The organism is Arthrobacter sp. AL05, from assembly GCF_029960715.1.
GTDB lineage: Bacteria > Actinomycetota > Actinomycetes > Actinomycetales > Micrococcaceae > Arthrobacter.
This window is the reverse complement of record NZ_JASBRC010000002.1, coordinates 407,060-463,572: the sequence shown is the minus strand read 5'-3', so window position 1 is coordinate 463,572 and position 56,513 is coordinate 407,060. Positions and strand designations below refer to the sequence as shown.

The 56,513-nt window shown below is 66.5% G+C and carries 53 protein-coding genes (2 of these 53 running past the window's edge); 14 read left to right on the top strand and 39 right to left on the bottom strand.

Features of this window, described 5'->3' with window-relative positions; all coding sequences use genetic code 11:
* The 4 genes in view from QK287_RS04400 to argC are tightly spaced (at most 9 nt apart) and all read right to left on the bottom strand, a layout consistent with a single transcriptional unit that may run on beyond the window.
* Nucleotides 1–568, bottom strand: the start of a protein-coding gene (locus QK287_RS04400; RefSeq protein WP_282359403.1) for an acetylornithine transaminase. 692 nt of this gene lie to the left of the window's left edge; only the first 568 of its 1,260 coding nucleotides appear in the window; it begins with the start codon at nt 566–568; its stop codon lies off the left edge, out of view.
* Nucleotides 565–1,521: an acetylglutamate kinase gene (argB, locus tag QK287_RS04395; RefSeq protein ID WP_226774717.1), complete on the bottom strand. Its 957-nt coding sequence runs from the start codon at nt 1,519–1,521 to the stop codon at nt 565–567. The genes QK287_RS04400 and argB overlap by 4 nt, the downstream gene beginning before the upstream one ends.
* 9 nt (nt 1,522–1,530) lie before the next feature.
* Complete coding sequence (gene argJ, locus QK287_RS04390) at nt 1,531–2,697, bottom strand: bifunctional glutamate N-acetyltransferase/amino-acid acetyltransferase ArgJ (protein ID WP_282359402.1); 1,167 nt, start codon at nt 2,695–2,697, stop codon at nt 1,531–1,533.
* Nucleotides 2,694–3,725, bottom strand: a complete 1,032-nt coding sequence (argC, locus tag QK287_RS04385) for an N-acetyl-gamma-glutamyl-phosphate reductase (protein WP_282359401.1) — start codon at nt 3,723–3,725, stop codon at nt 2,694–2,696. The genes argJ and argC overlap by 4 nt, the downstream gene beginning before the upstream one ends.
* A gap of 218 nt (nt 3,726–3,943) precedes the next feature.
* On the opposite strand from argC, the gene QK287_RS04380 reads away from it, so the two are divergent.
* The 4 genes from QK287_RS04380 (at nt 3,944) to QK287_RS04365 (ending at nt 11,748) form a co-directional block, all read left to right on the top strand.
* On the top strand, nt 3,944–5,035 hold the full coding sequence (locus tag QK287_RS04380) for an acyl-CoA desaturase (RefSeq protein ID WP_282359400.1): 1,092 nt from the start codon (nt 3,944–3,946) through the stop codon (nt 5,033–5,035).
* Between the two features lie 219 nt (nt 5,036–5,254).
* Nucleotides 5,255–6,217: a quinone oxidoreductase gene (locus tag QK287_RS04375; RefSeq protein ID WP_282359399.1), complete on the top strand. Its 963-nt coding sequence runs from the start codon at nt 5,255–5,257 to the stop codon at nt 6,215–6,217.
* 156 nt (nt 6,218–6,373) lie between these two features.
* Nucleotides 6,374–10,312, top strand: coding sequence for a Pls/PosA family non-ribosomal peptide synthetase (locus QK287_RS04370; protein ID WP_282359429.1), 3,939 nt, complete (start codon nt 6,374–6,376; stop codon nt 10,310–10,312).
* A 44-nt stretch (nt 10,313–10,356) separates the two neighbouring features.
* Nucleotides 10,357–11,748 carry a M1 family metallopeptidase gene (locus tag QK287_RS04365; protein ID WP_226774723.1) on the top strand — a complete coding sequence of 464 codons (1,392 nt, stop codon included), beginning with the start codon at nt 10,357–10,359 and terminating at the stop codon, nt 11,746–11,748.
* A gap of 18 nt (nt 11,749–11,766) precedes the next feature.
* Here QK287_RS04365 and QK287_RS04360 read toward each other — a convergent pair whose 3' ends face one another.
* The 3 genes from QK287_RS04360 to pheS form a co-directional block, all read right to left on the bottom strand.
* Nucleotides 11,767–12,378 (bottom strand): 4'-phosphopantetheinyl transferase superfamily protein, encoded by a 612-nt coding sequence (locus QK287_RS04360; protein WP_282359398.1) that lies wholly within the window; start codon nt 12,376–12,378, stop codon nt 11,767–11,769.
* Nucleotides 12,379–12,452: 74 nt separating this feature from the next.
* The gene (gene pheT / locus QK287_RS04355; protein ID WP_226774725.1) at nt 12,453–14,996 is read right to left on the bottom strand and encodes a phenylalanine--tRNA ligase subunit beta; all 2,544 of its coding nucleotides are present in this window, start codon (nt 14,994–14,996) and stop codon (nt 12,453–12,455) included.
* A gap of 2 nt (nt 14,997–14,998) precedes the next feature.
* Complete coding sequence (gene pheS / locus QK287_RS04350; RefSeq protein WP_282359397.1) at nt 14,999–16,060, bottom strand: phenylalanine--tRNA ligase subunit alpha; 1,062 nt, start codon at nt 16,058–16,060, stop codon at nt 14,999–15,001.
* 177 nt (nt 16,061–16,237) lie between these two features.
* Here pheS and QK287_RS04345 point away from each other — a divergent pair, with 177 nt between their 5' ends.
* From QK287_RS04345 to QK287_RS04335, 3 genes are all read left to right on the top strand, one after another.
* A complete protein-coding gene (locus QK287_RS04345) occupies nt 16,238–16,669 on the top strand; it encodes a hypothetical protein (protein ID WP_282359396.1) in 432 nt (143 codons plus the stop codon).
* A gap of 1 nt (nt 16,670) precedes the next feature.
* Complete coding sequence (locus QK287_RS04340) at nt 16,671–17,309, top strand: SIMPL domain-containing protein (RefSeq protein WP_282359395.1); 639 nt, start codon at nt 16,671–16,673, stop codon at nt 17,307–17,309.
* A gap of 115 nt (nt 17,310–17,424) precedes the next feature.
* On the top strand, nt 17,425–18,579 hold the full coding sequence (locus QK287_RS04335) for an Rv2578c family radical SAM protein (RefSeq protein WP_226774735.1): 1,155 nt from the start codon (nt 17,425–17,427) through the stop codon (nt 18,577–18,579).
* On the opposite strand, the gene QK287_RS04330 is transcribed toward QK287_RS04335, so the two are convergent.
* The 4 genes from QK287_RS04330 to QK287_RS04315 all read right to left on the bottom strand — a co-directional run bounded on the left by QK287_RS04330 (nt 18,576) and on the right by QK287_RS04315 (nt 22,028).
* Complete coding sequence (locus QK287_RS04330; protein WP_282359394.1) at nt 18,576–19,949, bottom strand: NAD(P)(+) transhydrogenase (Re/Si-specific) subunit beta; 1,374 nt, start codon at nt 19,947–19,949, stop codon at nt 18,576–18,578. The two genes, QK287_RS04335 and QK287_RS04330, sit on opposite strands and share 4 nt — an antisense overlap.
* Nucleotides 19,946–20,263 (bottom strand): NAD(P) transhydrogenase subunit alpha, encoded by a 318-nt coding sequence (locus tag QK287_RS04325; RefSeq protein ID WP_226774736.1) that lies wholly within the window; start codon nt 20,261–20,263, stop codon nt 19,946–19,948. Before QK287_RS04325 ends, QK287_RS04330 begins: the two co-directional genes overlap by 4 nt.
* Complete coding sequence (locus tag QK287_RS04320; RefSeq protein WP_226774730.1) at nt 20,263–21,402, bottom strand: Re/Si-specific NAD(P)(+) transhydrogenase subunit alpha; 1,140 nt, start codon at nt 21,400–21,402, stop codon at nt 20,263–20,265. Before QK287_RS04320 ends, QK287_RS04325 begins: the two co-directional genes overlap by 1 nt.
* A 170-nt stretch (nt 21,403–21,572) precedes the next feature.
* Nucleotides 21,573–22,028 carry a (deoxy)nucleoside triphosphate pyrophosphohydrolase gene (locus QK287_RS04315; protein ID WP_226774731.1) on the bottom strand — a complete coding sequence of 152 codons (456 nt, stop codon included), beginning with the start codon at nt 22,026–22,028 and terminating at the stop codon, nt 21,573–21,575.
* A gap of 170 nt (nt 22,029–22,198) precedes the next feature.
* Here QK287_RS04315 and QK287_RS04310 point away from each other — a divergent pair, with 170 nt between their 5' ends.
* Nucleotides 22,199–23,407 (top strand): MFS transporter, encoded by a 1,209-nt coding sequence (locus QK287_RS04310; protein WP_226774196.1) that lies wholly within the window; start codon nt 22,199–22,201, stop codon nt 23,405–23,407.
* Between the two features lie 46 nt (nt 23,408–23,453).
* On the opposite strand, the gene QK287_RS04305 is transcribed toward QK287_RS04310, so the two are convergent.
* On the bottom strand, nt 23,454–24,374 hold the full coding sequence (locus tag QK287_RS04305) for a cation diffusion facilitator family transporter (protein WP_226774195.1): 921 nt from the start codon (nt 24,372–24,374) through the stop codon (nt 23,454–23,456).
* Between the two features lie 228 nt (nt 24,375–24,602).
* Between QK287_RS04305 and QK287_RS04300 the strand changes: the two genes are divergently transcribed.
* Nucleotides 24,603–24,869, top strand: coding sequence for a GlsB/YeaQ/YmgE family stress response membrane protein (locus QK287_RS04300; protein ID WP_253033207.1), 267 nt, complete (start codon nt 24,603–24,605; stop codon nt 24,867–24,869).
* 131 nt (nt 24,870–25,000) lie between these two features.
* On the opposite strand, the gene QK287_RS04295 is transcribed toward QK287_RS04300, so the two are convergent.
* The 4 genes from QK287_RS04295 to infC all read right to left on the bottom strand — a co-directional run bounded on the left by QK287_RS04295 (nt 25,001) and on the right by infC (nt 27,992).
* Nucleotides 25,001–25,912 carry an RNA methyltransferase gene (locus QK287_RS04295; protein WP_282359392.1) on the bottom strand — a complete coding sequence of 304 codons (912 nt, stop codon included), beginning with the start codon at nt 25,910–25,912 and terminating at the stop codon, nt 25,001–25,003.
* 65 nt (nt 25,913–25,977) lie between these two features.
* Nucleotides 25,978–26,454: a 50S ribosomal protein L20 gene (gene rplT, locus QK287_RS04290; RefSeq protein WP_282359391.1), complete on the bottom strand. Its 477-nt coding sequence runs from the start codon at nt 26,452–26,454 to the stop codon at nt 25,978–25,980.
* Nucleotides 26,455–26,572: 118 nt separating this feature from the next.
* On the bottom strand, nt 26,573–26,767 hold the full coding sequence (gene rpmI, locus QK287_RS04285; RefSeq protein WP_009358635.1) for a 50S ribosomal protein L35: 195 nt from the start codon (nt 26,765–26,767) through the stop codon (nt 26,573–26,575).
* 115 nt (nt 26,768–26,882) lie between these two features.
* On the bottom strand, nt 26,883–27,992 hold the full coding sequence (gene infC, locus QK287_RS04280) for a translation initiation factor IF-3 (protein ID WP_282359428.1): 1,110 nt from the start codon (nt 27,990–27,992) through the stop codon (nt 26,883–26,885).
* Nucleotides 27,993–28,399: 407 nt separating this feature from the next.
* Between infC and QK287_RS04275 the strand changes: the two genes are divergently transcribed.
* Nucleotides 28,400–28,786: a DUF1844 domain-containing protein gene (locus QK287_RS04275; protein WP_226774191.1), complete on the top strand. Its 387-nt coding sequence runs from the start codon at nt 28,400–28,402 to the stop codon at nt 28,784–28,786.
* 125 nt (nt 28,787–28,911) lie between these two features.
* On the opposite strand, the gene QK287_RS04270 is transcribed toward QK287_RS04275, so the two are convergent.
* The 8 genes from QK287_RS04270 to QK287_RS18500 all read right to left on the bottom strand — a co-directional run bounded on the left by QK287_RS04270 (nt 28,912) and on the right by QK287_RS18500 (nt 35,339).
* Nucleotides 28,912–30,234 (bottom strand): MFS transporter, encoded by a 1,323-nt coding sequence (locus tag QK287_RS04270; RefSeq protein WP_226774190.1) that lies wholly within the window; start codon nt 30,232–30,234, stop codon nt 28,912–28,914.
* A 58-nt stretch (nt 30,235–30,292) separates the two neighbouring features.
* Nucleotides 30,293–31,192: an SseB family protein gene (locus QK287_RS04265; protein ID WP_282359390.1), complete on the bottom strand. Its 900-nt coding sequence runs from the start codon at nt 31,190–31,192 to the stop codon at nt 30,293–30,295.
* 12 nt (nt 31,193–31,204) lie between these two features.
* Nucleotides 31,205–31,951 carry a bifunctional 1-(5-phosphoribosyl)-5-((5-phosphoribosylamino)methylideneamino)imidazole-4-carboxamide isomerase/phosphoribosylanthranilate isomerase PriA gene (priA, locus tag QK287_RS04260; protein WP_226774188.1) on the bottom strand — a complete coding sequence of 249 codons (747 nt, stop codon included), beginning with the start codon at nt 31,949–31,951 and terminating at the stop codon, nt 31,205–31,207.
* A 99-nt stretch (nt 31,952–32,050) separates the two neighbouring features.
* A complete protein-coding gene (locus tag QK287_RS04255) occupies nt 32,051–32,209 on the bottom strand; it encodes a hypothetical protein (protein WP_253033213.1) in 159 nt (52 codons plus the stop codon).
* The gene (hisH, locus tag QK287_RS04250; protein ID WP_282359389.1) at nt 32,210–32,992 is read right to left on the bottom strand and encodes an imidazole glycerol phosphate synthase subunit HisH; all 783 of its coding nucleotides are present in this window, start codon (nt 32,990–32,992) and stop codon (nt 32,210–32,212) included.
* Complete coding sequence (gene hisB / locus QK287_RS04245) at nt 32,989–33,615, bottom strand: imidazoleglycerol-phosphate dehydratase HisB (protein ID WP_226773804.1); 627 nt, start codon at nt 33,613–33,615, stop codon at nt 32,989–32,991. Before hisB ends, hisH begins: the two co-directional genes overlap by 4 nt.
* A 64-nt stretch (nt 33,616–33,679) precedes the next feature.
* A complete protein-coding gene (locus QK287_RS04240; protein WP_226773805.1) occupies nt 33,680–34,798 on the bottom strand; it encodes a histidinol-phosphate transaminase in 1,119 nt (372 codons plus the stop codon).
* 67 nt (nt 34,799–34,865) lie between these two features.
* Nucleotides 34,866–35,339 carry a LysM peptidoglycan-binding domain-containing protein gene (locus tag QK287_RS18500; protein ID WP_309485673.1) on the bottom strand — a complete coding sequence of 158 codons (474 nt, stop codon included), beginning with the start codon at nt 35,337–35,339 and terminating at the stop codon, nt 34,866–34,868.
* Nucleotides 35,340–35,681: 342 nt separating this feature from the next.
* Between QK287_RS18500 and lexA the strand changes: the two genes are divergently transcribed.
* Nucleotides 35,682–36,428: a transcriptional repressor LexA gene (lexA, locus tag QK287_RS04230; RefSeq protein ID WP_226773806.1), complete on the top strand. Its 747-nt coding sequence runs from the start codon at nt 35,682–35,684 to the stop codon at nt 36,426–36,428.
* 261 nt (nt 36,429–36,689) lie between these two features.
* Here the strand turns inward: lexA and QK287_RS04225 are convergent, their stop codons facing one another.
* Nucleotides 36,690–38,876 carry an ATP-dependent DNA helicase gene (locus QK287_RS04225; protein WP_282359388.1) on the bottom strand — a complete coding sequence of 729 codons (2,187 nt, stop codon included), beginning with the start codon at nt 38,874–38,876 and terminating at the stop codon, nt 36,690–36,692.
* Nucleotides 38,869–40,437 (bottom strand): GTPase HflX, encoded by a 1,569-nt coding sequence (hflX, locus tag QK287_RS04220; protein ID WP_282359387.1) that lies wholly within the window; start codon nt 40,435–40,437, stop codon nt 38,869–38,871. Before hflX ends, QK287_RS04225 begins: the two co-directional genes overlap by 8 nt.
* A 544-nt stretch (nt 40,438–40,981) precedes the next feature.
* On the opposite strand from hflX, the gene QK287_RS04215 reads away from it, so the two are divergent.
* Nucleotides 40,982–41,596: a methyltransferase gene (locus QK287_RS04215; RefSeq protein WP_226774365.1), complete on the top strand. Its 615-nt coding sequence runs from the start codon at nt 40,982–40,984 to the stop codon at nt 41,594–41,596.
* Here QK287_RS04215 and dapF read toward each other — a convergent pair.
* The 6 genes from dapF to QK287_RS04185 form a co-directional block, all read right to left on the bottom strand.
* Nucleotides 41,577–42,533 (bottom strand): diaminopimelate epimerase, encoded by a 957-nt coding sequence (gene dapF, locus QK287_RS04210; protein WP_226774366.1) that lies wholly within the window; start codon nt 42,531–42,533, stop codon nt 41,577–41,579. The two genes, QK287_RS04215 and dapF, sit on opposite strands and share 20 nt — an antisense overlap.
* A gap of 60 nt (nt 42,534–42,593) precedes the next feature.
* On the bottom strand, nt 42,594–43,490 hold the full coding sequence (gene miaA / locus QK287_RS04205) for a tRNA (adenosine(37)-N6)-dimethylallyltransferase MiaA (RefSeq protein ID WP_282359427.1): 897 nt from the start codon (nt 43,488–43,490) through the stop codon (nt 42,594–42,596).
* Between the two features lie 69 nt (nt 43,491–43,559).
* On the bottom strand, nt 43,560–45,128 hold the full coding sequence (gene miaB / locus QK287_RS04200; RefSeq protein WP_282359386.1) for a tRNA (N6-isopentenyl adenosine(37)-C2)-methylthiotransferase MiaB: 1,569 nt from the start codon (nt 45,126–45,128) through the stop codon (nt 43,560–43,562).
* On the bottom strand, nt 45,125–45,640 hold the full coding sequence (locus QK287_RS04195; RefSeq protein WP_226774386.1) for a regulatory protein RecX: 516 nt from the start codon (nt 45,638–45,640) through the stop codon (nt 45,125–45,127). Before QK287_RS04195 ends, miaB begins: the two co-directional genes overlap by 4 nt.
* A 103-nt stretch (nt 45,641–45,743) precedes the next feature.
* Complete coding sequence (recA, locus tag QK287_RS04190; RefSeq protein ID WP_226774368.1) at nt 45,744–46,796, bottom strand: recombinase RecA; 1,053 nt, start codon at nt 46,794–46,796, stop codon at nt 45,744–45,746.
* A 276-nt stretch (nt 46,797–47,072) separates the two neighbouring features.
* Entirely contained in the window at nt 47,073–47,291 is a 219-nt protein-coding gene (locus QK287_RS04185; RefSeq protein WP_226774369.1) for a DUF3046 domain-containing protein, read from the bottom strand.
* Nucleotides 47,292–47,336: 45 nt separating this feature from the next.
* Between QK287_RS04185 and QK287_RS04180 the strand changes: the two genes are divergently transcribed.
* Nucleotides 47,337–47,846, top strand: coding sequence for a MarR family winged helix-turn-helix transcriptional regulator (locus QK287_RS04180; protein WP_226774370.1), 510 nt, complete (start codon nt 47,337–47,339; stop codon nt 47,844–47,846).
* Between the two features lie 80 nt (nt 47,847–47,926).
* Here QK287_RS04180 and QK287_RS04175 read toward each other — a convergent pair whose 3' ends face one another.
* The 7 genes from QK287_RS04175 to QK287_RS04145 form a co-directional block, all read right to left on the bottom strand.
* On the bottom strand, nt 47,927–48,379 hold the full coding sequence (locus QK287_RS04175; protein ID WP_282359385.1) for a helix-turn-helix transcriptional regulator: 453 nt from the start codon (nt 48,377–48,379) through the stop codon (nt 47,927–47,929).
* A 140-nt stretch (nt 48,380–48,519) separates the two neighbouring features.
* Nucleotides 48,520–49,032, bottom strand: a complete 513-nt coding sequence (locus QK287_RS04170; RefSeq protein WP_226774372.1) for a CinA family protein — start codon at nt 49,030–49,032, stop codon at nt 48,520–48,522.
* Complete coding sequence (gene pgsA / locus QK287_RS04165; protein WP_282359384.1) at nt 49,029–49,670, bottom strand: CDP-diacylglycerol--glycerol-3-phosphate 3-phosphatidyltransferase; 642 nt, start codon at nt 49,668–49,670, stop codon at nt 49,029–49,031. The genes QK287_RS04170 and pgsA overlap by 4 nt, the downstream gene beginning before the upstream one ends.
* 9 nt (nt 49,671–49,679) lie before the next feature.
* Nucleotides 49,680–52,661: a DNA translocase FtsK gene (locus tag QK287_RS04160; RefSeq protein WP_282359383.1), complete on the bottom strand. Its 2,982-nt coding sequence runs from the start codon at nt 52,659–52,661 to the stop codon at nt 49,680–49,682.
* Nucleotides 52,662–52,818: 157 nt separating this feature from the next.
* Nucleotides 52,819–54,510, bottom strand: a complete 1,692-nt coding sequence (locus QK287_RS04155) for a ribonuclease J (protein WP_226774375.1) — start codon at nt 54,508–54,510, stop codon at nt 52,819–52,821.
* A gap of 61 nt (nt 54,511–54,571) precedes the next feature.
* Nucleotides 54,572–55,480, bottom strand: coding sequence for a 4-hydroxy-tetrahydrodipicolinate synthase (gene dapA / locus QK287_RS04150; protein ID WP_253033224.1), 909 nt, complete (start codon nt 55,478–55,480; stop codon nt 54,572–54,574).
* A 126-nt stretch (nt 55,481–55,606) separates the two neighbouring features.
* Complete coding sequence (locus tag QK287_RS04145) at nt 55,607–55,978, bottom strand: hypothetical protein (RefSeq protein WP_282359382.1); 372 nt, start codon at nt 55,976–55,978, stop codon at nt 55,607–55,609.
* A 111-nt stretch (nt 55,979–56,089) separates the two neighbouring features.
* Between QK287_RS04145 and QK287_RS04140 the strand changes: the two genes are divergently transcribed.
* Nucleotides 56,090–56,513 carry the beginning of a heparan-alpha-glucosaminide N-acetyltransferase domain-containing protein gene (locus QK287_RS04140; RefSeq protein WP_226774378.1) on the top strand. 827 nt of this gene lie beyond the right edge of the window, so only the first 424 of its 1,251 coding nucleotides appear in the window; it begins with the start codon at nt 56,090–56,092; its stop codon lies off the right edge, out of view.

Here is a 56,513-nt window from a genome sequence, read left to right as displayed (position 1 = left end):
GGATGTGCACAACGCCGCCAGGCAGCGGCGCAAACGGCGCCCGGTAGGCCTCCTTTGCGGTGAGCGCCAGCGCGCCCATGGTCCGGCCGTGGAAGGCGCCCTCAAGGGCGATGATTTTGGTCCGCGGCGTCGCTGCCGAACCAACATTGCGCCGTGCCAGCTTAAACGCGGCCTCGACCGCCTCCGTGCCGGAGTTGGCGAAAAACACCTTGGAACCGGCCGGCGCGCTGGTGATCTCCAGCAGCTTTTCGGCCAGCGCGATCTGGGTGGGACTCGTAAAGAAGTTGGAGACGTGACCCAGGGTGGCGAGCTGGCTGGAGATGACCGATGTGACAAAAGGATGCGCGTGGCCGAGGGCATTGACCGCGATCCCGCCGAGCAGGTCCAGGTATTCCTTGCCGTCCGCATCCCAGACGAGGCAGCCGGCGCCGCGGACCAGGACCCGCTGCGGGGTCCCGAAGACACCCAGCAGCGAGGTGGAGTAGCGGGCCAGCCAGTCGGCTCCGGTACCGGAGCCGCCGGTTCCGACCATTTCGCTGAGTTCGGGGGATTTTTCCAGCTGGTTCATTTGTTTTCCTCGTCCGGGACGACCTGTGTGCCGATGCCCGCTGTTGTGAAGGTTTCCAGCAGCATCGAATGCGCCAGCCTGCCGTCCACGATGTGTGCGCGTTCGACGCCGCCTTCAACGGCTTTGAGGCAGGCCTCCATTTTCGGGATCATGCCTGACTCCAGACGCGGCAGCAGCTCGCGGAGTTCCGACGCGGTAAGCGAGGAAATCAGCGAGGAGCGGTCCGGCCAGTTGGCGAAGAGACCCTCAACATCGGTGAGGATAACCAGCTTCGAGGCGCCGAGCGCCTCGGCCAAGGCCGCGGCGGCGGTGTCCGCGTTGACGTTCAGCACCTGGCCGGTGGTCTGCACTTGGTGGGTTCCCCGGTCACCGGTGCCGTCCGCGAATATTTCCGGCGCTACTGTCGAAATCACCGGGATCCGGCCGGCCGCAACGATATCCAGGATTCCCTCGGGGTTTACGCCGACAACTTCGCCGACGAGGCCCAGATCCACCTCCTCGCCGTCCACCACGGTGCCGGTCCGGACGGCCCGGAGCAGCCCGCCGTCCTCACCGGACATACCAACGGCGTAGGGGCCGTGTGAGTTGATCAGGCCCACGAGTTCGCGGCCCACCTGGCCGGTGAGGACCATACGGACCACGTCCATGGCCTCCGGCGTGGTGACCCGCAGCCCGCCCTTAAACTCGGATTCGATCCCGAGCCGGCTGAGCATGGCGTTGATCTGCGGGCCGCCGCCGTGCACCACGACCGGGTGGATCCCGACGTGGTGCAGAAAAACGACGTCCTCGGCAAAAGCGCGGCGCAGCTCGTCGTTAACCATGGCGTTGCCGCCGTATTTGATCACCATCGTGGTGCCGGCAAAGCGCTGGATCCAGGGCAAGGCCTCGATCAGGGTGCCGGCCTTGCCCTGGGCATCGGACATGGACGTGGTCTCGCGGGTCTGGGCGTTCATCGGCATCCCCTAGCTGGAGTAGGCGCTGTTTTCGTGGACGTAGTCGTGGGTGAGGTCGTTGGTCAGGATGGTGGCCTCGGCGTTACCGGCCTGGAGGTCGATCTCGACCAGGACCTCGCGGGGTGCCAGGTCCACGAGGCTCCGGTCGTCGCCGATGCTGCCATTGCGGCAGATCTGCACGCCGTTCATGGACACATTGAGCCGGTCGGGTTCGAAGGCGGCGTCGGTGGTGCCGACGGCGGAGAGCACCCGGCCCCAGTTGGGGTCCTTGCCGAAGATCGCGGCCTTAAAGAGGTTGGAGCGGGCCACTGCGCGGCTGACGACTTCGGCGTCCTTTTCGCTGGCGGCGTTGAAGGTGCGGATGGCGATGTCGTGGCTGGCTCCTTCTGCGTCGCCGATCAGTTTGCGGGCCAGTTCTGCGCAGACCCGGGTCAGGCCGGCGCCGAAGTCGGCGGCCGACGGCACGGCGCCGGACGCTGCGGAGGCGAGCAGCACCACCGTGTCGTTGGTGGACATGCAACCGTCCGAGTCCGCCCGGTCGAAGGTGACCCGGGTGGCGTCGCGGAGTACAACGTCGAGCATGTCCGGCTGGACGTCAGCGTCAGTGGTGAGCACCACGAGCATGGTGGCGAGCCCAGGGGCGAGCATGCCGGCACCCTTGGCCATACCGCCGATGGTGAATTCCTTGCCGTCGGCGTCGGCACCGGTGAAGACGGCCTGTTTGGACACCGAGTCCGTGGTCATGATGGCGGTGGCAGCATCGGAGCCGCCGCCTGTGCTCAGCGCTGCGCTTGCCGCCCCGATCCCGTCGAGGACCTTATCCATCGGCAGTTGCTCGCCGATCAGGCCGGTGGAACAGACGAAGACGTCGGTGGCGGAGATGCCGAGGGCTTCGGCGGTCTTTTCGGCGGTGGTGTGGGTGTTCTGGAAGCCTTGCGGGCCGGTGCAGGCGTTGGCCCCGCCGGAGTTCAACACAACGGCATCCACGCGGCCGTCCTTGACCACCTCTCGGGACCAGTGCACGGGGGCTGCGGCCACCCGGTTGGAGGTGAACACGGCCGCGGCGGCCTTGGCGGGGCCGTCGTTGACCACAAGGGCGAGGTCCGGGTTGCCGGAGGCCTTGAGGCCGGCGGTGACTCCGGCGGCACGGAATCCCTGGGGGGTGGTGATGCTCACGGTGCTACTCCCTGCAGATCGAGGCCGGCGGTTTCCGCCAGGCCGAGGGCAATGTTCATGGACTGCACGGCTCCGCCGGCGGTCCCTTTGGTCAGGTTGTCGATGGCGCACGTAACGATTACCCTGCCGGTGTGCCCGTCGAGTGCCAGCTGCATCACGGCGTGGTTGGACCCCTGGACCGACTTCGTCGAGGGCCAGCGGCCTTCGGGCAGCAAGTGCACAAACGGCTCGTCGTCGTAGGCCTCGCTCCAGGCCTGGCGGAGCTCCCCGGCAGTAACACCGGGGCGCACCTTCGCCGTGGCGGTGGTGAGGATGCCCCGGCTCATGGGGGCCAGCGTGGGCGTAAAGGACACCGTTACCGGAGCGTTGAGGGCCGCCGAGAGCCCCTGCTCAATCTCGGGCGTGTGCCGGTGCCCGCCCCCCACACCGTAGGGGCTCATCGAGCCCATCACCTCGGCGCCGATCAGATTGGCTTTGGCCGCCTTACCGGCGCCGGAGGTTCCGGACGCGGAAACGATAACAACGTCGTCGGGCTGCAGCAGGTGGTTACTAAAACCAGGGGTAAGGGCCAGCAGGACCGAGGTCGGGTAGCAGCCCGGCACGGCGATCCGGGTGGCGCCCCGGAGCGCCTCGCGCTGGCCGGGAAGTTCCGGCAGCCCGTAGGGCCAGGTGCCGGCGTGCGGGGAGCCGTAGAACTTTTCCCAAGCGGCCGCATCCTTGAGCCGGTGGTCGGCGCCGGCGTCGATCACGAGGGTGCCTGCGGGCAGTTGCGCGGCGATCTCCCCGGAGGCTCCGTGCGGCAAGGCCAGGAACACAACGTCGTGTCCGGACAGGTTGGCCACTGTGGTGTCTTCGAGGATACGGCTGGCCAAACCGTGGAGATGGGGCTGCAATTCCCCTAGTCTGGAACCGGCGTTGCTGTGGGCCGTGATGGCACCGATCGTCACGTTGGGATGACCGGCAAGGATCCGCAGCACCTCGCCGCCGGCATAACCGCTTGCGCCGGATACGGCAACAGAAATAGTCATACAGGGAACTATACAGCAAGAGTATGCATAGATGTCGATAATTATGCATCAGCTGAGCCGCGCCCGGCCATGTTCGCCCGGCCGCGGAGGGCACGCGGGCTACACCCCGGGATGGGCCCGGATGGCCCGGGGCGTATGCTTGGTTGTGGGTGATCCAGACCGTGCAATCCGAATGTCGGATGCAGCGTTGCCCGTAACAGTTACGAGGCGCGAGCTCCATGACCCCCACCACTGCTACGCCGGAGCGACCGAAATCTCGCGTCCGCCAGCCCAACGCCGTTGTCCTGAGCTACTCGGAACTCCTAAAGACCGTCAAGTCCGCCGGCCTCCTCGAACGCCGCGTCGGTTTCTACATCACGGTCTTCTCCGTTCTGGTCCTTCTGATGACCGCCACCTGGTTCGGCTTTGCGCTGATCGGTGACAGCTGGTTCCAACTCCTTATCGCCGCGGCGCTGGGCATCCTCTGCACCCAGCTGAGTTTCCTGGCCCACGAGGCCGGACACCGCCAGATCTTCGCCTCCCGCCGCGCCAACGACTGGGCCGCCCGGCTGCTTGCCACCTCGGTCGCCGGCATCAGCTACTCCTGGTGGGAGCAGAAGCACGGCGCGCACCACAACCACCCGAACGTCATTTCCAAAGACCCGGACATCGCCACCGGCGCCATCGCCTTCTTCCCGGAAGCTGCCGCTACCCGGCAGGGACGGTTCTCCTTCCTCACCCGCAAACAGGGCTGGCTCTTCTTCCCGCTGTTGTTCCTCGTCGGCCTGGGCCTCCAGATCGATTCGGTCAAGTTCATCTTCCAGCGCGCCAAGGTCACCCACCGCTGGGTGGAAATCCCGATTCTCCTGGTCCGGCTCAGCCTGCTCCCGGTATTGGCCTTCACGTTCCTGCCGTGGGGCGTTGCCCTTGCGTTCATCGGGGTCCAGCTGGCCGTCTTCGGGTTCTACATGGGCGCCTCGTTCGCCCCTAACCACAAGGGCATGCCGGTCCTGCCGGCGGACAGCCGCGTTGACTTCTTCAGCCGGCAGGTCCTGACGTCACGGAATATATCCGGTGGCCCCTGGATGGACATCCTGCTGGGCGGCCTCAACCGCCAGGCCGAACACCACCTCTTCCCGGATATGGCCCGGCCGCAGCTCGACAAGGCCGCCGTGATCGTCCGCGAATTCTGCGCGAAGCACCAGGTTCCCTACACGGAAACCACCCTGTTGCAGTCCTACGGCATCATCGTGCGCTACCTCAACGAGGTCGGTCTCTCCGCCGGACGCCACTTCGAGTGCCCGATGGCGACCGTGACCCGACGCTTCTAAGCGGCGGCCGGGCTTTGCTGCGCGAAGGGCAAGCCGGCAGCCCCGGCCTGTCAGTGTGACCCGAAGTGGCGGCCGAATACCGGCCGCCACTTCGTCGTTGCTGTTGCTGTCCCTAGGATGGTGCAGAAGCGGAGCCGGACATCGGGCCGCGGAAACCCAGCCGGCCGATGCGGGCCGGTTTGCAGCCCAGGAACTTCAGCTCAAGCAAGGAGACAGGTAATGCACGCAATCGTCGCCCGCGAGGCCGGGGGTCCCGGTGTCCTCACGCTGACCGGGGTGGAGCGCCCGACGCCGGGCCCCGGCCAGCTGCTGATCAAGGTCGCCGCCGCCGGCGTCAACTTCATCGACACCTACAAGCGCAGCGGCAGCTATCAGGTGGACTACCCCTTCACCCCCGGCTCCGAGGCCGCCGGCACCGTGGCGGAACTCGGCGACGGCGTCACCGGGTTCTCCCCCGGCGACCGGGTGGCGACGGCGGAAGGCATCAACTGCTACGCCAGCTACGCACTCGTCGATGAGGACAAAGCCCTGCCGGTCCCCCGCGGCGTGGACGATTTCACCGCAGCCGCCCTTCCCCTGCAGGGCATCACCGCGCACTACCTGATCAATTCCTCCTTCACGGTGGAGCCGGGCCACACCGTCCTGCTGCACGCCGGAGCGGGCGGCGTCGGGCTGCTGCTGATCCAACTGCTCAAGGCCAAGGGCGCACGCGTTATCACCACCGTCTCCACGGATGAGAAGGAACAACTGGCCCGCGGCGCCGGAGCCGACCACGTGCTGCGCTACGACGGCTTCGCGGCAAAGGTCCGCGAACTGACCGACGGGACCGGCGCGGACGTGGTCTACGACGGCGTCGGGAAGGACACCTTCGACGGTTCCCTGTCCGCCCTGCGTATCCGCGGCACCCTGGTGCTCTTTGGCGCCGCGTCCGGGCCCGTGCCGCCTTTCGATCCACAGCGGCTCAACTCCGGCGGATCCTTGTACCTGACCCGCCCGACGATTTCACATTTCCTGCGCGATGCCCGGGAACGCCGCTGGCGCTCGGACGAGCTTTTCGCCGCGGTGGCTGACGGAAGCCTCAAGGTCCGGATTGGCGCCCGCTACGACCTCGCGGAAGCCGCCCGGGCACACGAAGACCTGGAGCAGCGCCGCACCACGGGCAAGGTCATCCTGGTCCCCTAAACCCGGACCGCCAGGGTCCGCCGTTATCCGGGACCAGCGTGCGCACATCCGGCTTGAGGCGGATCATTAACACAAAGCGACGCCGGACACCTTCCATTTACCTAGGTCAGAGACGATGCCCCCGTGACTGAGCAACAGCAGCAACCCACAAGCACCGTGCTCCCGCAGGATGCCGCCACCCTAAACACGGTCTTCCCGGCCCAGCTTGCAGGGTCCCCCGCCACTCCGCCGGAGCGGACGCTCGTTGACATCCTGCAGGACACGGCCAAACGCTTTCCGGACGCCTCCGCGCTCGACGACGGTCACGAGTCGCTCAGTTATGCGCAGCTTATGGCGGCAGTCCGGGCCCGGGCAAGGGAGCTGCACGCCGCAGGGCTGGGTGCCGGGGACAAGATCGGTGTCCGGATTCCCTCCGGTACCAACCTGCTGTATGTCTCAATCCTGGCCATCATGATGGTCGGGGCGGCGTATGTTCCGGTGGACGCGGACGACCCGGAAGAGCGGGCCAGGCTGGTGTTCGGCGAAGCACGGATCGCCGGGACGCTTCGCGGTGCCGGCGAGATAGTGACGGCACGCCAGCTGCCCCGGCCGTTTCCGGCTCCCCGGCCTCCCACGCCGGACGACGACGCCTGGGTCATCTTCACCTCAGGGTCCACCGGAACGCCGAAAGGCGTCGGCGTGCAGCATCGTTCCGCCGCGGCATTCGTCGACGCCGAGGCGCGGATCTTTTTGCAGGACGATCCGGTTGGCCCCCAGGACCGCGTCCTGGCCGGCCTGTCCGTGGCTTTCGACGCCTCCTGCGAGGAAATGTGGCTAGCCTGGCGGCACGGCGCCTGCCTCGTCCCGGCGCCCCGGGCGTTGGTCCGGACCGGGATGGACCTCGGCCCGTGGCTGATCAGCCACGGCATCACTGTCGTTTCCACAGTACCTACACTGGCCGCGCTCTGGCCGGTGGAGTCCATGGAGAGCGTCCGCCTGCTGATCTTCGGCGGCGAAGCGTGCCCGCCCGAACTGACCGAGCGGCTCGCCGTCGAAGGCCGCGAAGTCTGGAACACCTACGGCCCCACCGAGGCCACCGTTGTCGCCTGCGCCGCTCGATTGGGCGGGCCCGGCCCGATCCGGATCGGATTGCCGCTGGACGGGTGGGACCTCGCCGTCGTCGACGCTGAAGCCCGGCCGGTGGGTGAAGGCGAGGTTGGCGAATTAATCATTGGCGGCGTCGGCCTGGCCCAGTACCTTGACCCGGCCAAGGACGCTGAGAAATTTGCCCCGATGCCGTCGCTGGGCTGGACGCGGGCCTACCGCTCGGGCGACCTGGTCAGGTACGAAGCGGAGGGGCTGATCTTTCAGGGCCGCGCCGACGAACAGGTCAAGCTAGGCGGGCGCCGGATCGAACTGGGTGAGATCGACTCGGCCCTGCAGGCGTTGCCGGACGTCGCCGGTGCGGCCGCGACGGTGCAGACGACGGCGGCTGGAAACCAAATCCTCGTGGGGTACCTGGCCCCGGCCGGCGGGCGGGACCTCGATCTCACCGCCGCACGTGAGCTCCTCGGCAAGAGCCTGCCGGCCCCCTTGATTCCGCTGCTGACAGTTGTCGATTCGCTGCCCACCAAGACCAGCGGCAAGGTGGACCGGCACGCGCTGCCGTGGCCGCTGGCGGGGGCCGGCGCCGCCGACGCCGCGGCGGCCCCGCTGAACCTGCCCGATGATGCCGGCTGGATCGTGGAGCAGTGGAGCTCCGTCCTGGGCAGCGCCGTGTCCGGCCTGGACGCCGACTTCTTCGCCTACGGCGGCGGGTCCCTCGCTGCCGCGCAGCTTGTCTCGGCCCTGCGCGTGCGCTATCCAACGATCACGGTGGCCGACATCTATGCCACGCCCCGGATCGGGGCTCTCATCGATACCGCACGCCTGTCGCTGCCCGAGGGCGGGGCAGGACCGGCCCCGGAACGCACGGTCCGGCGCACGGCCCGCAAGTCGCAGGTTTTCCAGACTCTGATGGGGGTTCCGCTGCACCTGCTGGTCGGCATGCGCTGGCTGACGTATGTGATGGCGGCGAATAATCTACTCTTCTGGCTCGCCGGCTTCGCGGCGGCGCCCACGGTTTCCTGGTGGTGGGTGGGAGCCTCCTGGCTTGTTTTTGTCAGTCCTGCCGGCCGGATGCTGATCTCCGTCGCGGCAGCCCGCCTGCTGCTGCGCAAGGTAGTGCCGGGAGTCTACCCCCGCTCCGGCCGGGTGCACCTGCGCCTGTGGCTGGCCGAGCAGATCCAGGACCTCGCCGGCGCGGTCAGCCTCGCCAGTGCCCCGTGGGTGCCCTATTACGCACGCGCCCTCGGGGCGAAAATCGGCAACAATGTCCAGTTGCACTCGCTGCCTCCCGTCACGGGAATGCTCTCGCTGGGCACCGGTTGCAACGTCGAACCTGAGGTCGATCTGTCCGGCTGGTGGATCGACGGCGACGTAGTCCATATCGGCGCCATCCATATCGGGCCCGGCGCAACTGTCGGTGCACGCAGTACCCTTATGCCCGGTGCCTCGATCGGTGCCGGAGCCCGGGTGGAGCCCGGATCGGCCGTGCTGGGCAAGGTGAAGTCCGGGCAGTTGGTCGCCGGCTCACCCGCGGAGCGGCGGGGCAAAGCCAAACCCTCCTGGCCGGAGGCTCCCGCCGAGCACCCCATAATCGGCAGGCTCTGGTTTGTCGGCTTCGCCACAGCGTCCGCCGTTCTGGCCCTGATCCCCGTGATCTCCGCTGCTGCCGCGGCCTTAGTGGTTTATGCCTTCATTCGGGGCAGCGCTTCGCTGACGGCAGCGGTTCCGCAGCTGCTGCTGGCCATTGCGCCGGCGGCCCTCGTCTGGTTCCTGTCCAACCTGCTGCTGATCCTGCTGACCACCCGGCTCCTCAGCCTGGGCCTGGCCGAAGGATATTACCGGGTGCGCAGCAGAATCGGCTGGCAGGTCTGGGCTACCGAGCGGGTCCTGGACCTGGCCCGGGACGTGCTCTTCCCGATCTATGCGAGCCTCTTCACTCCGGTCTGGCTGCGCCTGCTTGGCGCGAAGATCGGCAAGAACGTGGAGGCTTCGACGGTGCTGTTGATCCCGAAGATGACCACTGTGGGCGAGGGAGCCTTCCTGGCCGACGACACGATGGTGGCCTCGTACGAACTCGACGGCGGCTGGTTGCGGATCGCGCCCGCGAAGATCGGCAAACGCTCCTTCCTGGGCAATTCCGGGATGACGGCGGCCGGCCGCAATGTGCCCAAGAACTCCCTGGTTGCCGTGCTGTCAGCGACCCCCGCCAAAGCCAAGGCCGGCACCTCGTGGCTGGGCAGTCCGCCGGTGCGGCTCCGGCGCACCGCCATCGCCTCCGATGACACCCGGACGTACCAGCCGCCGCTAAGGCTCAAGGTCGCCCGGTCGCTCTGGGAACTGTGCCGTTTTGTTCCAGTCGTGGTGACCGTCGCAATCGCGGCCGGCGTTTTCCTCGCCTTCGACTGGCTTGCCTCCGCCACGAATTACGGCATCGCGGCGCTCCTGGGCGGCGTGGTGATTCTCATCGCCGGAGCGGTGGCGGCGGGCAGTGCTGTGGTGGCGAAATGGTTGCTGGTAGGGCGCATCAAACCCGGTGAGCACCCGTTGTGGAGTTCCTTCATCTGGCGCAACGAGGTGGTGGACACGTTCATTGAGATGGTCAGCGCCCCTTGGTTCGCCCGGGCGGCCACCGGGACCCCGGCCCTGGTCTGGTGGCTCCGGGCCCTCGGCGCCAGGATCGGCGCGGGCACCTGGTGCGAAAGCTACTGGCTGCCCGAGGCGGACCTGGTGACCCTGGGCCGGAACACCACGGTTAACCGGGGTTGTGTGGTCCAGACCCATCTGTTCCATGACCGTGTGATGAGCATTGACACTGTTACGCTCGATGACGGGGCAACGATGGGCCCGCACGGAGTCATCCTCCCGCAGGCCCGGATCGGCAAAGGTGGCACCGTAGGCCCGGCATCCCTTGTGATGCGGGGTGAAACTGTCCCTGCCGCGACGTACTGGATGGGCAACCCGGTGAGCCCGTGGGGCGGGCCGGCAGTGGCTGCCCCCAAGCCGAAGTAGCACGCTCCCGCCCGACCCGCACCTGCCAACCCGAAGGCCGTCTAATGAGTTCCAGCCCCCAGAGGTCCACCGCCGCAACCGGCACCGGAGGCGGCCTGCCCGCGGATGATCCGGCGGGCTCTCCTGATCCGTACCTGCCGGGCCATGGCACCAATGCCTACCGCGTCACCCGGTATGAACTCGAACTGGACTACAAGCTCAGCAGCAACCGCCTGAACGGGCGGGCCACTGTGCACGCGGTGACACAACGCGCCACCTCGGCCATTGTGCTGGACCTGACCGGGCTCCGGGCCAGCAAAATCCAGCTCTCCGGTCGGAAGGTCCGCAAGTTCAGCCAGCGCGCCGACCAGCTGGTCATTGTCCCCGACGCCGCCCTGATGCCGGGCGAAGAATTCACTGTGGACGTCCGTTACGAGGGAAACCCCTCCCCCCGCCGGGGCTTATGGGGCGACGTGGGATGGGAAGAACTGACCGATGGTGTGCTGGTGGCTGGCCAGCCGAACGGCGCACCGTCCTGGTTCCCCTGCAACGACCACCCCTTGGACAAGGCCAGCTATCGGATCTCGGTGACCACTGACGCACACTACCGGGCGGTGTGCAACGGGATCCTGGTCGCCCGCACCGGCCGGTCCAGCCGCGAGACCTGGGTCTACGAACAGGCCGAGCCCATGGCCACGTACCTCGCCACGGTTCAGATCGGCCGCTACGAGCTCTTGGCCCTCAACCCGGTCCGCCCGGCGTCGCAGGTGCCCCAGCACGTCGCGGTTCCTGCTGAGCTTGCGGACAAGGCACGCGAAGGGCTGAGGAGGCAGCCGGAAATGATGCGTACCTTCATCGATTGCTTCGGCCCCTACCCGTTCGCCGAGTACACGGTAGTGGTGGCCGGGGATGAGCTGGAGATCCCGCTCGAGGCGCAGAGCCTGTCGATTTTCGGCCCCAACCAGCTGGAACAGGACTGGGAGTCGCAGCGGCTCATCGCCCACGAGTTGTCCCACCAGTGGTTCGGCAATTCGCTGACGGCAGCGTCCTGGAAGGACATTTGGCTGCATGAGGGCTTCGCCTGCTATGCCGAATGGATCTGGTCCGAGGAAGCCGGCGTTATGACTGTGGCGCGCCGGGCCGCCGCCGCCTGGCGGAAGCTCAGCACCGGCGCGCAGGACCTGCTCGTGGGCGACCCCGGTCCGGAGCTGATGTTCGATGACCGGGTGTACAAACGCGGGGCCTTGGCGCTGCACGCCCTCCGCCTGCGCTGCGGCGACCTGGCGTTTTTTTCGCTGCTGCATGAGTGGGCGGGGCAGTACCGCCACGGCTCGGTCTCGACGGCGCAGTTCATTCTCACCGCGGACCACGCGACAGGCCTCGACACGGAAGCGCTGCTGCACCCGTGGCTGTACCAGGAAGCGCTGCCGGCACTTCCGGCCGGCGGCCCAAAGTGATCTCCTGGCCCTTTGTTGCTAAGCGGTTCCCGGAACAGCCAGCGCGGCGGCGAATCCCGCAGGCAGGCCCAACGCAAACGTGTCCAGTTCAATAAGGACAATGCCGTCCCCGGGCTCCGCGAAAGCCTCCACCGTAGCCGGATCGACCCGCAACCCGGTACCGCGTGACTTGAGCAGCGCTTCCTTGCGCGCCCAGGCAGCTGCCCGCCAGCCCGTTGCCTGGTCGGGGGGAAGCGTATTGAGCCGCTCCCGTTCGGCAGGGGTGAGGGCAACGACGTCGAACCCCGGGAACGTCACACCGGAGCTGTGCTCCAGGTCGATGCCGGGACGGACCCCCGGTTCCCGGGTGTGCACTGCTGCCAGCAGGGCCCAGCCGCGGCTGCGCGACAGGCTTAGGTTCAGGCCGGCGGGAAGACCGGCAATCCGGTAGCCTGGCCGGCCATGGTCATTCTCCGGGCCGGTGCCGCAATCAGGGCACACATAGGCGGCCGTTAGTTCTCCGGGGTGCACCGCCAGGATCCCGGCAGCAAAAGCGCGCAACGCGATCCGGCCGGCCACAAAGTCCCGCCGGGTGGGGTCGTCTTTGAGGCCCGCTGCACGGGCGCGTTCTGCTTGATCGAGGAAGGCCACACCGTCCGGTCCGACGTCGGCAAGACGAACGGACCGGACGGTGGCCCCGGCGACGGCGAGTGTTCTTCCGTGCTCTAGCGTTGGACTGCCCCGAAACGCTCGTGCGCAGCTGCCACGGCACCCTCGCGCGCCGCGGACGCCTCCTCGGCTGTCAGCGTGCGGTCAGCGGCACGGAAGCGCAGGCTGAAAGCCAGCGACTTTTTGCCGTCCTCGATGCCCTTGCCCGCGTACACGTCGAAGAGTGCAACGTCTTCAAGCAGCTCGCCGGCTCCCGCGCGCAGAGCCGACTCCACTTCGTCAGCGGGGACCTCCAGCGGCACCACCAGGGCGACGTCCTGGCTCGCCACCGGGAACGTCGACAGGTGCCGGGCGACGATCACGTCGGCGGCAGCCTCAAAGAGGGCATCGGCGTTGAATTCGAGCGCCACCGACCGTGCCGGCATGTCGTGGGCGGCCAGCAGTTTCGGGTGCAGTTCGCCGGCGTAGCCCAGGACCTCCCCGGTGCGGAGCGCCAGTTGCGCGGCCCGTCCCGGGTGGAAGGCCTGGTGCCGGCCCTGGCTAACAACGATTTCGACGCCGAGCACGTCGCCGGCGATCCGGGCGATGTCCACGGCATCGGCCCAGTCCCATACCCGGGGACTGTGGCCGGCGGCAACCGGTGAGTCGTGGCCGGTAAGCACCGCGGCGAGGTACAGCGGCTGGTCCGGCACACCGTTATACAAACCGTCGAGCACTTCATCGCCCGGCCGGACGCCAAGGGGCGGGATCGTGGCGGTGCCGAGTGTGTCACCCGGCAGGAAAACCAGCCCGGCCTCGAACAGGGCCAGGTCGCGGAAGCCGCGCGAATGGTTGCGTTTAGCCACCTCGATCAGGCCCGGCAGGATCGAGGTGCGCAGGTAGCCTTGCTCCTCGCTGATCGGGTTGGCGAGCTTGAGTGCCGTGCGCGGCGCTCCTTCAGTGGCAACGCCAAACGTGTCGTTGGCGGCCTGGGAGACGAACGGGTACGCGAGGACCTCGGTGAGGCCGGCGGCTGCCAGCGCCTGGACGAGGCGCCTGCGTTGCTGCTGGACGCGGGTCAACCCGCGGCCAGGGGGTGCCACGGGCAGTGACGCGGGGATTTTGTCATAGCCGACCAGGCGCGCAATTTCCTCGGTCAGGTCTTCCTTGGTTTCCAGGTCGTTGCGCCAGCTTGGCGCCGTCACCGTGTACCCGCCCTCGTTTTTGACAACAACTGCACCCAGGTCCTCGAGCGAGCTGAGGATCTGTTCCTCGGTGAAGTCGATCCCAATACGTTCCGCGGCGAAAGCCGCTGGCAACTCGACGGCGACGGCGGCCGGTGCGGTGCCGACGTCGGTCCCCTCGGCGACGGCGGTGCCGCCGGCGAGCTCGACCAAGAGGTCAACAACCCGCTGTGCGGCGATGCCGGCCACCTGCCAGTCAACGCCGCGTTCGAAGCGCTTGGAGGCTTCGGACGGGAGCTTGTGGCGGCGGCGGGAGCGTGCGATGGACACTTCGTCGAAGTGCGCAGCCTCCACGAGGACGTTTGTGGTGGCATCGGACACCTCGGTGGCGGCACCGCCCATCACGCCGGCAATGCCGATCGCCCCGGAACCGTCGGTGATCAGGAGGTCCTCGACGTCGAGCGTGCGTTCCTTGCCGTCCAGGGTGGTGATCTTTTCCCCGGCCGCCGCCCGACGGACCACAATGTCACCGGACAGGGTGTCCAGGTCGTAGCAGTGGGTGGGCTGGCCGAGTTCCAGCATGACGTAGTTCGAGACGTCCACCGGCAGCGAGATCGAGCGGATGCCGGCGAGCCGGAGCCGGGAGGTCATCCACGGGGGCGTGGGCTTCGTCGCGTCGACGCCCCGGACGGTGCGGGCCACAAAACGGTCACAGCCGGGCTTACCGTAGATCGGGGCGCCGTCGTTGAGCTGCACGCCGTAACCGCCGGCCAGTTCCGCAGGTGCCTGGACCCTGGCTGCCGGGTCGGTGAAGGTCGTGCCGGTCGCGTGCGCGTACTCGCGGGCCACCCCGCGGAGGGAGAACGCGTAACCGCGGTCCGGGGTGACGTTGATTTCGGCGGCCTGGTCGTAAAGGCCCAGCAGTTCCATGGCGTCGGTGCCAATTTCCGGGTCCAGCCCGATCCGCGAGAGCACCAGGATGCCGTCGTGGTCCTCGCCGATGCCAAGTTCGCGCACCGAAGCGATCATTCCCGCGGAAAGGTGCCCGTAGGTCTTCCGGGCGGAGATGCGGAAGTCGCCGGGCAGCACGGCGCCCGGAAGGGTGACAACGACCTTGTCGCCTGCCACGAAGTTGTGCGCGCCGCAGATGATGCCCTGGACGCCGGCGGGGTCGATGCCCTCGCCTGTCAGGGTCTGCTGCTGGCCTTCGGGGACCACCCGGACCTGGCACCAGTTGATGGTCTTGCCGTTGGTCTGGGGTTCCTTGACGATGCTCAGCACCTGGCCCACCACAACGGGACCCTGCAGGGCATCCGTCGGGCGGTGCACTGCTTCTTCTTCAAAACCGACCTTGACCAGGTCGGCCATCACGTCTTCGGCCGTCGCTCCGGCCGGTACCTGCGCGAATTCACGCAGCCAGGAAAGTGGGATACGCACGGTTAGATCTCCATCCCGAAGTGCTCGCTGAAACGTACGTCGCCTTCGATCATGTCGCGCATGTCGCCGACCTCGTTGCGGAACATCAGGGTCCGCTCGATGCCCATGCCGAAGGCAAAACCTGAATAGATGTCCGGATCGATGCCGGCCGCGCGGAGCACGTTGGGGTTGACCATGCCGCAGCCGCCCCATTCGATCCAGCTGGGGCCGCCTTTGGCCTCCGGGTGCCAGATGTCCAGCTCGGCGGAGGGCTCGGTGAACGGAAAGTAATTCGGGCGCAGCCGGATCTGGGCCTCGTCGCCGAACATCTGGCGCGCGAAGTGCTCCAGGGTGCCGCGGAGGTCCGCCATGCTGAGTTTCCTGTCGATGGCGAGGCCCTCGAACTGGTGGAAGACCGGCGTGTGCGTGGCGTCGAGCTCATCGGTGCGGAACACCTTGCCGGGGCACAGGACGTAAATCGGCAGTTCGCGTTCGAGCATGGAGCGGACCTGCACCGGGGAGGTGTGGGTGCGCATCAGCAGGTGGGCTTCGGGCGGCTCCACAAAAAAGGTGTCCTGCATTTCGCGGGCGGGGTGGTCCGGTTTGAAGTTCAGCGCATCGAAGTTGAACCATTCGGACTCGACCTCGGGGCCTTCGGCGATTTCCCAGCCCATGCCAACGAAGATGTCAGCGACGCGTTCCTGCAGGGTGGACAGCGGGTGGCGTGCACCGGCACGACGGCGGCGCGGAGCGGCCGTGACGTCAACCGTCTCCTCGACCAGGATGCGTGCGTCGTTCTCGGCTTCGAGCTCGGCCGTGCGGTCCGCGAGCGCCTTGTTGACACGTCCGCGGGAGGCACCCATCAGCTTGCCGGCGGCGGCCTTCTGGTCCTTCGGCAGGCCGCCGATTTCACGGTTGGCGAGGCTCAGCGCGGACTTCTCGCCGGTGTGGGCAAGCCGCACGGCTTTGAGTTCATCGAGCGTGGAGGCGGCGGCAATAGCGGCAACGGCCTGGTCTACGGCGGCGGTGATGGCGGCTTCATCCAGGGGATTCGGGACGCCGGCGCCCGGCAAAGTTTCAGTCATCTACTGTTCTTAGCTACGAGTCGGTTCATGCCAACGGGCGCAGGACCTTCAACAGGAGCAGGTACCGGCGCGTTGACAAAGGGCAGGGCCCGCCAAAATCACTCCGGCGGACACTTCCCAACAGTCTAGTTGAACGCACTCAGGTGCCCGAACCTGGGTCCCGGCTAGCATGGCCTTATGACGCCCGGACAACGGCTGCGGCAGCTGGCCAATGTATTGAATGCAACAACCCCGTTGGGCTTGTTGCTCGCCGGCTGCGCCCGCGCCCCGGTCCGCCGTGGACCCCGCGGGCTGCTGCTTGCCACCGGCTACCACTGGCGGCGGCCAATGGCCGGGGCCTTTACGGTCGGCAATGTGGTGCTCTTCCGCGCCGGACCCGGCAACGCCCTCGCCAATCCGGAACTGCTCGGGCACGAGGAGCGCCACAGCACCCAGTACGCGTGCTGCCTGGGCCTGCCTTTCCTGCCGTTGTATTTCCTGGCAGCAGCCTGGTCCCAGCTCCGGACCGGCAACCCTGGCTCGGGTAATGTCTTCGAACGGCACGCCGGGCTGCTGGCCGGCGGCTACCCGGAGCCAACCCAGGCGGCCCCCGAACAGAACGAGGCATAACATGACCGACAGTCCCAGGACCATCTCCGTCACCGGATCCGGCAGCGCGGAAGCCGAACCCGACATGCTTACCCTTTCGATAGGGGTCGAGTGCCACCGGGAGGGCGTCGGCGCCGCGTACGGCGACGCCGGCCGGGTCCTGGCAGCGATCACGGAGGCACTGCGCTCGTACGGCGTGGCGGACCCGGACATCACCACGTCGGGGCTCAATGTCCGTGCCGAGGTGAACTGGCAGGAGGGCCGGGGCCAGGTCGTGGCCGGCTACCTGGCGTCCAGCGTCCTGAGTGTCCGGCTCAGGGAGCTGGGAACGTCGTCGGCGGTCATCGCCGCGGCCGTATCGGCCGGCGGCAACGATGTCCGGCTCAACGGCCTGGAGCTCGGCTTCGCCGATCCCGCCGGCGTCTACGCCCGCGCCCGTGAGGCCGCCTGGCTGGACGCCCGCACAACGGCCGGGCACTTCGCCTCGCTCGCCGGGACGTCGCTGGGACAGGTCATCTCGCTCACCCAGCAGTCCGGACATGCAGCCCCACTCCCCGGGGCGGCGATGCAGCGGGCCGCCGCGGTGGAATCGCTTACTGTCGAGGCCGGAGAATCGTCCGTCACCGCAACGGTCGGCGTTGTGTGGGAGCTGCACGGCTAAGCCTGCCACGGGCGCAGCGGTGCGGGCCGGCGGCGGTGGACTGCAACGGCGCGCTGGCGTCCGGATACAGCGGGGCTCCTTGACTTAAACTCGAACATACCTTCGAATGGAAACCATGAGATGGGACGCGCAAGCACTTAATCCGGCGTCGGAAGACTGGGCGGCCGCCGGGCAGGGCACAGTTGCCGCCGGCGGGTCCCCGGCCGCCGCCGATGCCCTGCTGCCCCTGCTCGGGCTGGTGCGTTCCGTGACCACCCCCGAATTCGCCGGCGTCACGTTCCATGAGGTCACCGCTAAATCGGTGCTCAACAAAGTGGCCGCCGGTTCCCGAATGCCGTTCGAATGGACCATCAACCCGTACCGTGGCTGCAGCCACGCGTGTGTCTACTGTTTCGCCCGGAAAAGCCACACCTACCTCGATTTCGACGCCGGACTGGACTTTGACAGCCAGGTGGTAGTGAAAATCAACGCCGCGGAGGTCCTGCGCCGGGAATTGGCCAAGCCCTCCTGGGCCCGGCAGCACGTGGCTCTCGGTACCAACACCGATCCCTACCAACGGGCCGAAGGCCGGTACCGGCTGATGCCCGGGATCATAGGTGCCCTCGCCGATTCCGGGACTCCGCTGTCAATCCTGACGAAGGGCACCTTGCTGGCCCGGGACATCCCGCTGCTGAAGCATGCGGCTGCGCAGGTCCCGGTCGGCGTGGGCATCTCACTGGCGATGACGGACGAGCGCCTCGCCGAAGCAGTCGAGCCCGGTACGCCCGGGCCCCGGGCCCGCCTGAAGCTGATTACCCGGCTCCGGGAGGCCGGACTGCCCTGCGGCGTAATGGCTATGCCCATCCTGCCGTGGCTCTCGGACAGCGACGAGGCCCTCGATTCCCTGTTCGCTTCGCTGGCCTCGGCGGGCGCCACCGGAGTCACGGCCGGGGCGCTATACCTCAAGCCCGGCACCCGGGAATGGTTTATGCAGTGGGTCGCCAAGGAACACCCCCAGCTTGCCGGCAGGTACCGCCGGCTCTACGGCACCGGTTCCTACGCCGCCAAGGAGTACCGCGACTGGCTCTCCGGCCGCATTCGGTATTTCAAGGCCAGGCATGGGTTCTCCGGCTCGCAGGGCTTCAGCCACCGGGACCTCAACGACGATCCCGGCAGCCGTGACCCCAGGGACGAGGAAGCGCAGTATCCCGAGGGGAGCCTCCCCGAACCGGCAGCCGTCGCCGCCGGCCAGCGGTCAGCAACGCCGGCTGCACAGGCTACCTTGTTCTAGAGTTCCTTCACGGCGCCCAGGATCCGGGTGAGTGAGTCCTTGGCGTCTCCAAAGAGCAGCGTCGTTTTGGCATCAAAGAGCAGCTCGTTCTCAATCCCGGCGAAACCCGGCCGCATCGAGCGTTTGAGGAACACCACCTGCCCGGCCAGCGAAACCTCCAGGATGGGCATCCCGTAGATCGGCGCCCCGGGCGTGGATTTGGCGGCAGGGTTAACAACGTCGTTAGCGCCCACAACCAGGGCGACGTCGGTGTTCGGGAACTCCGGGTTGGCTTCTGCCAGCTCTTTTAACGCCTCGTATGGAACGTTTGCTTCCGCGAGCAACACATTCATGTGGCCCGGCATCCGCCCGGCCACCGGGTGGATGGCAAAAACCACTTCAACGCCGCGGGCCGCCAGGGCCGTGGCAAGCTCGGCGATCGTGTGTTGGCCCTGGGCGACGGCGAGTCCGTAGCCGGGCACGATCACGACCCGCTGGGCGTAGCCAAGCTGGACCGCGACGTCTTCGGGCGAGGACGAGCGCACCGGGCGGTCGCTCTGCACTGTGGATCCCGCCGTCGACCCGCCCCGGAAGGCCCCGAATATAATGCCGGCGACGCCCCGGCCCATCGCGGCGGCCATCGCCTTGGTCAGCAGGGTGCCGCTGGCCCCCACCAGGGTGCCGGCCACCACCAGCAGGACGTTGCCAAGCACAATGCCGGATGCTGCAACCGCGAGGCCGGTAAAGGCGTTCAGCAACGAAATGACTATTGGCACGTCGGCCCCGCCGACGGGCAGCACCAGCAGGAGTCCCCCGGCCAGGCCCACTGCCAGCAGCGCGGCCGCCCAGCCGGTTGAACCCGAACCGACCACAAGGGTGCCGGCGGTGACGGCGCCCAGCACCACGGCGCCCATCACCGCCGGCATACCCGGGAACAGCAGCGGACGGGTGCTGATCAGCTCCTGGAGCTTGCCCACAGTCACGGCTGAGCCGGCAAAAGACACAGCGCCGATCAACATGGTGAAGACCACGGCCACCCGCACCCAGTAATCGCCGCTGTGGCCCAGTTCCAGCACTGCCACCAGCGCAGCAGCTCCGCCGCCGACGCCGTTGAACAAGGCCACCAGTTGCGGCATGTGGGTCATCTGCACCCGCCGGGCCACCGGAACGGCGATGGCAGACCCGACGGCGATGGCGGCGAGGATCAGCGGGATGTTTGCCAGTTTCGCGGAAAGAAAGACCGTGGCGACGGCCACGAAGGCGCCGGCCGCTCCAATCGTGTTGCCTCGACGCGCGGTCCGCGGTGAGCTGAGGCCCTTCAGCGCAAGAATGAAACACACCGCGGCCGCCAGGTAAAACAGGGAGGTCCACATCGGGCTGAGGACGCTCATGGGCCGTCCCGCCGCGGACGGTCGCTGCGCCGGACAGGTTTCCGGCTGCCGAACATTTCGAGCATCCGGTCCGTTACCACAAATCCGCCGACCAAATTGGACGTTGCCAGCACCACAGCGAGGAGTGCAACCATAAGCAGCCAGGGGTCGTCCGCCTGGCCGGCCACGATGATGGCGCCAACCAGGATGATGCCATGGATGGCGTTGGCGCCGGACATCAGCGGAGTATGCAGCTTGCTGGTGACCTTCGACACAACTTCGAACCCAACAAAGACGGCGAGCACCACTACCGTCAGCAGGGTGACCGGATCCATCATCTGAGTGCCTCCAGCGCGCCGGCGGTGGCGGCGTGCCGGACGGCCCCGCCGTGGGTGAGGCAGGCGCCGGCGACAACTTCGTCGTCGAAATCCGGAACAACTTTTCCCTCTGTGGTCATCAGGGCCAGCAGGTTCGCGACGTTTTGGGCGAAAAGCCGGGAAGCATCGGAGGGCATCGAGGAAGCCGCGTCCTGCAGGCCCACCAGCGTAACGGAACCGCCGTCCACCGGGATCTGGAGGTCCTGCCCGGCGATGACTCCTTCGACGTTCCCGCCGGATTCCGCCGCAAGGTCAACAACGACCGAACCGGCCCGCATGGCTCCCACCATTTCTGTAGTTACCAGCAAAGGAGCTGCGCGGCCGGGGATGGCGGCGGTAGTGATGAGGATATCCGCCGCCCCGACGTGCGGGGCCAGCAGGGCGCGCTGGCGTATGGCCCGGTCCTCGCCCAGCTCACGGGCGTAGCCGCCACCGCCGTCCGCGGCGTCAAGATCGAGCTGGATGAAGGTGCCACCCATCGAGGCGACTTCTTCCGCTGAGGCGGCCCGGATGTCGTTGGCCGAAACCCTGGCCCCAAGGCGTTTAGCCGTACCAATGGCCTGCAGCCCGGCGACTCCGGCCCCCAGAACCAGGACCCTGGCGGGCGGGATCGTCCCCGCCGCGGTCATGTACAACGGAAAGAAGCGGGGATAGCGCACCGCGGCCTCGAGCACCGCCCGGTAGCCGGAGACCAGCGCCTGGGAACTGAGCGCGTCCATCGACTGGGCCCGGGAGATGCGCGGCACCAGTTCCAGCGCAAACGAGGTCACCCCGGCGCCCGCGAGGGCGTCCACTCCGGGCAGTTCCGACCCCGGAGAGGCGAAGCCAATAGTCACCGTGCCCGGGCGGAGTTCCCGGGCTGTCTCCGGTTCAAGCGGCCGGACGTGCAGCAAGACATCCAGTGATGCTGCCGTCAGCTCCGGAACAATTGACGCTCCCGCCGCGGCGTAGGCGGCATTGCCGTACCCGGCCGCGGTACCGGCCTGGCTCTCCACCACCAGATCGAGGCCAAGATCCATTAGCTGGCGCACGGTCTCCGGCGTCGCGGCAACCCGTCGCTCCCCCGTGCGTTGTTCCCGCCTGACACCCACCAGCACTGGCAACTCCTCTCGAATGGCTTCAGAGTAGGCACACGCTTCACCCTTTGGCGAGGGGCGGGCTCCGCAGGCGGGGATCGGCGGCGCGTCACCCGCAGCTCACCTGGACGGTTTTCAGGGCCTCCATGTCACGTCCGGGGCGCCCGAAGCGAAGCACAACACCGGCGGTCTCAGGGCCCCGGCGCCGCTGCGTCTTTCCGGCCCTCCACGGCTGTCAGCAGCGCCTCCACAATGGGCAAATCGGCCGGGATCCAGTCCAGGGCCAGCACGGCGCCGCGGTCCTGCAGATCGACCCAGCGCAGCTCGTCGTGGTCTTGGAGCGGACGCGGATCGCCGCCGAGAAGCTCTGCGAACCAGACCCGCATCACGGCACGTTCGTTAAGCGGCCAGCCCTCCGCCGCGCCCGCAGCGAGTTCTGCTCCCAGCCTGACCCGGACTCCAAGTTCCTCCCGCAATTCCCGGTGCAGGGCCTGTTCGGGCGTCTCGCCGGACTCGACCTTGCCGCCGGGAAACTCCCACATGCCGGCGAACTGCGGGGGCGCCGTCCGCCGGGCCACAAGCAGCCGGCCAGGTTCGGCGAGGGAGTCCAGTACTGCGCCGCCGACAACGTTGATGAGTCCAGTCACGCGACCAAGTCTAGGGGCAGGGCACACGTGGGAGAGAATGGAACCGGCCGGTGGCTGCGGACCTGGAATACCCGGCCCGCCCGCCCCGTTCAACTCATCAGACCGCAGATCATATTTAACTTGCCGCACCCTCCTGGTTCCACCCGGGAACGTCCCCGAAAAGCAGACGAATGACAATCACCGCACGAACACCGGCGACGCCCAAGACCGGCACCCGCACTGTTTCCCTAGCCATCGTTTCCCTCGCCATGGGCGGATTCGGCATCGGCACCACGGAATTCACGATGATGGGCCTGCTGAAGGAAATCGAGCAGGGCCTGAACATCAGCACGCCGGAGGCCGGCCATTTGATCTCCGCGTATGCCCTCGGTGTGGTGGTTGGCGCCCCTGTGCTGGCCGCCGTCGGCGCCAAGCTCCCGCGGAAGTATCTGGCCCTGGGGCTTATGCTCTTTTTCAGCGTCGCCAACCTCAGCTCCTTCATCGCCCCCGATTACGGCACTATGCTGCTTTCCCGCTTCGCGGCGGGGTTGCCGCACGGCGCCTTCTTTGGTGTTGCTGCGGTGATTGCGGCGTCACTGGTCGCCCCGACCCGGCGCGGCTGGGCTATTTCGATGGTGATGGCCGGCCTGACCGTCGCCAATGTCATCGGCGTACCGTTCGGCACCTGGCTGGGCCAGACGTATGGCTGGCGGCTGCTGTTCCTGCTGGTCGGCGGGATCGGCGTGCTGACCCTGGTGATGCTTTCAAAGTTTGTGCCGTTCCAGAAGCCGCACGCCGATGCGAGCTTCCGCCGTGAGCTGGGCGCCCTTAAACGGCTCCAGGTCTGGCTGGCGATCCTGATTGGCGTCGTCGGCTTTGGCGGTTTCTTCGCCACCTATACCTACATTGCGCACACCATGACCTCCGTGGCGGGCATTCCCTCGGCCTGGCTCCCGGCCGTTGTCGCGCTGTACGGGGTGGGCATGGTGGTCGGGAACATCGTTGGCGGCCGGATCGCGGACAAGTCAGTGATGGGAACGATCTACTGGGTGCTGCCGGGCATTGCCGCGGCACTTGTGGCCTACGCGGTGGCCGTGCATTGGCCGTGGTCCGCGTACCTGATGGTCTTCGTGGTCGGCGCGGCCGGCGCCATGCTTGTCCCGGCCCTGCAGACGCGGCTGCTGGACGCTTCTCCCGACGCCCCGTCGCTGGCTTCCTCGCTCAACCATGCGGCCCTTAATGTGGCCAACGCCTTGGGCGCATTCCTGGGTGGGCTTGTCATCGCCTGGGGCTGGGGGTACGTCGCTCCCGCGCTGGTCGGAGCCGTGCTGGCGCTGCTGGGCCTTGGAATCGCCCTCATCAGCGGACGGGTGGAACGCAAGAGGCCGCTGGTCCGGTAGCCGCACTGCGGTTCCCGGATCAGCGGCCCCTCAGCATCATGACCGGTCAGGTGGCGTTGACGCGCTGGAGGTCCGGTTCAAGGTAGATAACCCGCGCGATCGGAACAGCTTGCCGGATCCGGGTCTCGGCACTGTCGATAGCCGCAGCGATTTCCCGGCCGGTGTCGGAGCTGCCGATGCTGATCTTCGCCGCGACGAGCAGTTCCTCCGGACCCAAGTGCAGGGTCTTGAGGTGGATGATCGAGGTGCCGTCGGATTCGATGGCCACCCGGATCCTGGTGACGTCGTCCTTCGTGGCCGATTCACCGAGCAGCAGTGACTTGGTTTCGATGGCAAGCACAGCGGCGATGGCAACCAGCAGGAAGCCGATCATCGCAGTACCCAGGGCATCCCAGATGCCGTTTCCGGTGAGCAGGGTCAGGCTGACGCCCAAGAGCGCGAAGAACAGGCCCACAAGCGCGCCGAAGTCCTCGAGCAGGATAACGGGCAACTCCGGCTGCTTGGCGCTGCGGATGAACTTGACCCAGCCCTGCTTGCCGCGGAGGGGATTGGATTCGATGACGGCTGTCCGGAACGAAAACGACTCCGCGATGACGGCACCGATCAGGACGGCGAGCGGGACCCACCAGAACGCACCTTCGATGGCGTGTGGGTGCTGGAGCTTTCCCCACGCTTCATACAAAGCAAAGAGGCCGCCCACGCTGAACAGCACGATTGAGACGATAAAGGCGTAGATGTAGCGCTCCCGGCCGTATCCGAACGGATGCTCCGGACTTGCCGCCCGTTTGGCACGCTTGCCGCCCACCAGCAGCAGGAGCTGGTTGCCGGAGTCCGCGAGCGAGTGGATCGCTTCGGCCAGCATTGATGAGGAAAAAGTCAGGAAGTACGCGACGAATTTCAGGACGGCGATAGTCAGGTTGGCGGCAAGCGCCGCAACAATCGCCTTGGTACCGCCATTTGCAGCCAAGAGAGCCTCTTCTAAGGGGTTTGGGAAGGTGGTGGACTCCGGCCGATGCGCGCGCCCACAAGGAATACCGTACCTGCTCTTGCCCCGCCGCCAGCACCCGGGGCGACCGGTCCGGCGGGGCAAATAACAATTGGGTGTGCGGCTACTGACAAGCAAACCGGCCTATGTTAGCTTGAAGCCATAATCGGGATTCACCCTTTGGATGCCGACGAATATGTAGGAGGAGTAATGGGCTTTCTTGGCTGGATCATTCTCGGACTCATAGTAGGTGCAATCGTCAAGGCAGTTATGCCTGGCAGTGTCGGCGGCGGCTGGGTTACCAGTCTTGTACTCGGCGTTGTCGGCGCTATTGTCGGCGGATGGATCGGCGACCTGCTCTTCGGCGGCGGCAAGATGGAATTCTGGAACCTCGGTTCCTGGGTCCTGGCCATTGTCGGCGGCCTGGTGGTTGCCGGCGTCTACGGCGCCATCACGGGGCGCAACAAGACCACATAACTACACCGGCACAACGGCGGGAGCCCACCTTGCGGTGGACCCCCGCCGTACTTTTGTGCCCTGCTCGTTGTAGCCACGGGACCGGGAGCGGCCCCGCGGTCCCTGACTCTGTGGGCCTGACTCTGCGGGGCTTAGCGCTGCGGGGCTCCGACGTCTTGCTGCGAGCGGGCACTGGCGTAGAGGCAGACGGTTGCCGCGGTCCCCAGATTGAGGCTTTCAGCCGCGCCGTAGACCGGCACGGCCACCCGGTGGTCGGCCAGGGCGAGCTCTTCATCGGAGAGCCCTTGGGCTTCGTTGCCGAAGAGCCATGCCGTCGGGCTTTCCAGCGCGTACCCGGCGTCAGGTGCCGGTGCGCCCAGCCGGCGGGCAGCGTTCTGGTCCTGGAGCCGGTCCAGATTAAGTTCCCCTCCGCCGTCTGCGGCGAGAACTCCGATGCCACGTTCCTTGCAGCGGGCCGCCAGCTCCCCGGGCTCGGCACCAAGCACCACTGGCAGATGAAAGAGTGACCCGGCCGTCGATCGGACCGCCTTGGGATTGTAGATGTCCACACTGGAAGCGGTGAGGACAACAGCATCCGCGCCGGCCGCGTCCGCTGCCCGCAGAACGGTGCCGGCGTTACCCGGGTCGCGGACCTCACACAACACCGCCACCAGCCGCGGGCCGGCGTCAAGTACCGTCTCCAGGCTCACATCGAGGAAGCCGCAGACCGCGAGCACACCCTGCGGGGTCACCGTATCCGCCATCGCGGCGAGGACTTCGTCGGTGGCTAAAAAGGCTGTGGTGCCCTCGGCGAGTGTCTCCAGGTCAGGGTGCCGGTCCAGGCAGGACTCGCTCGCGTAAACCTCATAGACAATGCCCGGCTCCCCCGCGGCCAGCCTCTTCCGGTGCAGCACCAAGGCCTCCCGGACCGCCTGCGGCCCCTCGGCCAGGAACTCGCGGCGCTTTAAACGGGCCGGGCGCCCGGCAAGTTGTGCCACCTTCCTCACTCGATCAGCTCGAGGGTTGGAAAGTACATCATCTTGCGGGCGCCCGGTTTCGTTCATATAAGAACCTTAGTAGCTTTTCGAGCCGGTTCTTGAACGCGGTAGTCCGTGAACGAGCTCAGGTACTACTTGGCAGCCGTGTCGGCGGCCGGCTTGGCAGCGGCCTTCTTGGCGGGGGCCTTCTTCGCAGCCGGCTTCGAAGCGGCCGGTGCAGCTTCGGTCTGCACGGCCGGAGCTGACGTGTCGGCGGGCAGCGAGTCCTTGGCGATCTTGACAAGAGCGGCGAAGGCGTTGGCGTCGGAGACGGCAAGTTCGGCCAGCATCCGGCGGTCAACCTCGACCTCAGCGGCCTTCAGGCCCTGGATCAGACGGTTGTAGGTCAGGCCATTGGCGCGGGAGGCAGCATTGATGCGCTGGATCCAGAGGCGGCGGAAGTCGCCCTTCTTCTTTTTGCGGTCACCGTAGCTGTACACAAACGAGTGCAGCAGCTGCTCTTTGGCCTTGCGGTACAGGCGTGAACGCTGTCCACGGTAGCCCTTGGCGCGCTCAAGAATAACCCGGCGCTTCTTGTGGGCGTTGACCGCCCTCTTCACACGTGCCACGTGCGTACTCCTTAGAAAATCTGATCCCAAGCATCTACTGCCGGAGAAACCGGCTGGCCTGAGAAGCCTTTTTGGTAGTTGACTACTGCCAGGTGGCAATAGTCAGAGAACTTGGAACTTAGATGCCGAGCATCTTCCGGATGACCTTGGCGTCGCCCTTGAAGACGATCTTGTCGCCGGCGAGGCGGCGGGTCAGCCTGGAGGACTTGTGCTCGAGGTAGTGGCGGCGGTTAGCCTGCTGGCGGCGCAGCTTGCCGCTGCCGGTCAGCTTGAAGCGCTTCTTAGCACCACTGTGGGTCTTCATCTTCGGCATGGGAACCGATCTCCTTACGTATCCGCAGACAGGGTCTGCAGTCTTTCGTGCAGCCGCCCCTGCGGGCGGCGTGCTGGTTGCTTGCTGCCGGACGTTGCTGTCCGGCAGCCCTGAACTAGTTGGTCTTCTTGGCGGCCGGCTTGACGGCGGCCCTTGGAGCGGCCGGCCGGGCGGCCGGCTTCGGTGCCGAGGGCCGCGGGATCGGCTTCGGGGCAGCAACCGGCTTCGGTGCTGCCGCCGGAGCGGCCGCGGGAGCCTCCGGAGCCGTGGCTGCGGCCTTGGGCGCTGCCGGGGCCTTGCTAACTGCCGGCTTGGCGGCGGCCTTGGGCGCCTCACGCTTCGGAGCGGCCTTGGCGGCCTCCTGCTTCGGCTTTTCCTGGACGGCAGCCTTAGCAGCCGGGGCCTTCTCTGCCGCGGCGGCCGGAGCCTCGGCGGTTTTGGCAGCGTCGGCCGCGACGGCGTCAGCCTTGACCGTTTCCGCCGGCTCTTCGACGACGTCGGGGACGGTTTCCGCTGCCAGGGCTTCCGTGGCCGGAGCCGCTGGCACGGCCTCCTCAGCTGCTGGCGCCTCGGTCCGGACCTGGTAGCCCTCGGGAAGAAGATCCGCGAGCGACTGGGTCAAGGGTGCATCAGGTGCCGAGGTTTCGACGCGGCCTGAAGCTTTGGCTTCGTTCTCGGCTTTGGCGTCCGCCCGCTGCGACGCCCGGCGGGCTTCTGCCTTGGCTTCTGCCTTGTTCTTGAGCGGGCCAACGACCATGACCATGTTGCGGCCGTCGATCCGGGGACTGGACTCCACGACGCCAACCTCGGCGACGTCGTCCGCGAAGCGCTGGAGCAAACGGATGCCCATCTCGGGACGCTGCTGCTCACGGCCTCGGAACTGGATCATGGCCTTGACCTTGTCTCCGGCGCCGAGGAAGCGGAGCGCGTGGCCGCGCTTCGTCTCGTAGTCGTGGGTGTCAATCTTCAGGCGAAAGCGAATTTCCTTCAGGACCGTGTTGGTCTGGTTCTTCCGGGCTTCACGTGCCTTGACGGCGGCTTCGTACTTGTACTTGCCGAAGTCCATCAGCTTGCACACCGGAGGCTTGGCCTGCGGTGCAACTTCAACGAGATCAAGATCGGACTCGGCAGCCAAACGCAGGGCATCCTCAATACGGACAACGCCTACTTGTTCGCCTGCAGGGCCGACCAGCCGCACCTCGGGGACGCGGATACGCTCATTGATTCTTGGCTCGCTAATGTTAAGGCTCCTGTGTTCGTAAGGGGGTATTCCACCGGCAAAAAGAGAAGGCCCCCAATTGCCGGAGCAATCGAAGGCCTCGAAGATCGGCGCTGCCGGCCTCGAATGAGGCGGCATACATCCTGCCGGGCTGACGCCCGGGAAGAATGCCCGACCAGGTACCCGGCAACCTTACTTCTTGCGAAGCTTCCCGAAGGAGAGCGGCTGACGCGGGTGGGAGAGAACTCCGCTTGCAAACTGAAAATCGATTCTACAGAACAAATTCCGTCCGACGCACCTCCATGACGGGCATGGCGGGTTCGGACTTGTCCCGACGCTGGGCCGCAGCGGTGAACTAACGGCGCAAACAGTGGAATAACGACAATCAGTCGGTCTGTGACAAGCTTACCAGCATGAGCACATCAGAGCGTAATTCACACGTTTACGAGCCCGCCGACGCCCAAGGCGACGTTTCACAGCAGATCCGCGACATCTCCGAGGTGCCCGCAATCGAAGTCATCACCACCGCCGCAGTGCACCTGATGAGTGCCGCAGCAGTGAAGCTTGGGCTGGCCGCCGAAGAGAACGCCGACGAACTCAAGGACCTTGACGAGGCACGCAAACTGATCACGGCGCTGGCCGGACTCGTCACCGCGGCGGCGCCTGAAATCGGTTCCCAGCACGCCGGACCGTTGCGCGACGGGCTGCGGTCCCTGCAGCTGGCCTTCCGAGAAGAGTCCGTCATCCCGGACGCCCCGGGCAAGGGTCCGGGCGAAAAATACACCGGCGCAGTCAACTAGGCACCACCGGCAAACCAGCGAGTACGCGGGGACGGCGGGCAGACCATTGTGGTCCGCCCGCCGTCCCCGTTAAAGCCGTCGTCCATGCAACTGCCGGGCCAGCGGCGGTCCGTCCCGGCCGGGGCTCAGGCTGAAGCGAGGCGCCGGCGGCGGCGTTGCTGCAGCACCAGGCCCACGAGGCACAGGAGCACCCCGCCCGCCCCGACCGCCAGGAATCCGGTGGTGGGCCCGACGCCGTCGATAAAGACCCCGGCAAGCGGTGCGCCGAACGCGACGCCGCCGGTCAGCGCCGAGCCGTACCAGCCCATCGCCTCGCCGCGGCGCCGCTCGTCGACGAGCTCGGCAACCTTCTCCGAGGCGGCCGACAGCACCGGCGCGCACAACAGTCCCGGCAGCAGCGAAAGGATGCTGAGTGTCCAGGTGTCCTGCGCCAAGGACATCGGGATGGTCAGTGCGGACATACCAAGGAGCAGCAGGATCGGCGAGATCGGCCGGTGCATGGCGCCATACAGCAAACCACCGATCACCGACGCGGCGCACCAGAAAAAGAAGACCAGTCCGATCTCACCCTGGTGGCCACCGGTTTCGAGGGCGGCCACGATCCCGACGTCGGTGCCGCTCAGGACCATCCCGGCACCGCCGGCAACTGCGAAGACCGCGGCGACCGCGGTGGTGAACCAGCTGAAATTGTGGATGACCCTGCGCCGGAGCCCGGCCGGCGCCAGCCGCCTGTCCTCCGCGGCGGCAAGCGGGACGAATTCGGCCGCGGCTTCCTGCAGGTGCGCCGGGGCGGCTGCCACGACGGCGGCTTCGGCGGCGTCCTGCTGGCTGGCGCCAAAGACCGCATCGGACTCACCGTCAGACTCGGCACTGCGGGTCGGCGGGTTGAACCACATCAGGAAGAGCCCGGAAACCGAGGTGGCAATGCCGACAATTGTCAGCCCCAACACCGACTGTCCGGCGGTCGCGACCAGGGCACCCGCTGCGGGTCCGATCATAAAGACCAACTCGGTGGAGATGGCGTCCAGGGCGAAGGCCGTCCGGCGCTGTTCGCCGGAGGCCAGCACGCCGAGGGACTGGCGCACCACACTGAAGATCGGCAGCGTCAGCAGGCCACCAACAAAGACCAGCGGCAAAAGCACTTCGTAGGACACGTGCGGCACCACTGACCAGATGACCGCCTCAGAGACGACGGAGGGAATAAGCGCGCGGCGCAGCCCGACAGTATCTACCCGCCGTCCTCGCCAGGGTGCACCGACGGCAATGCCAATTGTCATCACCGCGGCCGCTGCCCCGGCAGCCGCATAGCCTTGGCCGAGGGTCAGCACAATGTGCAGGGTCAGTAAGACGCCGGCAGCGGAGTGCGGGATGCGGGCCACCATTCCGATCAGCAGGAGCCGCCTGATCGGCTGAACGGCCAGCAACTCCCGGTATATCGCGAAGTTCACGGATCACATCCTTACTGGTCGTGCCCGGGCCGGCGGAGTCTCCCCCGCCGGCCGGGGCCTATTCCGCCGCGCGCTGCAGTTTGACTTCGATCGAGTCAACCCGCTCGGCAAAAACTTCATTCCGCGCCCAGGCGTCATTAAGACCGGACACGATGGCCTGGACGCCGGCGGCGTCGAGTCCGTCTTCAAGGTACAGCAGCACCCGGAGTTCCGGGCCGGAGCCGCCGCCGGGAAGCTGCCTTCCATCGGCCGCAAGCGAGGCGACTCCGCCGCCACAATGAATTTCCACCCGCCGAACGGCAGGAAAGCCAACGGCGGCCGCCCCAAGGCTCCGGGCCAGCTCCGGATCAGCATAGGACGGTGTCCAGCCCCGCTGCTGCGCGAGGGCCCACACTGCCGGCCGCCGAACCACAAAGGTGATCGGAGAACCCGGGTCCAGCACCAGCAGTTCCGCGCCCTCAGCGACCGCGGAGAGTGCCGCGCGGGCGGCATGGACCGCCACCGGGCGAGCATGCGGGTGCCAGGCGGCGAGCGAAGCGGCGGACGTGAACACCGGCATCGCCGTCCGGCCGTCGGGCGCCTTGAGGGTCACGAGGGCCATATCGGCCTGCTTGTCTGAATGCAGGTCCGCAACGCCAACGCCTTCTTCGGCGAGCGTGGCGAGAATCGGCACAAACACCCGCGCGGTCGACAGCGCGGCCACCACCGCCGCTTCGTCGCCGGCGCCGGCGGCCAGTGCGGTCAGCGCCGCGAGGTAACCGGCGTCGGCTGCGCCGTCGTCGTTCTCGAAGTTGTGCACGCTGGCAGCTTCGCCGGCCAAGGTGCGGCCGGACCAGGGCTGGCCTGCCGAGTCTGTCGGACCGCCGGCGCCGGCCAGGGCCGCCGCGATATGACCGGGCAGCGGCCGTGCCGGGGCCCGGTCACCAGGCGTGCGCTCTTCCCCGGAGAGGTGCTCCATGCTGCGCGCGCGCTAGCGGCGGCCGGCGGCGTCGAGGGCTTCAGGCAGGGTGAAATTGCCGTTGTAGAGGGCCTTGCCGACGATCGCGCCTTCGACGCCGAGCGGCACGAGGGAGCGCAGGACCTTGAGGTCCTCGAGGCTGGAAATCCCGCCCGAGGCTACAACGGGTTTGCCGGTCTTCTCCACCATCTGGCGCAGCAGTTCCACGTTGGGCCCCTGCAGGGTGCCGTCCTTGGTGACGTCGGTGACGACGTAGCGGGAGCAACCGGCTTCCTCGAGGCGTCCGAGGACGTCCCAGAGGTCCCCGCCTTCCTTGGTCCAGCCGCGGCCGGCCAGTGTGGTGCCGCGGACGTCCAGGCCGACGGCGATCTTGTCACCAAAGCGCTCGATCACCCGGGCGGTCCACTCCGGGTTCTCCAGGGCGGCGGTGCCCAGGTTCACGCGGGCTACGCCGAGGTCAAGAGCCTTCTCAAGCGATTCATCGTCGCGCAGGCCGCCGGAGAGTTCGACTTTGATGTCGAGCCGGCCAACCACTTCGCGGAGCAGTTCGGCATTGGAACCGCGGCCGAAGGCCGCGTCGAGGTCAACGAGGTGGACCCATTCCGCGCCCTGCTGCTGCCAGTTCAGCGCCGCATCCAACGGGGTGCCGTAGCTCGTTTCGCTGCCGGCTTCGCCCTGGACGAGACGGACTGCCTGGCCGTTGACAACGTCGACGGCGGGCAGCAACTCCAGCACGGGCAGCGGGGTTTCGGTGGTCATCGTGGATCCTCAGCTCTTCAGGGACGTCGGGTGGTCAGGGTGCGGCGTGGAGTCGGTTCAGCGGGAGTCGGTTCAGCGGGAGTCGGTTCAGCGGGGGGGTCAGGCGGCGGGAAGCGTCAGGAGGTACGCGGCGAGCAGCGCCATCCCGGCCAGGACATAAAAGACCGCCTGAACCCAGCGCGGACTCTTCTGCTGGCGGAAGGACAGCGCACCGCCGACGAGCAGCCCGGCGAGCCCCATCAGGACCAAGGACCACATCTAGGCGGTCCCGGCTTCCGGGGCTGCGTCGGCCGGGGCGGCCCTCGGGCTTGTGGCTACCGCCGTCCCGGCTCGTCCCCGCAAACCCCCGACCCAGTTCCGGAGCAGGCGGGCACCGGCGTCGCCGGACTTTTCGGGGTGGAATTGGGTGGCGCACAGCGGGCCGTTTTCCACGGCCGCAATGAACGGCGCCCCGTGCTCCGACCACGTAACGAGCGGCGCGCTCATCCGAGGCTGGACCACCTCGAAGTCCCACTCCTGAACACCGTAGGAGTGCACGAAGTAAAAGCGTTCGCTTTCGACACCTGCGAAGAGCCGGGAGCCAGCCGGAACGGAAACCGTGTTCCAGCCCATGTGCGGTACCACGTCGGCGGGGAGGAGCTCGACCTTCCCCGGCCACTCCCCCATGCCTTCGACTTCGGTGCCGTGCTCGACGCCGGCTTCGAAGAGGACCTGGAGGCCAACGCAGATGGCAAGCACCGGGCGGCCCCCGGCGACGCGCCGGCCGATCATCCGGATGGCGTCCACGGCTTTGAGTTCGCGCATCACCGTTTCAAACGCGCCCACGCCGGGGACCACGAGGCCATCGGCGTTGAGCACATCGTCCGGCTTGGAACTGAGGATAACCTCGGCGCCGGCCCGTTCGAGCGCGCGGACGGCAGAACGGATGTTTCCCGAGCCGTAGTCGAGCACCGTGACTGTTGGCTTGCCCTCGGGCGACGCTGGCTTCCTGCCGGCATCCGGGTTGGTGATGGCGCCGTCCTTCAGCACTTTGCCGGTCACAGGGCACCCTTGGTCGACGGGATGCCTTCGACGCGCGGATCAGGCTCAATGGCCGCACGCAGGGCCCGGGCAAAGGCTTTGAACTGGGCTTCAACGATGTGGTGCGGATCCCGGCCTGCGGTGACGTTCATGTGCAGGCAGATCCCTGCGTGCAGGGTGATCGCTTCGAACACATGGCGGGTCAGGGAACCGGTGAAGTGTCCACCGATCAGGTGGTACTCCTGGCCGGCAGGCTCGCCGCCGTGGACGAGGTACGGGCGGCCGGAAACATCCACCACGGCGTGCGCAAGCGCCTCGTCGAGGGGGACGGTTGCTTCGCCGAAGCGCCGGATCCCGGCTTTGTTGCCGAGGGCGGTGCGCAGGACCTCGCCGAAGGTGATGGCGACGTCCTCGACCGTGTGGTGGACGTCGATGTGTGTGTCCCCGGTGGCCTTGACTGTTATGTCGATCAGGGAGTGCTTGCTCAACGCCGTCAGCATGTGGTCATAAAACGGGACCGAGGTGCTGATGTCCGAGACGCCGGTTCCGTCCAGGTTGATCTCGACAAGGACGGAAGATTCGCTGGTGGTCCGTTCCATGCGTGCGGTCCGGCCCTCGGTAGCGGTTGATCCGGGGATGCTCATGTGGGTGTCCTTTGGATGACGACGGTGCCCGGCGTGCAGGCAGTGTGGATGTCCGGTGTTAAGTCTAGGCGGGCGGCGCTGCGCGGCCGGCCAGGAGTCGCTCGAGGGCTCCGAGGAATGCTGTGGTTTCCGTCTCAGTGCCCGCAGTGACCCGCAGATGCCCGGGGATGCCAACGTCCCGAATGAGCACACCCGCGTCCAGCAGCCCCTGCCAGACCTCGTGCGGACTGTCGAGACCGCCAAAAAAGACGTAGTTCGAATCAGAGGCAGCAGGCTTGAGGCCCATACGCTGCAGCTCGGCAACTATCCTGTCCCGTTGTCGCTTGATGTCCTCAACATCCGCCATCAGGGCGACCCGGTGCCGCAGGGCGGCCAGGGCTGTTGCCTGGGTGATCGCCGAAAGGTGGTACGGAAGCCGCACCAGCCGCAGCGCATCGGTGACCTCGGGCGCTGCCGCCATGTAGCCAACGCGGGCACCGGCAAGGGCAAAAGCCTTGCTCATGGTGCGCGAGACGATCAGGCGCTCCCGCCCGGGCAGGAGGGTGAGGGCGCTCGGCGTGCCGTCGTGGGCGAACTCGTGGTACGCCTCGTCGACGATCACTATCGTCTGGCTGGCTTCGCCGGCTTCGTACACGGCCTTCACCACGTCCAGGCCCAGACCCGTACCGGTGGGGTTGTTCGGGGAACACAGGAAGACGATATTCGGCTGCAGTTCCCGGACCTGGCGGGCGGCCGAGCCGGCGCTCAGGCCGTAGTCCTCGGCACGGATGCCCGTGATGTATCCGGTGTCCGTTCCGGCGGCCAGCAGCGGATACATAGAGTACGTGGGAGGGAAACCAAGGGCAGTGCGCCCCGGACCGCCGAAGGCCTGGAGGATCTGCTGCAGCACCTCGTTGGAACCGTTTGCCGCCCAGATGTTCTCCGCGCCCAGCCCGTGGCCCAGGTATTCCGCAAGGGCTTCGCGCAGCTCCGTAAACTCGCGGTCCGGATAGCGGTTCAGGCCGGCGGCGGCAAGGGTAACCGCCTCCGAGATCGCGGCGAGCACATCGGCCGGGACACCGTGGGTGTTTTCATTGACGTTCAGCAGGATGGGAACGTCAAGCTGCGGCGCACCGTAGGGCGTCAGTCCGCGAAGATTGGTCCGGAGGGGAAGTCGGTTCAGGCGCTCTAACTGGTCAGTCACCTCACTAGTTTAAGTGAGATCGCCGCGGGCCCGGAAACTGTGACACCTGACCCATCGCTCAATGGCCCTACGTGGACGGAATGAAAAGGGCCTGGCCCGGCACCACGCGTGCCGCCTCGAGGTTGTTCAGCTCGATGATGTCGGCAACGACGTCGCGGGGGTCACGGCTGGGCACCACGGCGGCGGCAATGGCCCAGAGCGACTCCCCCGGCTGCACCGTCACGGTGACAGTTGGTGTGGGTGACAACTCAGCGGTGGACTCTGCCGCTTTGGCGGGCGCGTTGAGGAAGCCGCTCAGGGTCAAAATCAGTGCAGCCAGCAGCATCAGCGGCACGCCGATAAAAACAAGGCGCCCCCGGCGGGTGAGCTTCAGCGGCGCCTGCCGGGCACGCGGCCCGCGGACGGCGTTGAGCTGCCGGCTGCCGGGGCTGTCCTGCACGGCAGGGGCGGACCCGCCGCCGGGTGCGCCGGCGTCGTGCCGGCCGTAGTTGCCGAATGCGTCGCGGCCGAAAGTGTCGTGAAACGCGCTTGATGCTGACATGAACTGAGCCCTTCCTGGACCATACTGTGCCGCCCGGCGCACTCCACATACGTGCCGCCAACCGGCCTAACTTTCGAACAAACAACCGAACGCCATGCCCTGCACGGGCAACTAAGTAATAGAACACATGTTCGAATCTTGTTAGTTCTGTTTTAGCACTTATTAACGAACATTGTCGAGACTCGCTAGAACAAATGTTTGAAAAAGCGGTGTGGCTGGCCTAGGTTTGACTCAAAGAACAACCACTTCTGCAGTTGATCAGCAGGGTCTGACATTTCAGGCCGGAAGTTCCCGGCGGCCGCAGCCACGGCAGCCGGGCGGAACGGAAAGGCGTTGGCGAACATGGCAGCACAAGCCACTGGCGGCAGGGCCACCCAGCGGGGCCCGCAGGCTGCCCGGCCACCGAAGAGCCTTACCGTTCGGCAAAAGAAGATTCTGGAAACTATCCAGCGCTCCGTGACGGACAACGGCTACCCGCCGTCCATGCGCGAGATCGGCGACACGGTAGGACTGGCCAGCCTCTCCAGCGTCACCCACCAGCTCGCACAACTGGAAAAGCTGGGTTACCTGCGGCGCGACCCGAAGCGCCCGCGTGCCATGGAAGTGCTGATGCCGCTGACCCTCGATGAGGGAAGCACAAAGATCCCAGCCGCCAAGGCCGGCGGGCTGCGGACCGTGGGCGGGCTGTCCGTGTCCGAGTTGAGCAGTGCCACCGACACCGCCATGGTGCCGCTGGTGGGCCGGATCGCGGCCGGCGGTCCGATCCTGGCCGATCAGGTCGTTGAGGACGTGATGCCGTTGCCCCGCCAGCTGGTGGGCCACGGCGAGCTGTTTATGCTCAAGGTCGCCGGGGATTCCATGATCGATGCAGCCATCTGCGACGGCGACTGGGTGGTGGTGCGCCAGCAGGGCGACGCCGTCAACGGAGATATCGTGGCCGCGCTGCTGGACGACGAGGCCACCGTTAAGACCTTCCGGCAGCGCGACGGCCACACCTGGCTGCTGCCGCAGAACACGCAGTACGAGCCCATACTCGGCGACCACGCCGTCATTATGGGCAAAGTCGTCTCGGTACTGCGCTCGCTGTAGCCCGCGTTGGTGCCGGCTTGATCCGGCCACGACCCGGCGCGCCGGTAGCCCGGCCGCGGCCTTATGACCCCCGGCACGTTCGGCCCGGTTCCCCGCCCCCTTATGTTCCCTGCCCCTTAGGTTCGCTGCCCCCTGAGTTTCCCTGGCCCCTGATGGAGAGCCGGCGGCGGGAATGCCGAGGGCCCGGTGCTGCAGCCCTGGCCCGGTTCAAGGAACCGGGTGGGAGCACCAAAACACTGCAAACCGTCCCGTCAGCGGCCGCTAGTTGGGCTGCCCGGATTCCTTCCCAAGCCGTTCGAGGGCAGCCATGGCGACCACGGGATCGGTGGTGGGCCAAAATGGCGGCAACGCCGCCCGGAGGAATCCGCCATAGCGTTCGGTGGACAGCCGTGAATCCAGCACAGCCACCACTCCCCTGTCCGTGGTGGTCCGGATCAGCCGGCCTGCGCCCTGGGCCAGGCGGATGGCGGCGTGGGTCGCGGAAACGCTCATAAAGCCGTTGCCTCCGGCCTGTGCCACGGCGCGGGACCGGGCAGTCATCAGCGGGTCATCGGGACGCGGAAACGGAATCCGGTCGATCACCACGAGGCGGCAGGAGGCGCCGGGCACGTCAACGCCCTGCCACAGGGACATGGTGCCAAAGAGGCAGGTGTCCGGTTCATCGGCGAACTGTTTTACAAGCGCGGTCATGGTCGAGTCGCCCTGGCATAGGATGCTGACGTCCAGCCGCGGCCGCATCGCCTCGGCTGCGTCCTCGGCGGCGCGGCGGGACGAAAACAGGCACAGCGCCCCGCCGCCGGAGGCGCGGATGAGCTTCTCGAGTTCGTCGAGGGCTTCCGGGGACGTGCCGCGGCCGGGCTTGGGCAGGTGCTTGGCGACGTAGAGAATGCCTTGTTTGGGGTATTCGAAGGGTGAACCGACGTCGACGCCGGTCCAGCTGGGGGCCCCGGGGCCGACCAGGCCCAAGCCGCCGGCGGCGGGTTCGAACGCGGAGCCGATCGCCAGGGTCGCGGAGGTCAGGATTACAGTGTGGTCCGCGAAGAGGCCCTCACGGAGCCGGCCGGCGACACTGAGCGGAGCGATGTTGACCAGGGCGGGCGCGGACTCGTCGGGCTGGGAGTAGCCCTGCTGCGGGTCAAAGGTGCTGTTGCGGGAAAACCAGACCACTTCACGGTTTTCCCGCGCCGCCAGCAGCCGTTCGCATAGCTCCAGGATCACCATCAGGCGCGAGCGCGCCAGCTGGCGGCCGCCGTCGGCCGTGTTGGCGCTGTCCCCCTTGGAATCCGAGAGGGCCGCGCGGCACGCGTCCCGCAACTGGTCGACACAGTCCAGCTGTTCACTGTTTAACCCGTTCGGCATCAGCCCGCCGGGGACGCCCTCAATGGCAAGTTCCAGGTTGGCGGCGGCGTTGTTCAGCGCGTCCACCGTAATGCCGGTGTGCTTCCGGGCCCCGGACGCGGCGGCGTGCACCATCGCGACGGAGAGCTGGCCGGAGACCGCGCCGGTCACGCGGTCCTGGAGTTCATGGGCCTCATCGACCACCACAACATCGTATTCCGGCAGCACTGCGAGGCCCTCGAAGGCGCTGACCGCCAGCATGGCGTGGTTGGTGACAACAACGTCGGCGTCCGCGGCGTTCTGGCGGGCGAGTTCGCTGAAGCACTCTGCCGCCAGCGGGCATTTTTGCGCGCCAAGGCACTCCATCGAGGTAACTGAGACCTGCCGCCACGCACGGTCGGTGACCCCTGGCAAAAGCTCATCCCGGTCTCCCGTCGAGGTGTCCTCGGCCCAGTCGCGGAGCCGGACGACCTCCTTGCCGAGCTGGGAGGACGGGCCGCCCATCGCGGCGGCAAAATGCGGCACGGAGGTATCCTCCCCGAGCGAGAAGAGCTGGCCTTCGGACGGCTCTTCCGAAGGGAAGCCGCCGTCGAGCTTATGCCGGCACACGTAGTTGGACCGTCCCTTGACGAGGGCAATTTTGACCGGCCGGTCCAGCGCCGGGGTGATGGTCTTCAGCAGCCGGGGCAGGTCCCTGCCAACGATCTGGGTCTGCAGGGCGAGGGTGGCGGTGGAGACCAGTGTGGGCTTGTCGCTGACCAGCGAGTGGGCGATCAGCGGGATCAGGTACGCGAGGGATTTGCCGGTGCCCGTGCCGGCCTGGACCAGCAGGTGGTCGCCGCTGTCAATCGCGTGCGCCACCTGCCGGGCCATCTCGTGCTGGCCGTCCCGGCTCTGGCCGCCCATTCCCGCCACGGCGCGGTCGAGCAGTTCGACGACGAATTCCGCACCGGCCCGGGCACCTGTTCGAGCCGGCGGCTTTGCGTCCGGTTCAGTCCCGGCAGGGTCCACCGCCGCCGGGACCGCCGTGGCCGCGTCCTCCGCTGCCCGGGCGGTTCCCGCCGGGTGGTCCGTGTCGGCTTCCGCCCCGGTCACCGCTGCCTCAGTCATTGCTGATGAACGAATCCAGTTCAGCGGCGAAGCCTTCACGCACCATCACCACGGCACGGGTGCCTGCTTCCTCGTGGTCCAGGCTAAGGATTTCGGCGTCGGTCTCGTGCAGCTTGCTGAGCAGGTCCCCGCGGTTGTAGGGAATCATGAGTTCCAGCTTCACGCTGGGCCGCGGGATGCCTTCGCTGATGGCTTTGAGAAGTTCCGGGATACCCTCCCCGGTGCGTGCCGACGCCACAATGTGGCGAGGTTCGCGCTGCTTAAGCCGTTCGATCACAAAGGGGTCGGCGGCGTCGGCCTTGTTCAGGACGATGATTTCCGGCACCTTGCGGGCATCGACTTCGCTGAAGACGGCCCGGACGGCCGCGATCTGGCCTTCCGGATCCGGGTGCGAGACATCCACGATATGCAGGATCAGATCCGCGTCCGCGACTTCCTCCAGGGTGGAGCGGAATGCCTCCACGAGCTGGGTGGGCAGCGAACGGACGAAGCCGACGGTATCTGCCAGCGTGTAGCCCAGGCCGTCCGAGGTTTCGGCTTTGCGCACCGTCGGATCCAGCGTGGCGAACAGGGCGTTCTCCACCAGGACTCCGGCGTCGGTCAGGCGGTTCAGCAACGAGGACTTGCCGGCATTGGTGTACCCGGCGATCGCTACCGACGGCACGGAATTGCGACGGCGGTTGGCCCGTTTGGTTTCCCGCGCCGGCTTCATTGCTGCGATTTCACGGCGCAGCTTGGCCATCCGGGTGCGGATCCGGCGGCGGTCCAGTTCAATCTTGGTTTCACCGGGACCACGCGAACCCATGCCGGCGCCGGCGCCGCCTACCTGGCCACCGGCCTGGCGTGACATCGAGTCGCCCCAGCCGCGCAGCCGTGGAAGCAGGTATTCGAGCTGCGCGAGTTCCACCTGGGCTTTACCCTCGCGGCTCTTGGCATGCTGGGCAAAGATGTCCAGGATCAGGGCCGTCCGGTCGATGACCTTGACCTTGACGATGTCCTCCAGGCTGCGGCGCTGCGAGGGTGCCAGTTCGGCGTCGACGACGACGGTATCCGCGCCGGTGGACATCACAATGTCCTTGAGCTCCTGGGCCTTACCGGAGCCGAGAAAGGTACCGGGATCGGGTTTGGGGCGGCGCTGGACGATCCCGTCGAGGACCTCCGAACCCGCGGTCTCGGCCAGTGCGGCGAGTTCGCGGAGCGAATTCTCGGCATCCGCGAGGGTCCCTTCGGTCCAGAGCCCGGCCAGGACGACGCGCTCAAGTCGAAGTTGGCGGTATTCGACTTCGGTGACGTCTTCAAGCTCGGTGGAAAGCCCGGCGGTCCGGCGCAGTGCGTGCCGTTCCTCGAGGTCCTGTTGGTCGCCGTCGTAGCTGCTGTGCTCTTCGCCCCGCCGGGAAATGGCCTGCGCCTTGCCGAGCACCGAGGCGGGCGCACCGGCAGTCTGGGCTGGCTCCCGGGCAGGGTTGTCCTTGGCGAGGATCCGGTCGATGACAGCCTGGATTTCCGCAGGACTCATGTCCTGGGCTGCTGAATCGGGTCCGGTGTTGGGCTGACTGGTCATGGTCTCCTTTAGAGGTTTGGCAGTTTCAGAATAGTGCCGATCGGTGCTGCGTGGGGCGGTATTCGCGCTGGGCTGACGACTATTGGTCAAACGGGACTCCTGGGTTGCCTGAGGCAACGGCGCTTCGGGCATAAAGGGCTCCTCATCGGAGCGGCGGGAAAGGGAACAGGCACGGTTGGCGCCTTGAGAAGGACGAGAAGCTTCGCAGGCCGCGCCGCAATAAGCACTGCCAATCTCCAAGTGGGACGGGCGCCAGCGGTGGGTCCATGTCGGGAGCATCGTGGGTGGCGCGCTGAGCGGAAGGTGACTACCTGCGTCGCTGCGGGGACGGGATTTAACCCGGGCCATTTAATCCGAGCCTTTAACCCGGGCCTCTAACCCGCGCCTTTTAACCCGCGCCGGCTACTTGAAGTTCAAGAACATGCTTTTAAGCCTAGCAGACGGCGAAGTTCCCCCGGACCGGACGCACTGGCCTCCGCCCGGCGGCGCACCTGGCTCCTGCCGGTTTCCCATCCGCGCAGGCAGGCAACTAATCTGGCAGGTTATGGAGTCTGTACACTATTTCACCGCCCAGCCGGCCGGGCCGTTCACCCGCAAGCCACTCACAGTGGAACTGGCCGGGGCAACCCGGCAATTGCAGACGTCCTCGGGCATCTTCAGCCCGGACGGTGTCGACAAAGGCACTGCCGTGCTGCTGGCCGAGGCCCCGGCGCCGGCGCCGCAGGGGACATTGCTGGACATCGGTTGCGGCTGGGGCGCGATCGCGCTGACTATGGCCCTGCGGGCACCCCACTCACACGTCTACGCCGTCGACGTCAACGAACGCTGTGTGACCCTGAGCAACGAAAACGCGGCGCTGCTGGGACTGAAGAATGTCACGGCCAGCACGCCCGACGCCGTCGACCCTGAGCTTCGCTTTGACACCATCTGGTCCAACCCGCCGATCCGGATCGGCAAGGACGAGCTGCACGCACTCCTGCTCCGGTGGCTGCCGCGGTTGGTTCCGGGCGGCTCAGCTTGGCTGGTAGTGCAAAAGAACCTCGGTGCCGATTCCCTTCAGCGCTGGCTCGCAGCGGAGCTGGACAGCGGCTTCACCGTGACCCGGGAGAGCACGTCGAAGTCGTTTCGAATCCTTCGGGTCAGGAAAGCGTCCCACTAGCGACGATCACGGCGGGGCCGCTGAGTTCGACATGCTCGTGCCCCTCCGCGCCGAGGAAGAACTTCACGCCGACCACACCACCGGGGACGTGGACGTTCCAGGCGTCCGGGGCGCCCTGGCCGGCCCAGTGGCGGATCGCGACGGCCGCGGCGCAGGCGCCGGTGCCGCACGACTGGGTTTCCCCGACTCCGCGCTCATATACGCGCATCGTGATGGTACCGACGCCCTCGTGGACCAGCGGCTCGGCGGGAACCACGAATTCGACGTTGGTGCCGTGCGGCGGTGCAGGGTCAACGTGGGGTGCGGTAAAGAGCTGCGTGCCATCCAGTTCAGCGGCTTCTGCCAACGCCACAACGGTATGCGGGTTGCCCATGCTGACGGAGAGCGCCGGCCGTGCCACTTCCAACCCTGCGGCGCTGACCAGCGAATCCATGGACCGGGCGGTGGCCTCACCCGGGAAAATGAATTCCCAGGGGCCCATGTCCACCGCGTAGCCGGACGCGGTGCGAACGACTGTCTTGGCGCCGCCCCGGGTGCCGATGGTCGTTGCTTCGCCGGCCGGAAGCTCAATCAGGCCTTCACTGACCAGGAAGTGGACAAAGACGCGGACACCGTTGCCGCACATCTCCGACAGTGAGCCGTCGCCGTTGCGGTAGTCCATAAACCACTCGGCCTGGGGGTTTTGCGTCAACAGTTCGCGGCCCTCGGCGAGCAGCCGGGACGGGACGGCGCGAATCAGTCCGTCCCCGCCGATTCCCAGATGACGGTCACACAGTGCGACAACCTGCTCCGGGGTGACCGCCAGGGTGCCGTGGGGGTCTGCGAGCAGAACAAAGTCGTTGCCCGTCCCGTGGCCTTTGGAAAACTTCAGCCCGCCCAGGGCTGCACTGTCCCCGGAGGGTTTACGGTCAGCGGCCACGGCCAAGTCTTCATCCATGCACCAAGGGTACCGTCGCGGGGCGTGCCGCTGGAAAACGGCCGTGGCACCACGATCCGGTCACTCGGCTCCGCCGCAAAGCGCGGCGGCCTTGGCCAACAGTTCCGGGTCCTGCCAGTCGAGCCAGCCTATTCGGGGGTCGGCGCGGAACCAGGTGAGTTGGCGCCGGGCAAACTGCCGGGTCGCGACGATGGTTTCCGCCACTGCCTGGGCTGGGTCGGATTCGCCGTCGAGGACCTTGAGGAATTGCGCATAGCCGAGGGCCCGGGGTGCTGTTCTGCCCCGCCGGAGTCCGGCCGCATCCAGCCTGCTGACCTCGTTCAGCAGCCCGCGGTCAGCCATGGTGTGTACCCGGCGGGCGAGCCGTTCCCGGAGCCGTTCACGGTCCACCTCGAGCCCGATCTGGACGGCCGGCTGGAAGTACTCGCGGCTGGGCATAAAGGAGCTGAAAGGCCGCCCGGTCAGCTCGAACACCTCCAGGGCGCGGACAATCCGGCGCGCGTCGCCGAGCCGGCCCGCGGAAACCGGGTCCACGCCTTCGAGCCGCGCACGCAAAAGCGCCGGTCCGTCGTTTTCCAGTTCGGTCTCCAGCCTGCTCCGGATGACCGGATCGGTGCCGGGGAATTCCAGCACGTCAAGGGCTGCGCGGACGTAGAGACCGGATCCCCCTGCCAGGATGGCGCGTTTGCCGCGGGCATGGATGGCGGCAATGAGCCCTCGGGCGTGCTGCTGGAAGTCGGAGACGCTGGCTTCCTCGGTCACGTCCAGGATGTCCAGAAGGTGGTGCGGCACTCCCCTGCGTTCGGCCTCGGTGATTTTCGCGGTGCCAATGTCCATGCCTCGATAGAACTGCATCGAGTCGGCATTGATGACTTCGCCGTCGAGTTCCAGCGCCAGCGAGACGGCAAGATCGGACTTGCCGGAGCCGGTCGGCCCGACGACGGCGATCACCGGCATTCCCGGCGTGGCGCCGGTTCCCGCGACAGGTTCCAGGCCGGCCGGGGCGTCCTGCGAGGCTTTCACGGGCTAGCTGCTGCGCACGGGCAGTGCCGGCATGCCCAAGGACACACCCTTCGTTCCGGCTGACGATGCCGGGGCGGGGGCGCCGCAGGAATCCGCCTGCGACCTGTCCCAGGCGTCGCCGGCGCGGGAACGGCGAAGACTGAAGTCCGCCACGGTCGCCGGGTCGGCGACGAGGTGGAACGCCGCTGCCCCGGTGATGGTCACCGTAACGAGGTCACCGGGGCGCGGCGTCTCGGCGCCGTCAGGCACGGAGAAGTGGACCAGCCGCTGGTCCTGTGCCCGGCCGGAGAGCCGATGGGTTTCCTCGGACTTACGCCCGGCATGGGCGGTGACCATCACCTCGACGCGCCGGCCGAGCTGGCGGGCGTTCTCCTCGGCCGCAATCCTGTCCTGCAGTGCGGTAAGGCGTTCGAAACGCTCCTGCACAACGGCTTTGGGGAGCTGGTCCGGCAGCTCCGCGGCGGGCGTTCCCGGCCGCTTGGAGTACTGGAAGGTAAAGGCTGTGGCGAAGCGGGACTTCTCCACAACGTCCAGGGTGGCCTGGAAGTCCTCCTCGGTTTCGCCGGGGAATCCGACGATAATGTCAGTGGAGATGGCGGCGTGCGGAATCTTTGCTCGGACCTTGTCCAGGATGCCGAGGAACTTGGTGGACCGGTACGACCGCTTCATCTCCTTGAGGACCTTGTCCGAGCCGGACTGCAGTGGCATGTGCAGTTGCGGCATCACGTTCGGGGTCTCGGCCATGGCGTCGATGACGTCGTCTGAAAAAGCGGCGGGGTGCGGGCTCGTGAAGCGCACCCGTTCCAGGCCCGGGATATCACCGCAGGCGCGCAGCAGTTTGGAAAACGCCTGCCGGTCACCGAACTCCACGCCGTAGGAATTCACGTTTTGGCCCAATAGGGTTACTTCGATCGCCCCGTCGGCCACGAGCGCCTGAATCTCGGCCAGAATGTCTCCCGGGCGGCGGTCCTTTTCTTTGCCGCGCAGGGCCGGGACGATGCAGAAGGTGCAGGTGTTATTGCACCCAACGGAGATCGATACCCAGCCGGAATACACCGAGTCGCGTTTGGTGGGCAGTGTGGAAGGGAAAACGTCGAGCGACTCGAGGATTTCCAGCTGTGCTTCGTTGTTGTGGCGGGCCCGTTCCAGCAGCGCCGGCAGGGCGCCGACATTGTGTGTTCCGAAGACGGCGTCCACCCACGGAGCCTTTTTCAGGATGGTGTCCCGGTCCTTCTGCGCCAGGCATCCCCCGACGGCGATCTGCATTCCCGGGTTGGCGGCTTTGACCGGCGCCAGCATGCCGAGATTGCCGTAAAGCTTGTTGTCGGCGTTTTCCCGCACGGCACAGGTGTTGAAGACCACAACATCGGCGAGGTCGCCGGCGGCCGGAACATAGCCTGCCGCTTCGAGCATTCCGGACATCCGCTCGGAGTCGTGCACATTCATCTGGCAGCCGTAAGTGCGCACCTGGTAGGTGCGGGGCGGCACAGGCACCGGCCCGTCGCCGGGTGCCGACGAGGCGTCCGTGGAAGGGGTGTTGCCGGCTGCTGGGGAGGGAATGGTCAAACTCACCTGTTAAGGGTACCGGGTCGGCGCCGTGCCGGGGTTTCCCAGGATTCCGGCCCGGACCCTGCAACGGCCGCATCCAGCACTTCGCCGACGATCCGGAACGCCAGGGAAGGTTGGTAGCCCTTGCGGGCGAGCATGGACGCCAGCCTGCGGGTGGTTTTGTCGCGCTCTGCGCGGTCCGCGAAGCCGGTCAGGCCGCGGAGTTTCCGTCGTACCAGTTCGCGGCCCGCATCTTCCTCGGCCGCGTCGCTGAGCTGTTCGAGGGCAGCGGCGGCGGTGTCCGAGTCGATGCCCTTCTCGGTGAGTTCGCGCCGGAGTGCCCCTTTGGCGAGTTTGCGGCTCTGCGAACGGGACCGCACCCACATGTCTGCGAAATCCGCGTCGTCGATGAGCTTCACTTCTTCGAAACGGTCGAGCACGGCGTTGGCAACGTCGTCGGGTACGTCCCGTTCCGCGAGCTTGCGGGCAAGCTGCAGCCGGGTCTTGGGCGCGCTGGTCAGCTGCCGGAGCACAATTGCACGGGCAAGGGCCGCCGGGTCCGCGCTAACCCCGGCATCCCTCTCGTTGGCGGGGGCAGGGCTCCGGGCGGGGAACCCTGCCCCCTGGCGCGGCCGGCGGTTAGAAGCCGTCAACGGCCTTCAGCTTTGGGGATGCTTCGGTCTCGGCGGGGGCCTTCACTCCGACGCCCAGCTTCTCCTTGATAAGCCGTTCCAGCTCGGTGGCCAGCTCGGGGTTATCGCGCAGGAAACGCCGGGAGTTTTCCATTCCCTGGCCCAGCTGGTCACCGTCGTACGTGAACCAGGACCCGGACTTCTTGATCAGCCCGTGTTCAACACCCATGTCGATGATGCCGCCCTCGCGGGAGATCCCCTGGCCGTAAATGATGTCGAACTCGGCGATCTTGAAGGGCGGTGCCATTTTGTTCTTAACGATTTTGGCCTTGGTGCGGTTACCGACGGAGTCCGCGCCCTCCTTCAGGGTCTGGATCCGGCGAACGTCGATGCGGATGGACGCGTAGAACTTCAGCGCCTTGCCACCGGTGGTGGTTTCCGGGGACCCGAAGAAGACGCCGATCTTTTCGCGCAGCTGGTTGATAAAAATTGCCGTGGTCTTGGTCTGGCTTAGACGGCCGGTAATTTTTCGGAGGGCCTGGCTCATCAGTCGGGCCTGCAGACCCACGTGGCTGTCGCCCATGTCGCCTTCGATTTCCGCGCGGGGAACAAGCGCCGCGACGGAGTCGATAACGATAACGTCCAGGGAGCCGGAGCCGATCAGCATGTCCATGATTTCCAGGGCCTGCTCGCCGGTGTCCGGCTGGGAGACCAGCAGCGCATCGGTGTCGACGCCTAGCTTGGCGGCATATTCGGGATCCAGTGCGTGTTCGGCGTCGATGAATGCGGCGATGCCGCCCAGGCGCTGGGCATTGGCGACAGCGTGCAGTGCCACGGTGGTCTTACCGGAGGATTCCGGACCGTAGATTTCCACAACGCGGCCCCGCGGCAGGCCGCCAATTCCCAGCGCAACGTCCAAGGCGATGGAGCCGGTGGGAATGACCTCGATCGGCGCACGGACTTCGTCGCCCAGGCGCATTACCGAGCCCTTGCCGAACTGCTTGTCAATCTGGGCAAGCGCTGCGTCGAGCGCCTTCTGGCGATCCGGGGCTGCGGCCATGGTTCACACCTCTAATACTTTCTCGCTGTGGAGTGGCCGTTTCGGGCCCTGTGTACTGTTCCTGATCTGCGGTCACGATCAGTTTGCGGTCGATACTGAAACTACCGGCACCCACCGACAGAGTTGTCTGCCTGCCCCGCATATGTGGAAAAAGCTCTAAAAAAAGCATAGCCCTACCCGAACAGATATTCGAACAATCGGCGCGGCGTGTCAGTCGTTCGCCGCCACGGCGTGGCCGCAGGGCCGGACCCTTCGTTCGGCCGCACGGGGTCTGCGTCAGCGGGGTTTGACGTCCCGGCCCAGCCGCCGCTCGGGCGGCACATCCTGGACGTCGCACAGCGCCAGCCATACCTGCCGGGGGGCAACGCCGGCGCCCAGGGCCTGGTCGGCGGTCCGGCCGCCGACACCGGCCAAGACGAGGGAGCTGCCAAGGACACGGGAGTACCCGGCCCCGAATTCGTCGTCCATGAGGCGCCAAAAGTCACTGATTCGCACCCCTAGAGTCTCTCACGGTGCCCCGGGGACTCTAGAATGGTGGCCATGAGCATTCCCGCCGCAGGCCCTGGGTTCCCCGGCGTCACTGATAACTCCACCGACGCGGCGCTGACCGACGTCGAGCACCAGTTGAGCCTGCTCTGGCGCCGCGCGCGGTCCATCTCGCACCACCTCTCGCGCCAGGTCCACCCCGACATGGAGCCGGCGGCCTACGGACTGCTGATTGTCATCCGCCGCCAGGGTTCCATGCGGCTGACCGAACTTGCCTCCAGCCTCGGTGTCGGAAAGCCCTCTGTGAGCCGGCAGGTCGCCTTCCTCGAACGCCTCGGCCTGGTCTCCAAGGAAGCCGATCCGCTCGACGGCCGCGCCCAGATGATCCGGCTGACGCCGGTGGGTGAGGAAAGGATGCATGAGGTGCAGGACGCGCGGCGCGAAGTGTTCCGCGAACGGCTTGGCGAGTGGCCGCCGGAAGAACTGCAGACCCTTTCACGCTACATTGCAAAGCTCAACGCGACCTACGAGCGTGACGGTTTTCCCCGCGACGAACCGCAGTAGCTGCCTCGTTCCACCCCACCGGACACACAAAGGACCCCGGCACACCGCCGGGGTCCTTTGTCGAGTGGTTCCAGTCGGGGCTAGCGTGCCCCGGAGAGGAGGCCCTTGGCCAACTCATCGTTGAGCTCGGAGTTTAGCGCACGGTCCAGGTCACGGCCGTAGCGCTGGGCGAACTCCTGCGGGACGGTGTCCGGAACCGCAACGCCTTCGGCGACGGCAACACGGTCACTGACTTCGCGGAGCATACCGGAGAGCGGAACATCCAGGGCCGAGCAGATCGAGGAGAGCAGCTCCGAGGAGGCTTCCTTCTGGCCCCGTTCCACCTCACTCAGGTAGCCCAGGGACACTCGGGCACTGTGCGAGACTTCGCGGAGGGTACGGCCTTGGCGTTGGCGGACGTCGCGCAGAACATCACCGATTTCGTGACGAAGTACAACCATTTTGCGCTCCTTCTGTTCGCTCTTAGCCTGATCGGCGAGGCCCACATCCTTCCAGCGGACAACGCCGTTAACGGATACGGGCTGCTTTACCATCTGTATCGCCTTGCTCCCTCTTTATGTCGAGCCCGCCGGTCACAGCGGACACTGATGATGCTTTCATCCTAGGCGCCTCCTATCTACGGAAGCGACATAATGTAACAACTATTCGCAGTGCAGATTTGTTCCCGGCAACTTTACGCCCGGTCGCCTTCGCCTGCCAGTATCTCAAGGAGCCGTTCCAGCGCGGCGGCACAGGCCTGGCCGCGGATTTCCGGCCGGTTGCCCTCGAAGCTGTAGGCGTACGACGTCGCACCCTCCGCCGTGGCGACGCCGATAAAAACGGAACCCACGTCCTTGCCGCCGTGCGGCTCGGGGCCGGCAACCCCGGTAGTGGAGATCCCGACGTCGGCTCCGCAGATTCTGCGTGCCCCCGCCGCCATGGCTTCGGCAACCCGGCCGTCGACGGCTCCGACGGTCTCGAGCAGTTCCCGGGATACCCCCAGGACGTCGGCTTTTACGGTGTTCTGGTAGGACACCACACCGCCCTGGAGCATGCCGGAGGCACCGGGGGTGTCGGCCAGCATCGCGGCGACCATGCCGGCGGTGAGGGATTCGGCCGTGGCGACGGTCAGTCCGCGGCCGATCGCTCCGGCGACGGCCTCTTCGGCCAGCCGATGCAGGTTAATCGCGGGGTGGAGACTGCTCATGACCTTCCCTCCAGCTTCTTTTGTTGCTGCGCCCGGATGCCGCTGGCGCGCAGCTTGAGGGCCTCGATGACATATTCTCCGCCGGTCCAAACGGTTATCGCGAGGGCCGCCATCATAACCACAAAGGCCACAACGCCAAGCCACGGGGCGATCGGGGCCAGCGGAAGGATGTAGAGGAAGATCGCCGCCGTCTGGGTGACGGTCTTGAGTTTCCCGCCGCGCGAGGCCGGAATCACGCCGTAGCGGATAACAACGAAGCGCAGGGCGGTGATGCCCCATTCCCGGACCAGGATCAGGATGGTGACCCACCAGGGCAGCTCCTGCAGCAGCGAGAGCATCACAAGAGCCGAGCCGATCAGCAGTTTGTCCGCGATCGGGTCGGCGATCTTGCCAAAGTCGGTGATCAGGCCGCGGCTGCGGGCAATGTCACCGTCGAGCTTGTCAGTGTAGATCGCAACGGCGAAAGTCGCCCCGGCGATCCAGCGCCATACGCCGTTCTGGGCGACGAGCCCGGGGGCATCGAGCAGCAGGAACCAGACGAAAAACGGCACCATCACTATCCGCAGCATCGTCAGGATGTTGGGCAGATTCCAGATCCCGGAAGCGGATCCGGTGCTGTTTGCTTCGGCGCTAGTCACGTTCCTAGGCTACCGTCCGGTGAGCGACCAGGCGTCCTCGGAACCGCCGTCGTCCTCGGTGGGGCCACCACCGGAGCCACCGTCGGCGCCGTCGTAGTACTCCGTGGCCGGCGTACGACGGTCCAAGTCGGCGGCGACGAGGTCCTCCGCGTAGCCGCCCTGGGCGATGTTCGCGTTGGCGTTCTCGCTCAGCGCTGCGGTCTGCGAATCGGCCGTGGCCGGCACCTCCATGCCCTTCATGGCAGCCAGCACAGTGGCGAGGTCATCTGGCTTAACCAGGACGTCGCGGGCTTTGGAACCCTCGGAGGGGCCCACCACACCGCGGGATTCGAGCAGGTCCATCAGCCGGCCGGCCTTCGCGAAGCCGACGCGCAGCTTGCGCTGCAGCATCGAGGTGGAACCGAACTGGGTGGTGACCACCAGCTCGGTGGCCTGCAGCAGCACCTCGAGGTCGTCCCCGATGTCGTCGTCGATCTGTTTCTTCGGCGCTTCCGGGGCCACGTCATCGCGGTATACGGCCTTGAGCTGGCCCTTGACGTGCTCGACCACCTTGTGGATTTCGGACTCGGTGACCCAGGCACCCTGGACACGCATGGCCTTGGACGCACCCATCGGCAGGAACAGGGCGTCGCCCTGGCCGATCAGTTTCTCGGCGCCCGGCTGGTCCAGCACCACCCTGGAATCGGTGACCGAGGACGTGGCAAATGCCATCCGGGACGGCACATTGGCCTTGATCAGGCCGGTGACGACGTCCACGGAGGGACGCTGGGTGGCGAGCACCAAGTGGATGCCGGCAGCACGGGCCAGCTGGGTGATGCGGACAATCGAATCCTCGACGTCGCGCGGGGCGACCATCATCAGGTCGGCGAGCTCGTCCACGATGATCAACAGGTAGGGGTAGGGCCGGATGACCCGTTTGGAGCCCTCGGGCGGGTGGACTTTCCCCGCACGGACGGCCTTGTTGAAATCGTCGATGTGTTTAAAGCCGTAGTTGGCGAGGTCGTCGTAGCGGGCGTCCATTTCGCGGACCACCCACTGCAGGGCCTCGGCGGCCTTTTTGGGGTTGGTGATGATTGGAGTGATGAGGTGCGGGACACCTTCATAGGCGGTGAGCTCCACCCGTTTGGGGTCCACCATAACCATCCGGACCTCGTCGGGTGTGGCACGCATCAGGATGGAGGTGATCATCGAGTTCACAAACGAGGACTTGCCGGCACCGGTGGCCCCGGCGACCAGCAGGTGCGGCATCTTGGCAAGGTTGGCCACAACGTAGCCGCCCTCGACGTCCTTGCCGACTCCCATGACCATCGGGTGCTCCGTGCGCCGCGCGTTTTGGCTGCGGAGCACGTCACCGAGGGACACCGTCTCGCGGTCCGTGTTGGGGATCTCAATTCCGATCGCCGACTTGCCCGGGATGGGGCTCAAGATGCGCACATCGGAGCTCGCAACGGCGTAGGAGATGTTTTTGGAGAGCGCCGTGACGCGCTCCACTTTGGTGCCCGGGGAGAGTTCAATCTCGTAGCGGGTCACCGTGGGGCCGCGGCTGAAGCCGGTGACCTGGGCGTCCACGTTGAACTGGTTCAGGGTTTCCGTCAACGAAGCGACAATCGCGTCGTTGGCTTCCGTGCGCTCCTTCGGGATGGAGCCGGGGGTCAGGACGTCCGACGGCGGCAGCGTGTACGTAACGTCGCCGGCAAGCGATAGCTGCTCCGTACGCTGCGGGATGGGGGTGGGCAGCGGTGCCAGGGCCACCGGATTCGCGGGGACCTTTGATGCGGCACCTAAGGCCGCGGCGCCGGGGGCCGGCGCGGCGGGATTCAGCGATCCTGCGGCGACCATCCCCGGCGTGACCAGCGGGATCGCCTCGGTGGCGTTTTCCCCGGCCGCTCCTGCAACTGTGGCCGCGGCGCTCCCCAAACCCTGGGCTGCCTTGATCTTTTCGATGGCTAGCTCCGCCTGGGTGGGGCGTCGCACCCCGGGGGCGACGGATGTGGCGTCCTTCGCGGCGCGGGCGGCTTCGGCTTCCTCGTCCGCCACTAGTGCCCGCTCGAACGCTTCGTCGCCGACGTAGCCTTCGAGCCCGGACTCGTCCTCGTGGTCCTTGCCGAAAAGACGGCGGCGCTTCTTTTTCGGCGGCGCAGGGGTGCTGTTTTCGTCCAGGTAGCTGCGGTCGTGGCGGCCGCCGGTGCTGTCGCCGCCGGTGTTGCCGTCGTCGGTGTACTGATCTTGCAGGTCGATGCCCATAAGGTGCTCGTACGCGGCGTGCAACCGGCCCGGAATGGCGCCGAACGGCGTGGCGGTGACAATCAGCAGGGACGTAAAAGCAAGCACGCTGTAGACGGCCAGCGGAACAGCGGGGTGGATGGCGGCAAGCGGGGCCGCGGCAAGGTAGCCGAGCATTCCGCCGGCTCGGCGCAGTCCGTCGAAGCCTTCAGCAACGGTAGGCTGCCCGCCAATGACGTGGGCCAGGCCGGAACCGGCGAAGGCCATGATCAGGAAACCGATCCCGATCCGGTTGTTGCCGCGGCCGTCGACGGGCTGGCGGAACAGCCGAAAGGCACAGACCACGAGCATCAGCGGCAGCAGCAGCGACATCCAGCCGAAGGTGCCGTTGACGATTCCGTACACCATGTCCGGGAACCAGCCCTGAAAACCCCACCAGGCAAAGGTGGCGACGAAGACCCCTAGTGCGAGGTTGAACAGGGCTGCGCCGTCGCGGCGGTCCCCGGGGTCGAGGTCGCTGACGTCGTAGCCGATCCGGCGGATACCCGCTCCCACAACGTGGGCAACACCCAGCCAGGCACCGGCTGCAACCCGGACCGGCCAGGGCTGTTTGGGTTCGACGACGGCCAGCTGGCGGGTGCGCGAGGCGCCAGTTGAACCGGAGGGCTTGCTGGTTTTGGACGCAGCCGAACCGGAGCCCCGGGTCGAAGAGCTGCCTGATTTACCGCTGGGGTTTCCTCTAGGCGCGGAGGAAGTACGTGTCGCCATACCCGTTACGGTACCCGACTTCGGGCCGAAAACCGCGGATTTCCGGGCCTTCGAGAGCTCCATGTTGCCGGCCGGAAACGCACAACGGCCCTCCCGGTCCGCCGCAAGCGCTAGCCAGCGGCAGGCCGGGAAGGCCGTCGTTAGGTAATGCCGGCGCTTAGGCCTCCAGGACCACCGGGATGATCAGGGGCTTGCGGCGGAGCTTGCGGTTGACCCAGGTACCAACCACGCGGCGAACGACCTGCTGCAGCTGGTGGGTGGTGTGGTCCGAGCGGTTGAGCACGGCCTCTTCCAAGGCGGCGTTGATCTTGGGGATGATCTCGTCAAAGACCGAGTCGTCCTCGGCCACGCCGCGGGCGTGGATCTCGGGTCCGGAGACGACCTTGCCGGTGGCGCGGTGGATCACGGTGATGATGGAAATAAATCCTTCGTCGCCGAGTGTCTGACGGTCCTTGAGGTCAGATTCCGTGACTTCCCCGACGCTGGAGCCGTCGACGTAGACGAAGCCGACTTCGACCTGGCCGACGATGTCGGCCTGGTGGTCACGGAGATCGATGACCGTTCCGTTGTCCGCGAGAAGGATGCTCTCTTCCGGGACACCGGAGTCCAGGGCAATCTTGCCGTTGGCGATCAGGTGCCGGGTCTCACCGTGCACCGGCATCGCGTTGAGCGGCTCGAGGATGTTGTAGCAGTACAGCAGCTCGCCGGCCGCGGCGTGGCCGGAGACGTGCACCTTGGCGTTGCCCTTGTGGATAACGTCGGCACCGAGCTTCAGCAGGCCGTTGATGATGCGGAAGACGGCGTTCTCGTTGCCCGGGATGAGGCTGGAGGCGAGGATGACAGTATCGCCCTGGCCGACGACGACACGGTGGTCACCGTTGGCCATGCGGGACAGGGCCGCCATCGGCTCGCCCTGGGAACCGGTGGACATCAGGACCACACGGTTGTCCGGCAGGTTGTCGATGTTCTTGATGTCGACGAGGATGCCCGGCGGCACGTCGAGGTAGCCGAGCTTCTCGGCGATGGCCATGTTGCGGACCATGGAGCGGCCGACGAAGGCAACCTTGCGGTTGTGGTTGGCGGCGGCGTCCAGGACCTGCTGGACGCGGTGCACATGCGAGGAGAACGACGCGACAATCAGGCGCTTGGACGCCTGGCCGAAGAGCCGGTCCAGGGTCGGGCCGATTTCCTTTTCGGCGGTGGTGAAGCCGGGCACGTCGGCATTGGTGGAGTCCGACATAAACAGGTCCACACCTTCTTCGCCCAGTTTGGCGAAGTGGCGGAGATCGGTGATGCGGCCGTCCAGCGGCAGCTGGTCCATCTTGAAGTCGCCGGTGTGCAGCACGGTTCCGCCGGGCGTGCGCAGGAACACGGCAAGGGCGTCAGGGATCGAGTGGTTGACGGCCACGAATTCGCATTCGAACGGCCCGAATTTCTGGACCTGGCCCTCGACGACGGTCTGGGTGACCGGCTTGATCCGGTGCTCCTGCAGCTTCGCCTCGATGAGCGCCAGGGTCAGCTGGGATCCCACCAGGGGAATGTCTGCCCGCAGCCGCAGCAGGTAGGGAACAGCGCCGATGTGGTCCTCGTGGCCGTGGGTCAGGACGACGGCAACGATGTCATCGACGCGGTTCCGGATGTAGGAGAAATCGGGCAGGATCAGGTCCACGCCGGGCTGGGTTTCCTCAGGAAAGAGGACGCCGCAGTCGACAATCAGCAGCTTTCCGTCGATTTCGAAGACTGTCATGTTGCGGCCAATCTCCCCGAGGCCGCCGAGCGGAACGATCCGCAGGGTGTCCTTGAGCAGTTTCGGCGGCGTAACAAGGCCGGGAAGGGCGGTTTGGGTCATAATGCACTACTTTCCAGGCGGTTACCGGAATGGTCTTTACTTATCAGAAACAAACACCTGATCAGGAAAAGAGCATTCCGGCTTCCGCCAAGTCCTCGCGGATGGATTCGATCTCAGCTTCGTCCGGCTCCACGAGGGGCAAACGGACAACCGAGTTGGGCAGGACTCCCTGCCACTTAAGAACTTGCTTCGCAGCAACAGCACCCTGGATATGGGTCATCACTGCACGGACCACAGGGTCCAGTTCGAAATGTATGGTGCGGGCGGCGGCGAAGTCGCCCGCAAGTGCGGCATCGATCATGGCGCGGAACTGCCGCGTTGCGACGTGCGCGGTGACGCTGACGAGTCCGGCGGCTCCGGCTGCCATCCAGGGCAGCGTGAGCCCGTCATCGCCGGAGTAGACGTCAAGGTCGGTGTTCGCGAGGACCCGGGTGACGGCGGCAAAGTCGGCCTTGGCGTCCTTGAGCGCAACGATGTTGGGGTGGTCCGCGAGCCGGATCATGGTTTCCGGCAGGATCGGGACGCACGCGCGGCCCGGGATGTCATAGACCATTACCGGAAGATCGGCGGCGTTGGCGACGGCTTCGATGTGGGCCTGGATGCCGGCCTGGCTTGGCTTGTTGTAGTACGGGGTGACGATCAGCTGGCCGTGGGCTCCGGCCTTGGCGGCGCGCTTGGCCATCTCGATCGAATGCGAGGTGTGGTTGGTGCCGGTTCCGGCAATGACCTTGGCGCGGTCCCCTACGGCCTCGACGATAACCCGGAAGAGCTTTTCCTTCTCGTCGTCTTCCAGTGTCGAGGTCTCCCCCGTTGTGCCGGAGATGACCAGCGCATCGTGGCCGTCATCGACGAGCTTGTTGGCCAGTTCCGCGTTCAGCTCGTAGTCGACCTCGCCGGCGGAAGTGAAAGGCGTGACCATGGCGGTTACGAGGGATCCGAACATACGAGAACGAGCGCGAGAGTCAGCCATACGAAAAACGTTACCCTGTCCCCGGCATGATATGACAATGGCCGCGACGTGATGAAGATCAAAGCCGGCCCCAAAACCCGTGCGGGAACCGGCCGGACACGCCGCGGCTGCGGCGGCAAAGGACTCTCAGGCGGCCGTGCCAGCACCGCCCGGCGGGGTGGCGCAGTAGCGGCCGACCGCACTTTCCCGCAGGGACTCGGCCCACACCGCGAGGCGCTGGGCCGCCCGGACATAGTGGAATAGCTCCGCCGGGGTGAGGGATTCGAGGTCGGTCTCGGCCAGTCGGCGCGCTAATTCCGGCCCCGGGGCCTGCGCTGCGAGGGCGGTGCCTTCCCGGTGCCACTGGACATCCTCTGCCGATTCGCCGGCAATCAATTGCCGGAAGAGGAAATCCACGACGCCGGGACTCATCGCTTTGAGGACCCCGGACGCCGCATCCGGGCCGCACTGACCTGCTCGGGTGGATCCCGGGGCTGCGGACTCTGGAGTGTTGTTCATGACCCCATACTATTCGAACATATATTCGAATTCAAGGCTCCCCGGCCGCGCGGCTTTTCGACCGGCCCCGCACCGGCAGTATGAGACGATCAAAGCATGACGCCGCGCGGAATGGCTTCCCCACCCGGGACGGCACGGGGCAGGGGCAGGAACAGTTCCAGGGGTACCGGCGGTAAGTCCGGAACCCGCCTCCCAGGCATTGATGCCGCCCGCGGACTGGCTCTCCTGGGCATGATGGCCACCCATATTCTTCCCATCTTCGAAGCCGATGCCCAACTCACACCCACCTGGGTGGGCTTGGTGTTTTCCGGGCGCGCCTCGGCACTGTTCGCGGTCCTTGCGGGGATCGGGCTTGCCCTCTCAACCGGTAAACAGCATCCCTTCCAGGGTCCGCAACTGTGGGCGGCTCGGCGGGGAATCGCCCTGCGCGCCCTGGTGGTCGCCGCAGTCGGGCTCTCCATCGGCGGACTGGAGGTTAATATAGCCATCATCCTGGTCCACTACGCCGTGCTGTTCCTGTGCGTGCTGCCGTTCC

Excerpts from the sequence above, each read along its gene's own strand:
- QK287_RS04175 (WP_282359385.1), bottom strand. The coding sequence starts at position 48,379 with ATGGTAAAGCAGCCCGTATCCGTTAACGGCGTTGTCCGCTGGAAGGAT.
- dapF (WP_226774366.1), bottom strand. The coding sequence starts at position 42,533 with ATGGATGAAGACTTGGCCGTGGCCGCTGACCGTAAACCCTCCGGGGAC.
- QK287_RS04365 (WP_226774723.1), top strand. The coding sequence starts at position 10,357 with ATGAGTTCCAGCCCCCAGAGGTCCACCGCCGCAACCGGCACCGGAGGC.
- QK287_RS04145 (WP_282359382.1), bottom strand. The coding sequence starts at position 55,978 with ATGAACAACACTCCAGAGTCCGCAGCCCCGGGATCCACCCGAGCAGGT.
- QK287_RS04340 (WP_282359395.1), top strand. The coding sequence starts at position 16,671 with ATGACCGACAGTCCCAGGACCATCTCCGTCACCGGATCCGGCAGCGCG.
- miaA (WP_282359427.1), bottom strand. The coding sequence starts at position 43,490 with ATGCCGGTGATCGCCGTCGTCGGGCCGACCGGCTCCGGCAAGTCCGAT.
- QK287_RS18500 (WP_309485673.1), bottom strand. The coding sequence starts at position 35,339 with ATGTCAGCATCAAGCGCGTTTCACGACACTTTCGGCCGCGACGCATTC.
- QK287_RS04170 (WP_226774372.1), bottom strand. The coding sequence starts at position 49,032 with ATGAGCAGTCTCCACCCCGCGATTAACCTGCATCGGCTGGCCGAAGAG.
- QK287_RS04180 (WP_226774370.1), top strand. The coding sequence starts at position 47,337 with ATGAGCATTCCCGCCGCAGGCCCTGGGTTCCCCGGCGTCACTGATAAC.
- QK287_RS04310 (WP_226774196.1), top strand. The coding sequence starts at position 22,199 with ATGACAATCACCGCACGAACACCGGCGACGCCCAAGACCGGCACCCGC.
- QK287_RS04155 (WP_226774375.1), bottom strand. The coding sequence starts at position 54,510 with ATGACCCAAACCGCCCTTCCCGGCCTTGTTACGCCGCCGAAACTGCTC.
- argC (WP_282359401.1), bottom strand. The coding sequence starts at position 3,725 with ATGACTATTTCTGTTGCCGTATCCGGCGCAAGCGGTTATGCCGGCGGC.
- recA (WP_226774368.1), bottom strand. The coding sequence starts at position 46,796 with ATGGCCGCAGCCCCGGATCGCCAGAAGGCGCTCGACGCAGCGCTTGCC.
- pheS (WP_282359397.1), bottom strand. The coding sequence starts at position 16,060 with ATGACTGAAACTTTGCCGGGCGCCGGCGTCCCGAATCCCCTGGATGAA.
- QK287_RS04265 (WP_282359390.1), bottom strand. The coding sequence starts at position 31,192 with ATGGAGCACCTCTCCGGGGAAGAGCGCACGCCTGGTGACCGGGCCCCG.
- hisB (WP_226773804.1), bottom strand. The coding sequence starts at position 33,615 with ATGAGCATCCCCGGATCAACCGCTACCGAGGGCCGGACCGCACGCATG.
- QK287_RS04345 (WP_282359396.1), top strand. The coding sequence starts at position 16,238 with ATGACGCCCGGACAACGGCTGCGGCAGCTGGCCAATGTATTGAATGCA.
- lexA (WP_226773806.1), top strand. The coding sequence starts at position 35,682 with ATGGCAGCACAAGCCACTGGCGGCAGGGCCACCCAGCGGGGCCCGCAG.
- QK287_RS04300 (WP_253033207.1), top strand. The coding sequence starts at position 24,603 with ATGGGCTTTCTTGGCTGGATCATTCTCGGACTCATAGTAGGTGCAATC.
- priA (WP_226774188.1), bottom strand. The coding sequence starts at position 31,951 with ATGACCACCGAAACCCCGCTGCCCGTGCTGGAGTTGCTGCCCGCCGTC.
- QK287_RS04325 (WP_226774736.1), bottom strand. The coding sequence starts at position 20,263 with ATGGATCCGGTCACCCTGCTGACGGTAGTGGTGCTCGCCGTCTTTGTT.
- argB (WP_226774717.1), bottom strand. The coding sequence starts at position 1,521 with ATGAACGCCCAGACCCGCGAGACCACGTCCATGTCCGATGCCCAGGGC.
- QK287_RS04275 (WP_226774191.1), top strand. The coding sequence starts at position 28,400 with ATGAGCACATCAGAGCGTAATTCACACGTTTACGAGCCCGCCGACGCC.
- QK287_RS04295 (WP_282359392.1), bottom strand. The coding sequence starts at position 25,912 with ATGAACGAAACCGGGCGCCCGCAAGATGATGTACTTTCCAACCCTCGA.
- QK287_RS04215 (WP_226774365.1), top strand. The coding sequence starts at position 40,982 with ATGGAGTCTGTACACTATTTCACCGCCCAGCCGGCCGGGCCGTTCACC.
- QK287_RS04375 (WP_282359399.1), top strand. The coding sequence starts at position 5,255 with ATGCACGCAATCGTCGCCCGCGAGGCCGGGGGTCCCGGTGTCCTCACG.
- hflX (WP_282359387.1), bottom strand. The coding sequence starts at position 40,437 with ATGACCAGTCAGCCCAACACCGGACCCGATTCAGCAGCCCAGGACATG.
- QK287_RS04330 (WP_282359394.1), bottom strand. The coding sequence starts at position 19,949 with ATGAGCGTCCTCAGCCCGATGTGGACCTCCCTGTTTTACCTGGCGGCC.
- dapA (WP_253033224.1), bottom strand. The coding sequence starts at position 55,480 with ATGGCTGACTCTCGCGCTCGTTCTCGTATGTTCGGATCCCTCGTAACC.
- QK287_RS04335 (WP_226774735.1), top strand. The coding sequence starts at position 17,425 with ATGAGATGGGACGCGCAAGCACTTAATCCGGCGTCGGAAGACTGGGCG.
- QK287_RS04225 (WP_282359388.1), bottom strand. The coding sequence starts at position 38,876 with ATGACTGAGGCAGCGGTGACCGGGGCGGAAGCCGACACGGACCACCCG.
- QK287_RS04380 (WP_282359400.1), top strand. The coding sequence starts at position 3,944 with ATGACCCCCACCACTGCTACGCCGGAGCGACCGAAATCTCGCGTCCGC.
- QK287_RS04160 (WP_282359383.1), bottom strand. The coding sequence starts at position 52,661 with ATGGCGACACGTACTTCCTCCGCGCCTAGAGGAAACCCCAGCGGTAAA.
- rpmI (WP_009358635.1), bottom strand. The coding sequence starts at position 26,767 with ATGCCGAAGATGAAGACCCACAGTGGTGCTAAGAAGCGCTTCAAGCTG.
- QK287_RS04255 (WP_253033213.1), bottom strand. The coding sequence starts at position 32,209 with ATGTGGTCCTTGGTCCTGATGGGGCTCGCCGGGCTGCTCGTCGGCGGT.